The organism is Paenibacillus xinjiangensis (genome assembly GCF_059686975.1).
Genome location: NZ_JCAALS010000038.1, coordinates 1 through 55,812, shown reverse-complemented (window position 1 = coordinate 55,812; position 55,812 = coordinate 1). Strand labels below are relative to the sequence as shown.

Genomic DNA, 55,812 nt, shown 5'->3' with positions numbered 1-55,812 from the left:
TGCGTAAGAGGTGATTTTCCGGAACAAGTGTATATAACTCCGCATGAAATGATGCGGTTAATTGTCTACCTACATGCAACAAAGTCGTTCAACTCGCTTTTCCTTTTTTTTATTATACAACAAACCCAATGCCTACGCGGCATTGGGCTGTATTTTACAGAAACTGTATTCGTTTTGCAGGGCTCTCTGTAACGGTGGCTTTTTTCAGTTGGCAGAATGAAGAGGCGAGCTGGATTATTGATAATGATCAGGATGAGACTCCTTCATCACTGGCTGATTATGCAATAATTGGCGACGATACTCCGTTGGAGTACAGCCGCTTGTTTTTTTGAACAGTGTAATAAAATACGGGGTATTCGCCAATCCAACCTTACGAGCAATATCTGCTATAGCCATATCCTCCTTAGCCAGATACGCCTTCGCTTGGTTCATTCTTATCTGCTGCACATAGGCGGCCGGCGTTACACCCATCACCCGTTTGAAGGTACGATGTAGATGATATGGGCTTCCATGAACCATATCGGAGATCGATTGAAGGGTTATGACTTGGTCATAATTATTCTCGATATAGGTTTTAGCTTGAGCGATCCATTCCTCGTCCGGCATACGCTCACCATTTGGCTTACATCGTTTGCAGGGCCGGAACTCAGCAGCAAGCGCTGCTTCTGCATTCTCGAAGACAAGGACATTCTCTCGCTTAGGAGGCCTTGACTTACATGTCGGTTTGCAAAAAATCCCTGTCGTCTTTACGGCATAAATAAACATATCGTTATAGGCAGCATTGTTGCTGACAATGGCTTGCCAATACTCCTCTGTAAGACTTTCTTCAGCCGTATGTGTCAGCTTCATTGGCGCACCCCCTCTTCACAGTATACCTTGAGACACTGCCCGTGTACGCACCTGTCAATGAAAGAGCAAGATATTGAAATGAAAAAGAAGAAGCCTTAACTGTGTCCTTGGACGACAGAAGAAGAGCTCCTTCTAAGCGATAGGTGTTTCTATGCGTGGAAGACGTAGAATGGCAGCTTATCAATTCCTAGCAAGCGGAGATAAGTGAACAATTGTCCTTTATGGTGAATCTCATGCTCCTTACCTGTCTTGAGGAAGACAGCGCCAGGGAATTTCAGCCCTTTGAAATCAACGATTTGCTCCAGCTGTTCATCCGTAAGGGCAAGCAGGACTTCCTTAATCTGCTCCGTCTGCTCTTCAATCTGAGCCTTCAGCTCTTCAGCAGTCTCAAATGGTTTCGTTGCTGGCGGAGGTGTGAACTGACCATTCTTCACCGTCAGCGCGAACATGTACATTATTCCCGATATATGTAGCGCAAGCTCAGATAGTGACATCGCTTTGTCCCAAGGCTTGTATTGTAATTGTTCATTTCCGACCGTATCCAGCAGTGCATGCAGTACTTTGCGATGGCCCAGCCATTCTGCAACAAATTCATTCATGTTAGTCATCTGTGTGTATCTCTCCTTTTAGGCAATATGGCTATATATACTAATTTCCATTAGAATTCACATCATAAGCACAGCGTACAAGTCATTCCAGGCATTCCCGCTTCAATTAAAGAACAACGAACTTATACCTAGGTCCGTTGTTCTTCGATTATGCCGGCAGGGTCAATCTCCCGCGAATGTGCGCTAGATTAGTTGGTCCGATATTAACATTCACATTTCTCTCAATCGTAATATCATCACCGTCTATCTGGCAAGTTAACGTATGTGTGAAGGGTGACTGCACTAATCGAATGGTCAGTTCCAGCGTGTCGGTATCTCGCCATGTGAAGCTTGCTTCTGCCTTCTGCGGTGCTCCTTGCAGAATTTGAACGGTGCTCGACCTCCAGCTCTCCCGACCTGCATTCACCACCTGCTCACCTGTAGGATCGCCAAGTGTTAACAACAACTCATCGGTTAAAAATTGGAACGATATCGACTCTAGCGTCAAGTCGTTCGGCTCCAAATGATAGATTAACCCTTTCAACTGTTTTTCTATCGAAGAGGTTGATACCGCTATCGGGGCATCTATGCGCAGCTCTTGCAGCTGCTCCAATAATGCTTCATGTGCTGCTTCATTGTCTGCTAATGGTGCTTGCTCCATTGCTGGAAGCAGATGAGCCCAGATGGTATCCAAGATGACATGCATGTTATCTGAGGCTGCTGTAATCGCTATAACGGCATCCTGCTCAGGCATAACGACACAGAACTGCCCGAATGCGCCATCCCCTCGATACACGCCATGACGGCAGCGCCAGAATTGATAGCCATAGCCTTGAGTCCAATCATTCTCTTCGCTATCTCCATTGGAGATATGCTTCGAGACAGCCTCCTCTACCCAGCCTGTGGGCAGCAGCTGCTGTCCGTCCCATATTCCATCTTGCAAGTACAGCTGACCGAATTTGGCAATATCTTCCGTCTTAACACTCAGGCCAAACGCACCAGCAGCGATGCCTCTTGGGCAAGCTTCCCAGCTGGCTCCTATTATGCCCAACGGTCCTAACAATCGGTCTTGGAGATAATCCAGCAGATACCGTCCGGTAACACTATGCAGAATAGCAGACAGCATATAAGTAGCACCGTTGTTATAAACAAAATGTGTACCTGGGGTATGCTCGACAGGTGCTGATAGAAAAGCCTTAGCCCAGTTCCCATCTGCCTGTTGTTGCAGAAGCTCTGTCGTATCGCTCGCATGACCAGTGCCCATCATCAGTAAGTGCCGAATCTGCATGGCATAAAGATGTTCTGAGATGCCCTCCTCCGGCAGATCATTCGGGAAGAAATCAACAACTCGATCATCCAGGGAGATCAAGCCCTCCGATACGGCAAAACCAACAGCCGTCGATGTAAAGCTTTTGCTAAGCGAGAACATGAGATGAACATCATTCTTCTGATAGGGCGCCCACCAGCCTTCGGCTGCTACACTCCCGTGTCTGACTAGCATGAAGCTGTGGAGCTCTTGATTGTTTTCCTTAATCTCATTGAGGAATGCCGTTATCGCTAACGAGGCCAAGCCTAGCTGTTCAGGTGATCTCCGCGGCAGATTATTCCCATTTGACATATGTATCCCCTCTTTTACTATAGAATGTGAACGCATACAATCCTAATCGTTTTATTCGACATGAGGGAATACTTTCCTTTTTTAGGAATGTTAATTTTGTTTCCTTATATCCGGAAGAGATCTACAAAATGATGAACTGGCGTCCGCTCCAGCCTCTGCTGATCCTTACAGAGCTCCTTAATCATCTCCACTTGCTTGCTGGGAAACCTTGTTCTGAGATTGACATCAAACTTCTGTTCAAGCAGTGGCACACCTTCGGCTCTTCTCCTGCGATGTCCAATCGGATATTCCACTTCTACTTTATCTGTTGCTGTACCATCCTTGAACAAGATTTGAATGGCATTGGCTATTGAGCGTTTATCCTCCTCCAAATATTCTCTCGAATATCTGATTTCTTCAACAACCGTCATTCGACCTCGTAATAGATCAATTCTCGGATCCGCTGCGGCTTCCTCTTCATAATGATCCGCATGCAGCTCACCATAGAGGAGGCCAATTGCCACCATATATTGCAGACAATGATCCCGATCAGCGGGATTATGCAGCGGACCTGACTTATCGATAATACGCATGGCTGATTCATGAGTTGTAAGAATAATTCGATCAATATCATGAAGCCTTTCTATTACAGAAGGGTGCAGCTTAATCGCACACTCAACAGCCGTCTGTCCATGGAATTCGGCTGGGTAGGCTATTTTGAACAAAATATGGTCCATAACATAGCTTTCATACGGTCGATTAATCATTAGAGGCTTGCCATTGAAGCACACAGCATTGAAGCCCCATGTCGCTGCGCTTAATGCTGAAGGATAGCCCATCTCACCCTTTAAGGTCATGAGGGCTAAGCGTACCGCACGACTAGTCGCATCGCCTGCCGCCCAAGATTTCCGAGTGCCTGTGTTAGGGGAATGACGGTACGTGCGCAGCGGATGCCCATCAAGCCACGCATGCGAGAGAGCGTCAATGATTTGCTCCTTCGTGCCTCCAAGAAGCTTGGTAACGACCGCTGTAGAGGCGACCTTGACGAGAATAACATGATCGAGCCCCACTCGATTGAAGCTATTCTCAAGAGCAATAACGCCTTGAATTTCATGAGCTTTGATCATAGCAGTGAGAACCTCCCGCATCGTCAGCGGCGACTCACCTTCTGCCATCAGCATTCTGCTCCTATAGTCGGCAGCTGCAAGAATCCCTCCCAGATTATCTGATGGATGTCCCCACTCTGAAGCTAGCCATGTATCGTTATAGTCTAGCCAGCGAATCATGCAGCCGATATTAAAGGCTGCTGTAATCGGGTCGGTCTCGATAGAGGTCCCTGGCACGCGAGAACCATTAGGGACAACGGTTCCCGGAACGATCGGTCCGAGCAGCTTCGTACATTCAGGATAACGAAGAGCGAGCAGTCCGCAGCCTAATGTATCCATTAGACATAGACGTGCGGTGTGATAAGCTTCCTCGCTATGAATATCATAGCCCTCTACATATTCGGCTATGTTCACCAGTACCTGATCGGCATCCGGTCTCCTATTAGATGTTGGCAGCATAGACATCGCTCACCTTCCTCCTGCAAGTCATAGCCGGTTCTCCATGGATATCCATCGTCTAGTCTCTGGACCTGTATAATCTGCACTTGGTCGAATAATACGATTGTTGGCACGCTGCTCCATAATGTGAGCAGCCCATCCGCTTGTGCGGGCAATGACGAAGATCGGAGTGAAGAAGGCTGTCGGTATGCCCATCAGCCGATAAGCCGATGCACTGTAGAAATCTAGATTAGGGAACAGCTTTCTCTCCCGCTGCATCACTTCTTCAATCCGCTCTGATATGTGATAAAGCTGTTGATTACCTGAGTGCTCAGCCAACAATGCTGACCATTTCTTAACCATATCTGATCTTGGATCAGATACCGAATATACCCGATGACCGAATCCCATGATGAGCTGACGAGCCTGCAGCAGTGCTAGAATCCCCTCCTCCGCTTGGTCGGGATTCTCGAAGCTGTCAATGAGCGTCATTGCCGCTTCGTTCGCACCGCCATGAAGAGGTCCGCGGAGTGTGCCTATCCCCGTTGTTACTGCTGAATAGAAATCGGATAAGGTCGAGGCAGTCACTCTAGCTGCGAAGGTCGAAGCGTTGAACTCATGCTCGGCATATAGAATGAGAGAAACATCGAATGCTCTTTCATGCAGCTCACTTGGCTGCTGCCCATGCAGCAGCTCAAGAAAATGTCCAGCTATACTCTCACCATTTGTCATCGTGTCTATTCGCGTGCCGTTCACTTGATAGTGATACCAGTACATGAGCATGGATGCGCCACTGGCCAGCAGCCTATCAGCAATATCAGATGAGCTGTTACCCTCCGCTTCTGGTTCGAAGGCTGCAAGCGCAGAGAAGCCCGTACGCATGACATCCATCGGATGTGTATGAGCAGGCAGCAGCTCAAGAATGCTTCTTAGCCGATAGGGCAGCTGCCGTAAGCCGGTAAGCTTACGCTTGTATTGATTCAGTTCAGCAGCATTAGGCAGCTCCCCATATAGTAGGAGATAGGCAACCTCCTCGAAGCATCCATATTCCGCCAGCTCATGAATCGAATAGCCTCGATAGGTTAGCCCCTTCCCCTCCTTGCCAACGGTTGATATGGAGGTATTTCCAGCAATGACATCGGCAAGTCCGCTTCTCTTAGCCATCCCTCACTCCCCCTCCTCAGCTCCGAAGAGCTGATCCAGCTTTTGTTCATACCCGTAATATCGCAAAAAATCATACAGCTCCTCACGCGTCTGCATCTGATCCACCATATTCTTCTGCGTACCATCTCTGCGGATGGACTGATATACCTTAAGCGCTGCTGCATTCATAGCCCGGAAGGCCGATAGTGGGTAGAGTGCGAGTCGAACACCTACTGCCTCCAGCTCCTCTAGCGTGAACAGCGGAGTTTTCCCGAACTCAGTCAGGTTGGCAAGCACAGGTACTTTAACCGCATCTGTGAATTTAGAATAATCTTCAAGCGAAGTAACGGCTTCGGGGAATATCATATCTGCGCCTGCCTCCACGCAAGCACAGGCTCGCTCAATGGCAGCCTCCAGCCCTTCAACGGCTACTGCATCTGTACGAGCCATAATAACGAATTGCTTGTCGTCTCTGCTGCTAGCTGCAGCCGTAATCCGATCAACCATCTCTTCGCTGCTGACAATGGCTTTATTAGGCCTGTGCCCGCATCTCTTCGCCGCAACCTGATCCTCAATGTGAATGCCTGCTGCTCCAGCCCGAATCATCTGATTAACGGTGCGCTCAATCTGCAGTGCCCCTCCGAAGCCAGTATCGGCATCTACAAGCAGGGGCAGCTCCGTAACACTTGTGATACGCCTTACCTCCTCAAGGCAATCACTTAATGTCGTCATGCCCAGATCCGGCAGTCCGTAAGCAGCATTAGCTATACCTGCGCCAGAGAGATACAAAGCACGAAATCCGGTTTTCTCGGCCATTAGTGCGGCATATGCGTTAATCGTGCCTGCCACCTGCAAAGGCTTCTCGATGTTGAGCGCTTCACGCAGCCTTCCTCCTGGAGAATCTATCAGGTTCCCCACCGCCTCTTCCACAGAATACTCACCTTAGCAGCTGACTGCTGATTACGATTCGGTGAATCTCATTCGTCCCTTCATAGATTTGAGTAACCTTGGCATCTCGGAACAACCGCTCTGCTCCGTGTTCACTCACACAGCCCTCTCTCCCTAGCAAGCGGACTGCGGCGCCGCTTACTTCTACGGCTGCATCAGAGGCGAACATCTTGGCCGTTGATGCCTCCTTCGTGCAGGGCCGCCCTCTCTGCCTCAAGTATGCAGCCCGATAGACGAGCAGTCTGGCTGCCTCCACACGAGCGGTAAGCTCAGCAAGCTCTACGAGCTTAGCAGTTTGGAGCATCCTCTTACTTTTCTGTGACCTGCCCATTACGGCAAGGGGATTCAAATGCTGCTGAAGGAGCTGAAGTGCCGCCTCGGCTATTCCTAGAGCCTGAGCACCAATTCCTATTCTTCCGCCATCCAGCGAGCCCATCGCAATTCGGAATCCCTCGCCTTCTTGACCCAGTCTTTGTTCTATAGGGATGAGCATTTCCTCATAGAACAATTCACAGGTGTTGGAACCATGAAGCCCCATCTTCTCCTCCGATTTCCCAATCTTCAGTCCTTGTTCATTACGATTCACAAGAAAGGCAGTAATGCCGCCTGCTCCTTTCGTTCGATCCGTTACGGCGAACGTCACGTAGATATCAGCAGCCCCTGCATTCGTGATAAATATTTTGCTGCCATTCAATTTATAATGGTCGCCCTGCCTTACAGCTGTCGTTCGAATCGACGCAGCATCAGAGCCGGCATGCGGCTCCGTCAATGCGAATGCACCTAACCAATCACCCGAAGCTAGCTTCCGTACGTAGCTGCTCCGCTGCTCATCCGAACCATAGAATAGAATGGGCAATGTACAGACCGACGTATGGACCGATAGAATAACGCCTACTGTAGCGCTAATTCTAGAGAATTCATGAATAGCAATCATGTAGGAGATGAAATCCAGACCGGCACCACCCCATGCGGTTGGGATCGGAAGGCCCATGAATCCCTGCTCCGCCATTCTTCTCACCAAGAGGTGTGGGAAAGCATGCTCTCGTTCCATGAGAGGTACGATGGGAGCAATCTCCGTCTCAGCGAAATGTCTTGCTGCTGCTTGCAGCTCTTCTTGTTCTTTCGTGAAGCGGAGCTCCATGTCTGGTACTCCTTCCCCCATTAGCCGCTGGTATACATGTAAAAGCCTCTATTCGTTTTCCGGCCCAGCCAGCCAGCTGACACATATTTGCGTAATAATGGACACGGACGATATTTTGAATCTCCGAATCCTTTATGCAGCGTTTCCATTATGGCTAAGCAAGTGTCGAGGCCAATGAAATCAGCAAGCGCTAATGGCCCCATCGGATGCTTCATACCTAGTCTCATTATCTGATCGATTGCTTCAGGAGCAGCTATCCCTTCATACACAGCATAGATCGCTTCATTAATCATCGGCATGAGAATACGATTCGAGACGAAGCCAGGGAAGTCACCGACCTCAACCCCTGTTTTGCCTATCGATTGAATGATCGTCCGCACACTCTCCATCGTTGTATCTGAGGTAGCCAACCCCCGAATGATTTCAACAAGCGGCATGACAGGCACCGGGTTCATAAAATGCATGCCGATCACGTTCTCCGGTCGCCTCGTGACAGCTGCAATATCTGTAATGGATAAGGACGAGGTATTCGTCGCCAGTATGGATTGAGGTCCACAGAATGAATCAAGGTTACGAAAGAGCGATTTCTTAATGTCCATGCGCTCTGGAACGGCTTCGATAACTAGATCAGACTGACATGCAGTCTCCAAGTCCATGGATAAGGTCAGGTTCACAGCTGCTGTCAGTTTCCCTTCCTCCGTCAGTCGACCTGTGCTTACCATTCTAGTTAAAGCTGCTTCAATAGCAGCAAGTCCCCGCTTAGCCGCCTCTTCATTCGTATCGTACAGAACAACCGCATACCCATTCTGTGCAAAAGTCTGAGCGATTCCACTACCCATTTGCCCTGCGCCGAGCACGGTAATTTGTTTGATCTCCATCATGTTGCCACCTCAATATTAACCGTCTACCTGAATCAATATAGCGTCACCTTGCGCGCCGCCACTACATATGGCAGCAGCTCCGATGCCGCCTCCTCTACGCAGCAGCCCATGAATTAAAGATAGAACGATCCTCGCCCCACTTGCGCCAATCGGATGGCCAAGCGCGATTGCTCCACCGTTCACATTGACTTTAGCTGCATCCCAGCCTAACGCTCTACCACAAGCAAGCACAACGGATGCGAAGGCTTCATTCACCTCGAATAAATCAATAGCTTGCAACGATAAACCGGTCTTCATCAACAGCTTCTGGATAGCTAACGCTGGAGCAGTTCCGAGCTGCGAGGCCTCTAGTCCAACAGCTGCGTGACCGATAATTCTCGCTAGCGGCTGATGTCCACCTCTCACTGCTTCTTCGGCTGACATTAAGACTAGAGCTGCAGCCCCGTCATTCACGCCGGGAGCATTGCCAGCCGTTACCGTACCGCCGCTGTCAACAATCGAACGCAGCTTCCCTAGCTTGTCGGCTGACGTGTCCGTACGAGGACCTTCGTCAATGGTCATCATGCCTCCCGCTCCTCTAAAGGGAATAATCTCTTCAGCAAGCTGACCATTCTGTATAGCTGCCAAGGCATATGCATGACTTCGCAGAGCCCAATTATCCTGTTCCTCCCGGCTAATTCCATAATCAGCTGCCAGGCTGTTGCCATGAACAGCCATACGGACATTCTTGAAGGCACAATGAAGGCCGTCTTGTATCATCACATCGGTAAGCTCCGAATCCCCCATTCGAGCTCCCCACCTTGCAGCTGATACCGTATAAGGTGTACTGCTCATACTCTCCATTCCACCTGCGACAATGGTCGCTGCATCCCCAGCTCGAATAATCTGGTCTGCAAGTGTGATTGCTCGCATCCCTGATGCACATACTTTGTTAATGGTCTCCGAAGGGACAGCCCAATCAAGACCAGCCAGCCTTGCAGCTTGCCTTGAAGGGTTCTGCCCGGCACCCGCCTGCAGCACCATCCCCATGATGACTTCGTTTATTTGAAGTGGATCGACTCCTGACCTCTGTATAGCCCCACTCATCGCTGCTGCTCCCAGCTCGACAGCTGTCACACCGCGGAAGGCTCCACCAAACTTACCGAAAGCCGTTCTTGCACCTCCAACGATAACCGTGTCTCCCAATTCTCGCCTCCTATTCCCCCAAGATACGGGCAATGAGGTTCGCTTGCAGTCCACCAATTCCCATTTCAGACTCCAAGCACTTGGCATCTCGCAAGTATCGCTCCATCTTATATTCCCGCATATAGCCATAGCCTCCGAAAATTTGGACAGCCTCCAGCGCTGCGGATATCGCCGCACCCGAAGCATATTGCCTCGCAATTGCCGCTTCCGTAGCGCAGGGCAAGCCCTTATCCTTACGCCATGCAGCTTGATAGACAAGCCATCTAGCCGCCTCAGTCTTAGCAGACATATCGGCCAGCTTGAAGGAAATGCCTTGCTGTCGGCCAATGGCTCTCCCGAACTGCTCACGTTCCTTGGCATAAGCGGTTGCTGCTTCCAATGCGCCTTGAGCAATGCCAACTGCTTGTGCTGCCGCACTAATGTAACTGGCATCGATGATTGACCGAATAATCTTACGTCCGTCTCCCAGTCTTCCTAATCTGTTCATGGCAGGAATGCGGCAATCTCTCAGCCTGATCGAGGCAGTATGGAACGCGCGCAGCCCTAGCTTCTGAATCTGATTCCCCACCAAGCTGCCGACATCTTCTTTCTCGACTACATAAGCATTAAGTCTGCTTGCTCCATTATCCACAAGTGCATACACCACATAGAGATCAGCCACTCCAGCATTAACGACGAAGGGATGCTCTCCACTGATGACAATCTCGTCCCGCTCCTTCCTCGACCGAAAGCTGACTGCTGCTGCATTCATAGGCGGCGCAGCAGATCCTCCTAGCATCTTGCCAGCAGCTAGTGGAATTAATAGGTCTTCTCGTAGCTCCTTGCTTCCCCATTGATAGATCGGCCATGCCGCATGAACCGTATGTGCAGCTAACATTGACGCGGTAGCAGCGCATATTCGTGACAGCTCTTCAAGAACAATGACATAGGTCATGAAGTCACTTCCCGCTCCGCCATACTGCTCCGGAATCAGAACTCCCGTTAATCCAAGCTCTCCCATCTGGTCAAACAGCTGCCGATCATGTCTTGCCTCTTCATCCCGCTTGCCTGCGCTAGGGGCGAGCTTCTGCTCGGCAAAGCTTCGAATGACCGACCGTGTCATTTCGAGCTCCTCTGATAATTGAAATAACATCGACCTCCCCCTCTTCCGTAGTAGGTGGACAAAGTTCGACGGTATCCGCGTGTACTGTATTATATGAAGAGGACTTTCCGGTATTCCTACATAATCAGCTGCCAATCGTGATATGAATAATGAGATAAGACTTCGTTCCACTCAAGGCCAATGTCGCAGGAGGTGAATGCTATGGGTCCTTTTTCAGCTGATTTATTGCAAGGCAAGGTCATTCTGATTACAGGTGGAGGTACAGGGCTTGGGTATGCAATGGCAGAGAAGTTTCTCGCACACGGTGCCTTGCTGGCCATAACAGGCCGGCGTGAGGAAGTGCTAAAGCAAGCAAGTAGAGCCTTAAGCAGCAATGGCGGTCAGGTATTCTTCACAAGATGCGATGTACGTGACCCTTCACAGGTTAATGACCTAATAGAATCGGTCGAGTCGCATTACGGACACATTGATATTCTTGTGAATAATGCGGCTGGCAACTTCATATCTCCAACAGAGCGCTTATCCCCTCGCGCAGTCGACGCCGTTCTGAATATCGTGCTGCACGGCACCTTTTATACGACATTAGAGCTGGGTAAAAGATGGATTGAACAAGGAAGAAGCGGAACGATGCTGAACATCGTTACCACCTATGCCTCCACTGGCTCCGGGTATGTCGTGCCTTCCGCAGCCGCTAAAGCTGGAGTATTAGCTCTTACCAGATCATTAGCAGTAGAATGGGCGCCTCATGGTATAAGGCAGGTCGCGATAGCACCCGGCGTTATTCCAACCGAAGGAGCATGGTCACGTCTAATGCCTATGCCCGAGCAGGAAGAGCAGCAGTTAAATCGTATTCCTCTTAGAAGAGTGGGCACGACGGAGGAGCTGGGTAATCTTGCGGCCTTTCTCGTCTCCGATTATGCGAGTTATATGAATGGAGAGGTCGTAACTCTAGACGGGGGTGAATGGCTGCAGGGAAGCGGCCAATTCAATCATCTAGCTGAGATAAGTAAGGAGCAGTGGGATCTCTTAACGTCAATGACACGTAAGGGGAAAGCTTAACAACGACAGCAAAGGGTGAGTATGAATTCTGGATTCCTCCAGCTCATACTCACCCTCGAACTGCTTATCGATGCTATATGATGGAACCGAATGGCCAATTACAGCCGATCTCAGCTCCATTATTTGTCGTGCGCAGCCCACTTTTCCCGCTTCGTTAAGAAATGCTTATATTGACGCTGGGCAATATCATCCTCGGGATTGCGCGCAATGTAAATTTCGAGCTCGGCTATCGTATCTTCTATTTCATACAGCATTTTCATACCATCATATGTGTGTTCAGCCTCGGAGAATAGTGGTTGTATTGCATAGTTCCCGTTCATTATGTGAATAGCCTCCTGATTATTTCTTATTATATTGGTATTCATCGCCTATTAAGCTGCTCTTCTACTATTACCCCTCTCTATTGACATGCAAACGCTAGGCTTGGTTCGAATGCATGCAAACTCATCTCCTTATCTTATGCCGTACGGTTTCTTGTAGAACACAAGTCGTGAATTTTAGACGAATAACGATATAAAAAAACAAGCCTGCCGAATGATCCGGCAAGCTTGTCTCTTCTTGTTATGATTCTATAACGTCCCAGCGATGCTCGAACTTCAGCAGCTTAGGATGCAGCATCTCTGGCTCCGATGCGAGCAACAGGCGAATTTTCTTGATCCATTCCTCGAAGGACGCGAATGAAGCGAATAGATTGGCCATCTCCGCAGTCATATATAAGAAATATGGAGCGGGGTACACCTCGCTCACATGCCTTAGCACCGAATCGATCGGTGTATATTTCTTCCGCTTTCCTTCCCAGCCTTCGACGGTTATCCATGCATCGCCACGATCACTCTTCCACTCATGCAGTCGATCTAGTCGCTTATAATAAGCGCTGACCGGCTCCTTCGTCATTCGTCTGACACTCTCCTCGTGCATGGGGAATAACACTAGCTTGGCGAAATTTCGTTGCAGCACCTGCTCAGCCACCCTCCCAAGCTCCTCATCCGTCGTATGCTCGAATGAATCATAATAGATCAGTGTACCTTTTCGTGATTCCTTCGGCGGTTCATAGCCATAAGGTACGTTCACAACTGGTCGATTCAAGGATACTTCCTCCTCAGCGCTTATAAATAAAGTGGTCTATGCTACCATTATAACTGTTCCAGCTCTAATCATTCACCTCTTAAGCGGAACGGAGTACGAACAGCCAATCTCATAAGGCAGAATTAGGTATTCCTATCCTCTCCATACATCCTGACAAGTCATATGCAATAAAGTCAATTGTCTCTAGTACAATCACCCAATCATTCGCAACGCCGCCTTCATAATATACAGAGTACTCACTACGTAAGGAGGTGCATGACAATTTCTGGTTACGTTGGTGGCGGATTCAATAACACTGGTACAATTCTTGTACTGTTCATCTTGTTGGTAATCATCGCTTGTAGCTGTGGTATCGGCAGTTACGTCGGTGGCTACGGCAAATGCTAATTCGATAACTATCAAGTCCTAACCTAGATAGGGATTGTAAGGAATGGCACATCCGCTCCGAGACTCAGCATAGAATGAATTCGAGATTCTCCAGTAAATGAATGAATGCTGCCTTTCCTAAAAAAGAACGATTGTGGCCCTTATTGGGTCACTATCGTTCTTTTTGCCCTATAATCACTTCTTATTCCTCAAGAACCCTCATAGGCTAGTGTAAGCTTGTCTTGTCCTGAGGAGGCCTATATGAACACAATCATTATCGGAAGCATAGCTACTTCATTATGTACAACAGCAGGAGCCCTCCCCGCCTTATTGTTTACGAATGTGACCCATCGTGGGAGAGATATTCTGCTTGCCTTTACTGCTGGCATAATGGTTGCCGCCTCTACCTATGGGCTTATTCCCTCTGCGCTGAAGTTGTCTAATTTATTCGTGCTAGCTGTCGGCATGCTTCTAGGAACTGTCATCCTGACCTTAATGGAGCTGCTTGTCCCTCACAAAGATCCTCAGCATGCACACATCGCTTCAACGCAGGATCAACGGACAAGCTCTTTTCTATTCCTGTCAGCCATGGCTCTTCATAATCTACCTGAAGGACTTTCAGTAGGAGTGAGCTATGGAAGTGCTGATCATGATCTGGGTGCGATCGTGTCGCTTAGTATCGGTATGCAAAATATTCCCGAGGGCTTTCTTATCGCCTTATTCCTGATCACCCATGGGATGAATAAATGGCTTGCGCTATCGCTTGCAACCTTAACAGGATTACTAGAGCTGCTGTTCTGCTGGCTTGGTTATCTATTCTCTGGAAGCTTCTCCTCAATTGTTCCATACGGATTGGCATTCGCTGCAGGAGCCATGCTGTTCGTCGTATACAAAGAGCTCATCCCAGAGAGCCATGGCGATGGGAATGAACGGGCATCGACCTTTTCCTTTATCTTCGGATTATTAGCCATGATCGCTATTACACATGTATTAATTTAGAGTGCCATTGAAACCTTTTGCTCCACTAGGCGATCACAGAGGAAGCATCTATTGAAGAGTGGGATCAGTATGTACAAAAGCTAATCGCATCCAAGCCGTATCAATAATCGCAGTTCTCTCTCCCGCTGCAATACCTGTGCTCGGTTGTGAACGCCAAGCTTGCGATACATATTCTTAATATGAAACTTTACTGTTTCAATTGAAATATGTAGATTGTGGGCAATTTCCTTATTTAACATTCCTTCTGCAATAAGCTTTAGCACCTTCAATTCTTGCTCTGTCAATCGTTCACTAACCAATGTATCTTGGCCTCGACCAAGCTTATCATTCATTATTTGAAGTAGCCGTTTCGTATATGGAAGCGGAATTGTAGATGTATCTAAATGTGAATGTTGTTCCGCCTTCACAAGCCCGGCAAGCATCTCAGCCATCAATGGGCCCTCATCTAGAAAGCTCCTGACATATCCCGTCGGTTCAGCTAACTGTAGTGCTTTTCCCAGAGAAACAAATGCAGAATCTGTTTGTCCCGCATGATAAAGAACCATGCTCTGAACATTGTATAATTTAATGCGATCGCGAATGCGAATGCCCTTATCAAATTCCCGTTGTAAACACTCGAGTATAAGAATGGCTTGCTCCGTCCGTTCAGTTGCAGCGCACACTTTGGCGAGTGCAAGATGTTCTTCAATTCGAAGCACATAAACTTCGTCTGCATGCGACAGATCACATCGTTCCGACCAGTCGATCGCCTCCTGGAGCTTGCCTTGACGCAACAGGAGATGTGCTTCCTCCGCTTCAATTTTTCGTATAATCATCTGATAATCAGGCGAATCAATGTTTAATTTGAGCTGTGCCATCAGCTCAGCGGCCTGGCTATATTTCCCTGAAGCTTGCAGAAACCGTGAAGACAGAAAATTCAATTGCACCCAAAACCAGGTAATAGGCCGCAGATCCTCACGTTCCATAGCCTTGCTGAGATACAGCTCCGCTTCTTCCACACGGTCCCATTCATATAGAAGCATAGTATAAGTCACGTATTGAAAGCCAACAAAAGGATATTCTTTTTTATGTTCCCAAGCTTTAATCCATTTCAGTAAAAATTGCTCAACGACCTCCAAATCGTTATTCAGCGATAAAAGATCTGTAAATTGATCATAGCCCTCATACCGTTTGCTCCCTCTATCCTGAAAGCTGCTCCCTTCTAGCAAATACAGCTCAAGCAGTTCGAAATAACTGGATGCCAGTGGCAAGTCCTGCTGCAAATAGGCTATAATGCCGCAGAAATGATACAAATCACCCATCGCCCTATTCCATACTGGTTCCGGAAGCTGCTGGCGGAGCGCTTTGAAGCGGATCTCTATCTGCTTCGCTCTGTCGAAAGCCGTGCTCCATTGACCTGCTACTACTAACTGGGATAAGTAAAACAGTTCAATCATCGGCTTATCTACATAACTGCTTTCCGGCAAGGCCATAATCCATCTCATGAGCGAAGATCTGTACGAGTGAATGAAATCATGCATATGCAGCTCAATCAGCCTGACAACATCCTCTTCTTGCTGACCCTTGATGTAGTGCTCCACCGCTTCATAATTAAACTTATGGGTTTCCAGCCATTGGACAGCTCGAATATGAATTTGCAGCCAATGCTCCGGCGTCTGCATGGTCCCCATCCGTTGCAAGAAATCGGACAGCAAATGGTGATACCGGTACCAGGTGCGTCCCTCATCCAGCGGAACAATAAATAAGTTGAGCTGCTCAAGACGCTCCAATTGCTCCTGACTGTCCGCTAATCCTGTTACAGCTTGACACAAGGATGCGTTCATTCGACTTAACATGGATGTATCCAATAAGAAGCTCCGCATCGATTCCGGCAAATTTTGATATACTTCCTCCAGCAAATAATCGGCTATGTGCCGCTGCTGACCGTTAAATTGGCGAATTGATTCAGCAATATTCTCACTGCGCTGCGGTGTGATCGCTGCCAGCTGCAGACCGCTCACCCAGCCTTCCGTCTGATAGAGCAGCTCTTTCATTTGCTCCTTAGTTAGCAATAAATCCGTCGTATCCTGGAAGAAAGCAACGGATTCTTCCCACTCAAATTGCAAATCACTTGCGCTTATCACATTTAATGCTCCTGTGGCCAGCAATCTTGCAGTAGGAATCTCCAGCTCCGTACGACTAGCGATATATAGATGAATATGCGATGGCAAATAAGACAACAGATAGCTGAGTGAATCTTGAATAGCAGAATGCTCTATTAGATGAAAATCATCTAAAATAATAACCAGCTTGTCCGCTGACTTCATTTAATTCATTGATAAAGGCCGAAACCGAGCTCTCAATGGATGATGACGATTCCTGCTCAGGCAGAAATGCTAGCGATTGTCCAAAATCAGGTACCTTCTTCTTGGTCCATTCGCCAAGAGCCGTCGTCTTTCCATAACCGGCCTGTGCAGAAACAAGCGTTAGTCTTGTTGTCATGCCCTCGTTCAGCTTGTTCATTAGTCTTGGCCGATCAACCAGCGTTTTGCGTATGAGAGGAATTTGGATTTTGGTTTGGGCGATCAATGGTGAACCTCCGTCATTGAAAGTAACTAGTATTTTCGACAGATTCCGCTATATCTCCTGCTGCTTCTCCATTTAACTCTGAGTTTCATTTGACCTCACCTACAATCTTTATACTCCCAAGCAAAAAAAAAGAGACATGCCAGCTATGCCAACAGGTCTCATCAACTGCAATCGAACAAGTCCCCGAACCCACCCTCACCTAACCGATACATCAGCACATGGTAGTTACATTATCAATATACAGCCTAGTTACATGCTATCGCGCACTCTTGTTACATTATTGGGCTAATTCGTTAGGTTTGTAGATATGGCCCAGCATCTACATCGGAGGTCCAACTACCCGTTGGCGGGTTGTGCTCGCCTGTATGATTTCGGTTACCAACTTGTTTAGTTATCTAGTAAATCAGTGCTCCAATTCTTCTCTTGGATCTTGAAGTCCAGCTCACGGTATTGCCTCGATAATTCGTCGACCTCTTTTTGAAGATCAGCAATTTCTATGGTTGTATAAAATTTCACTTCTTGTCGGCTGAACCGTTCGTGCTTAATAGAAGCCTCACTCAGCAATTCATTCAGTATATTGCGATGCTGCATGATGCGATCACGTTCCGCCAACGCTTCTGCTAAGCTTATGCTAGTATCGAACGCACTCAAAGCGTTTGTTTTGTTAATTTGCTTCACCCAGACTGCCAAATCACTCAAGGTCCGCCTTAATTCTTCTAGCAGCTCGACAGGCGATTCCGAAGGCTTCTCTCCTTCTTGCACCTTAATCACTCTCCCAAGCCGCTGCTTGAGCTGTGCCACCTTCCGCTGGCAGTCCGCCCGCATAACAAGCGCTTCCGCTAATCTCATTGCTAATCCCCTCCACTATCTTCAGAAAAAATCAGTATTCCAAATATACCAAACTATATTATATTTTCCAATTCTTTTTTACAGCAACAAAAAAGGCTGCTATGCAGCAGCCCTGAACTATTATTCCACATTAGTAGAACTACTTCAATTTTGTATAACAATCTCCTCTTCACCACTTGGTTCTTCGAACCCATTGAGGAAGGTGGTTAACAACTCATCCGTAATCGGAAAAGCTGCATTTGCATCATAACGCCGGCTGCGAATTTCAAGTCGTCTTCGCAATTCGTCAGGCTCTACTTTTAGATAAATGAGTTTCCATTTCCCACTTTCATTTTCAATTAGTCGTTTATATTCATCCCTTGAAGACTTATTCCAAAAGCTGGAGTCAACTACGATCTGTTTCTTATGATGAATCAATTCGACTAGCTTGTGGCGTAATCTAATATGCGCTTCATCTAATAATTCCCGATAATCTTCAATAGGGTAATCAATCCCGTATCGACCATTGGTCGACCACACCTCTTCATCAATAGAAAGCCGGCTATATCCGTCATTTTCTAGTTCCTGTGACAAGGTTGTTTTCCCCGAACCAGCTATTCCACACATTAAGACGACTAAGGCAGAAGCACGATCTTCTTCGCGATCGATCCAACCTTCCTTATTCAACCTCTCTATCATGATGCGCCGCCCCCATAATATAGCTTACCCTATTTAATATTCTTTTCTTTGCATGGAGGATTCTTTCAGCCAGTCATTTAAGCTGTTTTTATTAACAAAAATGTCATTCCCGATTCTAATAATGGGAAACATCATTCCCGTATAGGAGCCGGTTAAATTCAACTCTGCTTCTTCCTTGCTAATGATAGCTTTAACTTGAGGTTCACTAATATTCAAGTAATTAGCTGTTTCTTGGATATTCAATAAAGGTTTATCTGAATTTACGTATGGAATGGCTTCGCTTGAGGCTGATTGACCTTCACTAAAGATATAGCAGCCTATTATAAATGCAATTCCTAATATAATTGAACAAATAACATGACTAATATTGAATGATTTCAACGCTATTGCCTCCATCTCATTAAATCTTGTCTTAAGTAGTACACACGCAAGCTAATTTAATCCACTCGTCTTCTCACCATGCCCGCCTGATATACCAACGGCCTGTCCCGTACCCTGCTCTGCACTCGCATAAGAATGAGGATACCTATGATGAAGAGGATAACGAGGCTGAAAACGCCCATACTCGTGTTACCGGTAAGCTGCGCAGTCACGCCGACGAGAAGAGGACCCAGAATCGATGCAAACTTGTCAAAAATATTATAAAACCCGAAAAATCGGTTAGCATTCTCCTTCGGCACCATTCTTGCGAAGTAAGCCCGGCTTAGCGCCTGAATGCCGCCTTGCGAGGTTGCGACCAGCATCGCAAGCACCCAGAAGTCGAATGCCGACTTCATGAAATAAGCATAAATACATACGACGATATAGACGCAGATGCCGACATATAACATGATTTTACCTGAGAACCGATCTGCCAGACGCCCATACAGCATGGCGAACGGAGCAGCGACGACTTGCGTGACGAACAAAATGATGAGCAAATCCGTCGATTCAATGCCCAGATCACTCCCATAGGCGGTAGACATCGTAATAATCGTCCCAACACCATCGATATAGAAAAAATAAGCAAGCAGGAAAAGGAAAATCGCGCGATGCTGCTTTATTTGCTTCAACGTCCCGTAGAGTCGTTTGAAGCTGTTCACGACGATCCGAGGCTCGCGGGTCAAATAATGCTTCTGGCGTACGTTGCGGAGCATCGGCAGAGTGAAAATCCCCCACCAGAGTGCCGTAATGAAGAATGCGATTTGGCTAGCCACCGTGACGGTGATCGGCAGTACCTCCTGCTGAGCAAGAAGAATTATCGCAATGCTGATGATAAAGGGGATTGTACTCCCTATATACCCGATTGCAAATCCGCGAGCAGATACCTTGTTCATCCGCGCGTCGTCTGTAACGTCCACGAGGAAGGCGTCATAGAACACATTGGAGCCTGCTGAGCCGATCGCAATGAACATATAGCAGACGAGCAGCAGCTCCCAGCTGTCATGCGGAATAAACGTGAGCAGCGCAGTGGCGATAATGCCGAGAAAGCTGAATCCGGCGAAAAACGTTTTTTTGAACCCTTGGTAATCGGCAATCGTTCCCAAGATTGGACCCAGCAGGGCAAGGATAAATGTCGAGATCGCAATCGTATAGCCTAGATAAGCAGTAGAATTCGCAGCGCTAACGCCAGCGTCCTCGGCTGCCGCTTTGTAGAAGAGCGGGAATACGGCAGTCGAAATGATGATGGAATAGGCGGAATGCCCCCAGTCGTACCACATCCAGCTTTTTTCTTCCTTCGAAAATGACCTCATAAGCTTGGCCTCCTGAATGAACCGAATGCTCTTATTGTATAAGAAATGTAGACTTCAGGGTGCAAATAACACCATCTTCACAAAATGTTAAGTTAACCAAACTATACAGTAATTAATGAGAGTCCTCGTTGGATTTTCTTACAGCATCATTTCCTTCCGCTATTAATAGCCAGGTTCTATGAGCAATCTCCTCATTGTCCAATGCTGTCTTCCCAAGAGCCCATAAATATCCAGCCTCATGTATGATACTAGCATAAATAGATACATAATAGCTCTTTAATAAAGGTATTATCCCGCCTATAGCGAAACAACACTCCGCCTTTATGTAATTGCAGCTCCCCAAATGAATGAAGCTCTTGCCCGAACTTACGGGCAAGAGCTTCATTCATTGATATAACGATAGTATCGCCTGAGCTTCAGAGCGGACCTTGTCACGAAGCTCCACTGGCTCTAACACCTCTACTGAGGCTCCGAATCGGAGAATAATTTCGCTGGCGGATTCCAGTGTTTGAAACTCCATTTCCGCTTCCACTAAGCCGTTAATCGCACGCTCCGAATACAGCAGTCTAACATACCAGTGCGCAGACATGCGTGGCAGGCTATGCTCCTTCATTCTAATTCGAGCATGAAATACCGGCAGCTTGGACGTGAAGAGGGCTGTTGATTGCTCCCAATAAGCAGCCAAGTCGAACGCCTCTGGACGAGCGAAGGAATCCTTGTGCTTACTCGCATGCAGAAGCCGAGATATGCGGTATGTACGAAGTCCATCTGCTGTTGAGGCAACTACATACCAAATGCTGCTTTTGGCTACAAGCCCTAGTGGTTCCACAACACGCTCCACTAGCTGCTCTTCTTCTTTCCTATAACGTATATCGAGCCTTCGTTCTTCCCAGACCGCTTCTTGTATGATGGACAGGAATGGAACCTTTTCTATCGACTGATTCCACCCTGCACCATCTACATGAATGCGATGTCTTACGATCTCCGCTTCCTTGTAATAGGCTGTAGGGAATGATGCAATAAGCTTCTGATAAGCGACTTCAAACACAGCATGCATGCCAAGATCACCTAAAACAGCTGAAGGATGGGCAAGCAGCAAGGCTTGCATCTCCTCACTCTTCATCCCTGTAAGGCTGGTTCGATAGCCATCTGTTAGCGCCCAGCCTCCGTTGACACCCCGATCGGCAATGACTGGAATACCCGCTGCGCTTAATGCATCCATATCTCTATGAATCGTACGCTCGGATACCTCCAGCAGCTCAGCAAGCTCACGTGATGTCATCCGTCCTCTATTCTGCAAGAGCAGCAATATCGATATTAGCCGATCAGCCCTCATCTTTCCCTCTCCCGTCTATTGAATCAATCGTCTACAGCCCCAACGACGCTGCATAATTGCCCCAGTGTGGACGACCTCCATCCAGGTCAGTGAAATCGTATTGCTCCGATAAGGACCACGTACTTAACGCTTTGCCTGCATGTCTATGCACGTCTGGGTCTGCTGCTAGTGCAGCCACTGCCCGGCCAATATAAATTGGAGTCTCTGACATTATAAAATGAGGTTCAATCTTCGCAGCCTCCTGCCAATTATCAGCATGCACCCCGAAATGGTCCAGCATCGCTTCTGAGCGTAGAAATCCGGGCGTCAGCGCTAAAGCCGTCACATCGAATGGCTCCAGCTCGACAGACATCGCTCGTGCTAGATGAATAACCGATGTCTTCGCTAAGCTGTAGTACAGATTTCCACGGTAGCGATCATCTACACCGTCCGTTATTTCGATAATGATTCCCTGCTTCCTAGCAGTCATTAGCGGGGCACCATAATAGCTTGTAATCATATGAGACCATACTGCACGATTCTGCATAAGAAGGCCATTCTCCAAGGAATGCTCCCAGAAGGGTACGTTCCATTGCGTCAAAGGGTCTCCACCCCACACATCGTTCACGAGAATATCCAGTTGTCCATCCTGTTCGCTGCTCACACGCTGGAATAAGGCTTCGACTTCTGACTCCACTGTATGGTCAACCTGTACCGGAATGCCAACACCGCCGTTCTGGTTAACCAAATCTGCTGTATCTTCAATCGTTTCTGTCCGGTTCATATTCGAAGGGTTTCCCCTAACACTTCTTCCTGTGCAGTACACAGTTGCCCCAGCTGCTCCCAGCATTGTAGCAATTCCGCGTCCTGCTCCTCTTGTTGCACCTGCAACTACTGCAACTTTACCTTGTAATGAGCTCATCCTGCAACACTCCTATTCGACATTATATTGTGATTATGCAGCAAGTATAACCCACATATCATGACAACAACTGTCATCTATAGAGTACACCTCAAGAAAAAAAGGGCTGAGAATGGTTATCCATTCTTAGCCCTTTTTTCATTCCTGCACCCATCATAATTAGGTATATCCACTTCTTCGCTTACCTATGGCTACACTGCCGTCGGGTCTAGAATAAGCTTAACGCCTTCGATTTTCAATCGGTCCATGCGGATTACCCATTCCTTGAACGATTCGAACGTTTGATCAGAGAAACCGAACAGTCTCTTCAGATCATTCGTGATCGCCTTCTCATCATCGTTATAGTCACCGTCGGCGAAGATAAGCAGCAATATTTCAGCTAGGAAAATACTTTTGACCTGCTCATCCTTCAAGCCGCCAATAATATCAGCCAGCTCTTTATCGGATTGAAACTCCTGCTCCGTCTGCTCCATATCCATCTCACAGCGATAAGCTCGAAGAACGCTTTGCTCTTTTTTATTGATGAATCCGTCTGCTTTCGCGACGACATACGCTAATTCTAGAAAGGCTTCTTTATGTTCTTTTGTCTGCAAAAAATGCAAAAACAAAGCTTTCCACTCCTTTAATTGCTGAATAATAAATACTTATTCTGTTCATTTCGACATGCCTTCCTCGTTCTCCTACCAACTTCATTAAATTGTTTATAGATTTCCTTATCAAACAGCCTATTCGTACCTTTGATGAATTCACAAAGCTAACATGATACAATGACAGGGTTTAGTAACGCAGGGACGTTAGTTAAGGAGTTGTGTCGCATGATTCATATATTAATAGCGGATGACGATCCGCATATTCGCGAGCTGTTAAGACATTTTCTTCAATTGGAGGGTTACGCCGTCGTTGAAGCACAGGATGGTGAGGAAGCCTCGGCGATCCTTACCCAGAAACAAATCCAATTGGCTGTGGTCGATGTTATGATGCCTAATAAAGACGGCTATCAGCTATGTGAAGAAATACGCACGTATTATGACTGTCCTGTAATCTTATTAACGGCTAAGGATCAGCTCATCGATAAAGAAAGAGGATACAAGGTCGGAACCGATGATTATTTGACCAAGCCCTTCGAGCCCAAGGAGCTCCTCTTCCGCATCAAAGCGCTGCTTCGCCGCTATCAAATGATTCATGCTGAGCGAATCCGGCTTAATAAAACGATCATTGACCGCAACAGCTATGAGGTGCATTGTAATGGCAAGCTGCTAATGCTCCCCATGAAGGAGTTCGAGCTTCTGTCTCAGCTAGCCAGTCATCCTAACCGAATATTCGGGCGAGAGGAATTGATTCATCTAATCTGGGGTGCAGACTTTAATGGCGATGACAGAACGGTAGATGTACATATTAAGCGATTACGGGAGCGATTCGCTGATCGAAGTGAGGATTTCACCATCCGAACGATAAGAAGCATTGGTTATAAATTGGAGGTCACGTAAGCATGAAAACCTTGTATCTACGAATTGTCGTTACCGTCACCCTAGTGATGGTCATGAGTAGTCTTCTCGCTTTTATACTTACGAATGTCTATTATCACTACAGCCTCAAGCCCTATAACGACAACAAGCTGACTCAAATTACGGAGAATATCCAATCGTTCTATGAGAATAATCCAGAGATTGACCTGCAGCCATATTTAAGCCATATAGGAAGCCTGGGCTACCAGCTGTATCTCATTGATGAGAGAGGAACTGGCACATTCTACGGAGGCGCATATCGAGGCCAAGAGCTCTCTCCGGAAATTATACAGAATGTCCGGAATGGTCAAGTGTATCATGGTATCATCGAATTCCCTTCTAAGCTGTTTATTACAGGCTTTTTCGATAATACGCTTGTGAATTCTATAGGCGTTCCCCTTCAAGTTGGGGAGGAATATTCCGCCCTCTTCGTTCGACCGGATGTAGAGGTTCAGTTCGGTGAGATGCGCATCTTTTTTGCTGTGCTTCTTATTTTATCGATCCTTCTTAGTATCGTTCTCGTCCTCATTAGTACGCGCTATATTGTTAAGCCTATTGTTAAGCTGACGGAAGCAACCAAGCTCATTACCAAGGGCACATATAAGCTCCAATTGGCTACACGAAGGCGGGATGAGATTGGCACACTTGCCAACCAGTTCTCACAAATGGCGAGAAGCATCGAGCAGCTTGAAGATATGCGACAAGAATTTGTATCGAACGTGTCACATGAGATTCAGTCTCCGCTCGCCTCCATACAAGGCTTCTCACAAACCCTGAGGACAGCAGATCTATCCGATGAACAAAGAAATCATTATCTATCGATCATTGAGAACGAGAGCCGCAGAATGTCGCAGCTTAGCAAGCAGCTGTTAACGCTAGCTTCTCTCGACAAGGAAGAGCTGGAGAAGACCTCCTGCGATGCAGCCGACCAAATCAAACAAGCGCTGCTCCTAACAGAATGGAGCTGGCGCGAGAAGGAGCTCACAATCGACATGGAGCTTGACTCGTTCGTCATTCAAGCCGATGAAAAAATGCTGTATCAGGTGTGGATGAACATCATCACCAACAGCATCAAATTCACCGGACATGGCGGTTCACTCTCTATTCGGACCCGTCAGACGGATCAGGAATGTATTGTGGAATTCAAGGATACAGGCATTGGAATCGCTGAGAATGATCTTCCTCATATATTCAACCGATTCTACAGAGCAGATAAAGCGAGGGATCGCAAGGAAGGCAGCAGCGGTTTAGGTCTTGCTATTACCAAAAAAATAATAGAAAGGCATCAGGGGCATATTGAAGTGTCTAGTCAATTAGGGAAAGGAACGACGATTCAGATCCGCCTCCCGCTGCTGTAATCTTCCGTTCATTCTCCGTTCATATTCCGATCCTATATTTAAGCCAAGTTACTTATATAACTTAATCGGAATGTACAATGAAATGGAGTTGAAGAAAGATGTTTCTTGCATGGCGTGAATTGAAATATGCGAAGCTGCGCTACTTGTTGATTGCGATCATAATGATACTGATTGCTTGGCTCGTCTTATTCGTCACAGGGCTCGCTAACGGCTTATCCTCTGATAATGCATCATCCATTCAGAACATGGATATCAATTATTTGGTGCTCCAGCAGGAATCCGACAACCGACTTACTCGGTCCACCTTAACAGAGTCAAGCTTAAGTGATGTACGCTCCTATATCAGTGAGCAAGCAATGACGCCGATAGGCGTCCAGATGAGTACGTTAACGACAGCAAGCTCAGAGCGGCGAATCGATGTGACCTACTTCGCCATCGACATGACCAGCATGCTGGCGCCTGAGGTCGTAAGCGGCAACGGCATCACTAATGCTTCTCAGAATGAGGTTATTGCGGACCGTTCTCTGCAGGAGAGCGGCATTAAGCTCGGGGATCTGGTAACGGATCAAGCATCCGGAGAAGCCTTTACAATTGTTGGCTTCACAGAGGGACAATCCTTCAGCCATACACCAGTTATTCATATGAATATGGAGCAGCGGGCTTCCCTCAAGCCTAGCAAGCCTGACGACGCGAGCGCTTCCTTCAATGCGATCGCACTGGTTACGAATGAAGCCATCGCTAAGATGATCAGTGAGCTGGACGGTGTTGAAGTCATAACTAAAGCTGAAGCTCTGCAAGGCATTCCGGGATACAAAGAAGAGCAAGGCTCGCTCTTGATGATGATAGCCTTCCTGTTTATCATTGCCGCCTTCGTACTTGCTGTATTCTTCTATGTCATCACCATTCAAAAAATGAATCAATTCGGTGTATTAAAAGCAATAGGAGCCAGCACCAGCTACTTGGCTCGCAATATTATGGCTCAAGTGCTGTCTTTATCCATCACTAGCTTAGTCATAAGCATAGCTCTTACGTATGGCATATCCTTTATTCTTCCTGACAGTATGCCATTCGAGCTTGGTCCTGAGCTCGTAATTGGATGCTCCCTGTTATTCTTGGCGGTTTCCGTATTAGGATCCTTGTTATCCATGTACAGAGTTGCAAAGATTGAAGCCATTGAAGCGATCGGGAGGACTGCCTAATGAATAACAAGCTGGTATTCGATAAAGTCAGCAAAATCTATGGTGATGGAGATGCTTCTGTCAAAGTATTGGATCAGGTATCCTTATCAGTAAGAGCAGGCGAGCTAGTGGCCATAGTAGGTCCTTCCGGCTCGGGGAAGAGTACCTTTCTCTCGCTTGCTGGTGCACTCTTGTCTCCAACAAGTGGTCGTATTCTCCTTGGTAATCAAGAAATGAATAAGCTGTCTCCCAAGAAGATGAATAAGATTCGTCTGGAGAAGATCGGCTTTGTCTTTCAATCTGCTAATCTCATTCCCTATTTAACGGTTCAAGATCAATTACGATTGATCTCGGAATTAACAGGAACCTTGAATCGAGATAATGAACGTAGAGCGAGCGACCTCATCGCAAGATTGGGATTAACACATCGATTGATGCATTATCCCGAGCAGCTGTCTGGAGGGGAACGGCAGCGTGTCGCTATTGCCCGTGCATGGATGAACAATCCTGACCTCATTCTGGCGGATGAACCAACTTCGAGTCTGGATTCAGAACGCGGCCGAAGCGTCGTACAGATGCTCGCCGATGAAGTGAAGCTTAGGAACAAAGCTGCTGTAATGGTTACTCATGACCAGCGTATGCTTGATTTATGTGATCGTATCGTCTATCTGGAGGATGGTAAGCTTACTGCCGTATCCTCCTAAATTTTTTCATGTTTCCTAACATTTTGATTCGAAGTGAGCTATCTCTTCAGCGAACTTCATGCTTTTGGGATAGCTCCTTTTTTATTCATGCGAGCAGTATCTTCCCATCGCGAGCTTAGGGTTTTGCGTGGTAGAGAGGCTAATTTGCACATATGTTAAGGAAGTTATTTTCGCTAACAAAGAAAGGAGTTTCCTTATTGTGAGAAGTGAGTGGTGAATTCGTTCTATGAAGGAAAGGAATTTCGTTAATAAGGAAACCACCTTCACCAAAAGTGAAAATCGTTTCGCTAATGCTTGTTTCCATAGGTGGTGCGGCTTGATAATAGCGAAATAGGTTCACCATTTACGAAAATCATTTCGCTATTCTCCAGCAGCTAGCCGCGTTGTCGCTAAAAAGCACCTGTAATGCTGATCTTAGCATTACAAGTGCTTTTTAACTTGCCCAAATGGAATAGGGCCATGAAGTGAGAGCTTCGGCCATGCTGAGCGGAGAAAGTGGATGAATTCTGGAGAAGCGTAGCGTTCGCCTCCGGATTTCCGCCTCTTCTATTCTAATAGAAGAAATCTGGGCAACAGCGATCGGATGAATCATCCACTATCGAGGCAGTTGCAGGTCCCATGTCTGTCCGAGCATCCTCTCGCTATGCGATCGTATGAGACAGCACCATGCGGCTCCAGATATACCTATCCAGCATATATAAGACTGCAATTCCCGCCAAATATCTGATCAAATCGACGAACAAGAACCCTTGACCTAGAATAAGAGCCCCTAAGCCAGTATGCCTCACTTCGTTGATCCAATTCGCTTGATAAAGCTGACTGAACTCTATGCCATAACACAACAACAGACTAATCCATGCTGCATTCACTACTCGAACGTTATAGAATAGAAACCGAAATCCGCAATAGATCATACTTGCCCATAGTGCATCACCGAAGTGCTCGGAGACAAATAGCGGCAGAGAATCCGAATAGCTTCTCACACTCAGTCCTGCAGCGATTAGAATAAGAACCGCCAGCACATAAATCCATCTTCTCAGCAGCAAGAATCCCCCTCCTTCCCTACCATAAGAACGAGGACATCCTCCTATTTGTTACAGTGGGCGGTCAACATTTTACTTAGTCTGGGCTGTAGTGCCCTCCGCCTGCATTACTTGAATCTTTTGAGTACATGCCGTAATCGATTGGCCTGTGCTTGTGAATTCTTGTTCTCCGAATCTGCTTTCTCCAGGGACAATAAGCCTAGACCGTACCCAATCAAAGATAACGAAACAGAAATTTTCGCTAGATCGTCAGCTGTTAGCTGCTTCTCACTAGACATGGTTAGCCTCCTCCATCATCTTTCTCTGACCTTGCCTTAATTACAGAGAACAATCCGAACAGATCACCAATAATGGTAATCACCGCAGCCCATAGAGCCAGATCATCAGCTGATGGTTCATTCGGAACTGATTTTGTTGTTGTTTTCCCCATAAGTACCGAACCCCTTGGTTTCACTTACCAACAGCCTATGTTGTGTGTGGCTTTGAAGTATAGGCGAATGTTCCACCTCTCCGAAATAAAAGTGGTCTAACGCATAGAAGCATGTAGGCATATAATGATCCATCTCCATTCAGAGAGGATAATGAACATGCATCGCTACCCATCCAACAATCATACGAATGAGCATATAGATAACAAATATGCTTCATCTGACAGACAGTGGCACTGGTCTCCCCTGCTTGTGTTTTATGCTTACCCCCAAGATCCACGCTGGTCAACAACCTACCCAAGCTATATGTATCCTCCTATGTCCACTGTAGACTCTACCTTGCATGAAGCTGGTCATGTGAAGCCAGAGCCCCTCACCTTTGTCCTTATTCACGGAGCATGGGCTGACTCCAGCTTCTGGGACGGCATTGCAGCAGCACTCTGCCAAATGGGTCATACCGTATATACGCCGGAATATCCTGGGCATGGAGCAGATAAGAACAAAGCGGTGACTCATGCCATGCTTACGAAATCTCTCGTGGATTACATTGTATCGAATCAGCTTCACAATATCGTGCTCGTCGGACACAGCTTCGGTGGCTCCTTAGTTCAGACTGTGGCACAGGCTATTCCCGAGAGGATGAAGCGTCTTGTATTCTGGAATGCTTTTGTACTGAATGATGGTGAGATGCTCGCTGATGAGTTCCCTCCAATCGCTAAAGAAGCGTTCGACAAGCTAAGAGAAGGTACACCCGATGATACGATCATGCTGCCCTTTCCACTGTTCCGAGAAACCTTTGTTAATTTGGCGGATCTGGCTATGGCTAAGCATATTTACAGCACCATATCTCCAGAGCCTGCTTTGCCGTCTTATCAGAAGCTTGATCTTAAGAAGTTTTATTCGCTCCAGATTCCGAAGAGCTACGTCTATCTGACAGAGGATCATGTACTGCCGCAAGGAGGCGGATATGGCTGGCATCCGCATATGTCCAGTCGATTAGGCTTGTTCCGCTACATTGCAGGACATGGTGATCATATGACTACAGCGAAGACACATCCAGACATGATTGCTCGGAAAATCTACGAAGCCTCCAGAGACTAAGCTGTCACTTGCTCAGAGATAACAGATGCTGGCTATGCAGTTCGAATAAGCTTATGCTCTGCAGCAGCACAGAACTGCATCGACAGCTGGCGTTATTGGTATTATCATTGCAGTATTGCATGATTACACCATTTGACTAATCTATCGTTTATTTTATGGAGGAATGGATGATGACTGACTTACGCTTTCGCCAAGATGGAACCTTCACGATCGTACAATTCACAGATATTCACTGGCAAGAAGGGCTAGAGAAGGATCTGCAGACTAGAGCCGCGATGGAACGTGTGCTTGAATTAGAGCAGCCTGATTTCGTCATGTTTACTGGTGATGTGATCGATGCAAGTCTGCGCTCTGATGGTACATACCGATGTGATGATCCTTACCGTGCTCTGCGTGAAGCTGTCTATACGGTTGAACAACGACAAATTCCGTGGGGACTCGTGTTCGGCAATCACGACACAGAATGTGGCATTACTAGAGAGCAGCTAATGGAAGAAATAGCTTCGCACAAATATTGCCTTGCTCAGAGTGGTCCTGACAGCATTCACGGTACAGGGAACTATGTGCTTCCAGTTAAGGGCTCAGAAGATGAGGACGCTGCGGCATTGTTATATTGCTTGGACTCCGGTGATTATCCTGACCATCCACTCGTCAAGGGCTATGCATGGATACGTCAGAGCCAGATTCAATGGTATATGGAGCAGTCGAATGCTTGGAAGACTAGGATGAACGGAGCGATCTTGCCAGCTCTATCCTTCTTCCACATCCCAATTCCTGAATATTATGTAATGTGGCAGACGACAACCTGCTATGGCAATAAACACGAGGGCGTATGCTCAGCCCAGATCCAGTCTGGGCTGTTCTCCGCTCTTCTAGAGCAAGGTGATGTGCTCGCAACCTTCTGTGGACATGATCATGTGAATGACTTTTGGGGAGATTATTATGGTATTCGTCTGCATTATGGTCGGGCCACTGGCTACAACACCTATGGCCATGAGGACATGCTGCGCGGTGCGCGTGTCATACGTTTAACCGAGGGAGAACGCCAAGTCGATTCTTGGCTTCGTCTTGCCGATGGCTCTGTGATCGAGCAGCAGCCAGCTCATGTGCCTGAAGCGCAATAATATTAAAGGGGATGTCCAACAAGGTTACATAACCTCTTAGACATCCCCTTCTCCATCCTCACAACAGAACGCTTCCTCGACTGTTGGCTAACCTTGTGACAAAATCCCCTTTATATACTCCGTTAATGCTTGTGCCGCGCTTTGATGGGCTACTATTCCAGGGTGGCTTCTTGAACCCATTGTTGCATCGGTACTAATCGGAAGTTGGAATACAGTAACCTTCTGATCACCTGTACTCTTAACGTATGCATCTACAGCGCGGCAGATGGCAGGCATCATCGATATACCAAGCATGCCATAAGCCCATACCATATGAGCATGTGGATTATTCCTTCGAAGCTTGGCGAGGAAGCTCTGGGCTGCTTGTTCAAAGGATCGAACATCCTCATCGTTGTAGCTGCCATCATCATTCAAGCGCTGCTTATGCGTTGCTCCCGAAGACTCATCACGCCATTGCGGCGAATGGAAAGCTCCTCCATCATTCGTTCCAAGATTCACGATCACAACATCAGGCTGCCAGGCAGCGAAGTCATTCTCTTCAAAAGCTCCTAGAGCTGCATTATCAGCCCCGTCTAGAAGTCCACAAACCTGTTCATAATAATCGGGAATATTCGCACGAGGATTATTATCCCAGCTTGTCAGCACGCCCCAGCCGCTCTGAGAAAGGACGCGATAGTCTGCGTTCAATGCTTCTGCGGTTATCGCGCTGTAGTTGTCAATTGCACTGAACCACATCGGAATCCAGTCCTCTTCGGCTTTCGCTCCTATAGCCCCTTCACCAGAAGTTATGCTGTCTCCGATAAACTCTAGCTTATAGGGCTTGCTCGCAATAGGTCTAAATTCACCATTGCTCTTCACCGAATGGATCTTCATCGAGCAGCCTGGATCTGCGCTCATCGCCTGCACATCTTTCACCACACGCACATTCTTCACAGTATTCGGATTCATCCCTCTGAATAAGCAAATCCAGTATCTGCCGGATACTAACATCTGTCTGCTTACAGGTACTTCATTAATGAGAACGCTCATCCAAGGCTCATATTGATTATAATTAATCTCGACCTCCATCCACAGCTCAGAGCCTGTTGCGTTCAATTCAATTGCGCTTCCAGTCCAAAATAAAGTTAAAGGCGAAAGACTCCCCGTTGTTCGTCCATGAACCTTCAAATGCTCAATCTCCGATAATGGACACATCTTGAGTATTGTATCTTCCTTCATCCGCATTTCGTCCATGATCTGCTTCACATTCTCCTCTACACTATTCTGGTCCGTACGAATCACGATATCCGGCCGAACGGGCACCTCGTATACATCTGATATCCCTGTGAAGGCCATCAGCTCTCCAGCCTTCGCCTTCGCATACAACCCCTTCATATCTCTGCTCACGCATTCCTCAAGCGGACATTCAGTATACACTTCAATATATACGGGGAGCATTTTGCGGGCATAGTCTCTCATTTCCTGGTAAGGGGTTATCATCGATACGATGGTCACAACGCCATTGCGATTGAGCAAGCCGCTCATGTACACTGCTCTTCGTATGTTCTCCATCCGATCTTCCTTGCTGAAGCCTAGCTCTCTGCCTACTTCTTGCCGAAGCACATCCCCATCCAAACACTCAACGGCAATACCTTGTGCTCTTAAAGCCGCTGCAAGGAGATTGGCTGTCGTCGTCTTGCCAGAGCTCGGCAAGCCCGTAAGCCATATCGCTGCTCCCTCTCGTGATGACAACATCATCATTTCCCCTTATACCTTCTTTATTAAAACGTTAATGCGTAATGGCCACCCTTTCGAGAAGCTTGTCACCATAGACACTCTCAAGCTTCAGCTCCGGCATATGAATATACCCGATATAGCAATCGCAGCTTTTCATCCTGCACGCCCGCTGCTTCGACAAGCCATGTATACCGTCACGATAGAGATTCCCGATAACCTGACGATCTTTGTAGCAGCGCTTGACTCGCCCTTCACCCTGTACATAGAACACATTGTACCCTGCTCTGCATTCCTTGCCCATACTATCGTAATCTACTGCATTCCGTGTGAAGTGCGGATCAATCTCTTGCAGCACCTCGATATCCTCAGGCGAATAATAGGCAGGCTTGTCTTTGTAAGCATTAACCCACATATACACCTCTTCAGGCAGTGCCAGTCTTAGCGACTGTATTGCTTCGAAGGCGCTCTTCAAGCCGACAGCTCCGACACTGAACGGGATATTACGACTATGAAGCACGCTGCACTGCTTGATAAATTTCGCTTCCGTCGTTTGCCCGGGGTGATAGGTTACCCAGAATGACGAGGTGGCAGGATTAAGCTCCGCTGTCCATTCAAGCTTAGCGGACAGATTCGTCTGAATGGCTACCTTATCGACATGCTCCATGTGAGACAGCTCAATCATTGCATCACGGTACCACCGATGAATAAGTCCTTCTCCATAAGGATTAAAGAACACCGACAATCGATGACCCTCCTCCTTCTGAGCTCTTATCCAAGCAACAAAGGTCCGGAGCTGCTCCCGATCCTTGGCAAGTGTCTCAGCATGATCCTTGTTTTTACTGAATGGACAATAGGGACAAGTATAATTGCATGAGGAGATGCTCCCTCTGTAGTAAAGCGTCGTATTCATGTCAGCACATAGCTTTCCATACGCTCTCGTACATCTGCAGAGATAAGCCAATCTCCGATAGCATCGGAATGCGCCATACCTTCGTCGGTCAATTGGAGCACACCCGCGTCTAGCCGTGCAAGCTCCGTACCGAGCAGCCAATGAAGCTCGGGGTAATCATCAAGAGGAAGACTGTCGAACCTCTCTTGATAACTGCTCAGCTCCACCCCTTCTACATGCAGGAGAGCTTTCAATAGAAAACGCCGCTTCTGTTCATCATCTGATAAGAGAAAGCCATAATCCGCCTTGGTATAATCGGTGGTCGCAACGTAATCCGCAATGATGCTGGCTGTGGCACTCCGACTTACACCATACCGTGTCGCATAATGCACATTGCGGGTATAAGACCGAGCTCCACAGCCAAGCCCGATCATTCCTTCCTCCTGACAGCCGTATGGCAGCAGCTGCTTGTCCGATCCCCCATGCTTCGCAAATCTACGCAGCGAATACTGCGTATAGCCTTGTGACAGCAGCCGTTCTCTTGCAGCAAGATAGAACGACATTCGGCTGTCCGAGCCGCTCTGACGAACATCCTCAGGCTTCACAATCGTATGCTCTCTCGTATAGAGAGGATATAGAAATATTTCTTCAGGCTCATAGGCCATTGCACGATTAAGGGAATACAGCCAAGATTCCAGTGTCTGTCCAGGCAGCCCGTAGATGAGATCGAGATTAAGAATAGGGAATTGCTGCCGCTTCAGCAGCTCTAATGCCCGCTCCACCTCATGCGGCTTCTGAGGACGATAGATAGCGTTAGCTTCCTCTTCAATAAAGCTCTGGATACCCATGCTCACCCGATCCACCTTATGCTGCTTCAGAATATCGAGGCGATCCTGTGTGACGGTCTCAGGCGAGGTTTCTACCGAGATGGACGTTTGATTCGGGTCCATGCCGATGATCTCCTCCGCAATACGGAACAAACGCTCCAACTGGAGAGGCTCCAGCAAGGTTGGCGTTCCCCCGCCAATAGCGAACCTAGCTACTGGCTTACGCTGAATGAACGGTGCCCATTGCTTCGCCTGCCGCTCAAGGGCATCTACGTACTCTGCATGGACATTGGAGCGTTTGTCCGGCAATGTGAATAGATTGCAGAATCCGCAACGTGCCCCGCAAAAAGGGATATGCATATATAAAAAGAACGTGTCTGCCGGCTCGCTGCTCCATAACTCTGGCAGCGACAGCTTTGTCTCTAATGGTCGATAGGACATTTTGTGCGGATAGGAATACAGGTAAGACCGGTAAGGCTCGGAAGTGAGCTGCTCCTTCCACTTGCGCAGGGCCGACTCATCCTTCCATACCTCCTTATCATAATCAGGGGAAGCCGCATTACTCATTCGTCATGCACATCCTCTCTGTTCAACATTTAATTTACACAATAAATTCGCGATAAGGAACATTCCATACGACCTCATGCGCAAGACGATGTCCCTCATAGCCTTCTTCTCCATATGCCGTACCATGATCAGAGAACACCATACAGAATACGGGACGTTCGCGCTCTTGCAGCGCAGTAAATAATCGTCCAAGCTCCCCATCAACATATCTGAGAGCTGCGCGCTGCGTCTCTACGGAGTCTTTTTTCGCCCCTGGCACATAATAATGATTCGGTCCATGAATAGCTGATACATTCATAAATAGGAACAATCGTTCACATGCTTCAGCCTTCGCCAATCTTTTGATCGCATGATTCACTTGATGCTCGGTGGAACGAGGATTCGTAACGCCGAAGGTCATTCGCCAATAGCTCTCTTGGAAGTAGCCTGGGAGCACCTTGGCAAGCGGAACCTTCTTCGTGAAAAAGATAACACCGCCTATGCAAATCGTGCGATAGCCCTCTCCTTGCAACCCAGACACGATATCTGGCGTATCGAACAGCCAAGTATTCGGATGCGTCCGGAGACCCGTATGCTTGGAATGAAACAGACGGACATGCTCAGACTTGTTCGTCGTCGCTGGCGTTGGCAGAAAACCGCCAAAAAAAGCATGATGAGCCGCATAGGTGAAGCTGCCAGGCGTATGCCGCTGCTCCCAATGCCCGCCCCGGCATAAATTCGGACAGTTCTCCTCTTCCAATACAGCTGCATCAAATCGTAGAGTATCTAATGTGATCATTACAATATCGTGGCTGCCCACAATGTCATTCATATTAATCAATGTAAGGCTCCCTTCTTCACTATAAGACGGTCAGCCTCTGCAAGCCTCTTCAGCTCCCATTCGTAGGCGTCATAGCCATGATGCACGACATGATAGAGCAAATCTCCGAACGGATTAACGTCCAATACATAAGGACGATAGGAATTACGGCTCAGGAGGACGTCGATGCCAGCAATCGATGAATGTTGGAATGCAGCTAGCGCTTGCTGTGCGCATGTCCTCACCTTCTCCTGAGCTGCTGCATCTAAGCCAACCTCCTCTAACAGCTTGCGCTCGCTGTCCAGATGAAGGTTCGTAATCGGTGTGCGACTTACACGGGCAACGCTATGGCAAGCTACTCCAGCAACGACCAGCTGCCGAATATCGAAAGTCCGATCCTCGTAAGAGGCTTTGGCAATCCACTGCTCCGCATGAGCCCCATGTCGGAGCAGCCAATTCACCAGCTGCTTAATGATCGTGTGATCGGTATATCGATGCAGCTTCTTCTCATTGTAATAAAGTGGAGGCTTCGCCAAATAATTCTCTACACCAAGCGTCGTAACGGCAAGCTCGGCGCCAGTCACGGGGTTGATCTGATAAGCAATAACACCACAAGCACCAGAGCCCGAGGCCAGCTTCAAGAAAATTCGAACCATTCGTTTGTCCTTCATCGCGGCTCTCAGAGCCTCATAATCTGGAAGCTCATCTGGTTCTGCAAGCTGTCTTGGGACCGGAACGCCTGCTTCGTTCAATAGGTGATGGGTGTACCTCTTATCAAACATCGCCATCACATCATGCGGGGCATTCAACCACTTCGGAGAAGACCATAGCTGCTTGGCTTCCTTATCGAGACGAGCGAGCAACCGCCCATAGCCTCGGAACCACTGAGAGGGATGATACAGCTTCCCCTTCTGCTCCTCTATCTTAAGGGCAGTCCGCTCGGAGTAAGGCTGCGGATCAGGTCTATAACCAAGCGGAAGCAGCCCATCATCAATAGCATTGCCGGATGCATCTGGTGCGCCAAGTGCAATCAAGGCCCTTTCGACCTCGAAAGATTCACCTGGCGCATCAAGGCGCAGCAAAGGTGATCGTTCACCCAGTGATTGACTCCACTCTGCGAGGCTCGTTAATGAAGCCCTTCCTTCCAATAGATCGATATAGGACAATACCCATGCAGGAGGCAGCCCCAGCCTTGCCCTAGCAGCCTGAAGTCCAGCTGTCCGTTTATTGCCGGGGTTGCCGATAACGATCATCTGCTCCATTATTACTCCGTCAGCGAAGGATAGCGATAATCCTCATCATCATCATTATCCTGTTGTTCATCTACATTCACGGAGAGTCCAGATTTCTGCCAGCGCTCTATCATTTCATTAGACATATAGTGGTAGCTTAAATCCAAATGCTGGAGCTTCTTCACCTTATCACTTCCGAGCAGTGCCTCAGCGCCAGAGTCGGTTAGTGTTCCCATAGACAGATCCAGTGTGTGCAGCTGATCCAGAATCGGAGCATCCGCTAGAGCAATGGCAATCTCATCTTGAAGCTCGCTATTCTTAAGCCCCAGATAAGTCAGTTGTGGGAATTTACCCGGCTCTATTAATGGAAGAACATCTTCCAAGCCGCCGTCAAATCCGTAATCTTCTACACCTAGGTATAGCTCAAGCTTAGTAAGACTCGGGAATGATCCTTTTTCAATACTATGAATAACACCTTGACCCAAGCCGCCGCAAATGACAGTGAGCTCTTCCAGCTTGTCATGGCGAGCCGGCTCAAGCTCAAGCCCCGTGCTGCCCTTAATGGTCAGTGAGGTTAGATCTGGATAAGCGGTTAGCAGCGGCGCCAGATTGGATTGCATAATCCATGAAACCTCGCATTCTTCAAAGCTCATGTCTCCGATAAACAGCTTTCTTAGCTTAGGGAAACGGCTGTTTAATCGGACAAGCGCTTCGACTGCCTCGCTGGAATCATTCTCATATGCTCCGCCCCAATCACCGATAATAATGCTTGTAATTTCCTCACTCGAAGCCTCTCCTGCCGCCTTCTCCAATAAATCTACTAATTTCACTCCATCCTCATATTGATCATAATCAAGTGCAAGTTTTAGCTCGGACATAGTGTATCCTCCTTGGTAATGATTAGTATATTGACTACTATTATTATAGGTTGGTTAAATTCGACTTTCAAATTTTATAATCCAAATGTCGTATTAGATATATGTAAAGGTTGTCAATAGAGTTAAGATTAATGATTTATCATTTATTTCTCATAACTATGGTTTTTTCAAGCCTAGACAGGAACTCCTCTCCCATTGGTAAATAGCACCTATTTCAACTGTGTTATGGTAGTTTCAGAGTTTAAGCAACTACCTAGGAGGAGTACACAACATGACTAAGAACAAGAAACACACGATCGGTAAAACCATTGCAGGAATCGGCCTTAGCCTTACAATAGCACTAGGAGGCGGGCTGGTATCCGCACCTCAAGAAGCACATGCAGCTGTCAGCTCGACTTCAAAAGCAAGCAAAATCATTGCTACTGGTAAATTGTATTTGGGCAAGCCTTATAAATTCGGAGCCAAATCCGGTATTACTTCTTCATTCGATTGCTCTTCATTTACCCAATATATTTTCAAGAAGCACGGCGTTACACTGCCTCGTTCCTCGAAGGCTCAATCCAAAGTCGGCAAATATGTATCCAAGTCTAACTTGAAGGCTGGCGATCTCGTATTCTCCGATACGAACCGCGATGGCGTCATTAACCATGTAAGTCTGTACATCGGTAACGGCAAGCTGCTTCACACTTACAAAGTTGGAGTCGGCGTTACGATCTCGACCTTCAAAGGCAGCACATGGGACAAAACCTATGTAACAGCACGCCGCGTCCTGTAGTGTCATTTGATCTGTGAATACGGAAGCCGAACAACTATAGCAGTTGTTCGGCTTTTCTATGTGTATAAACGGATGTTGGACAGTTCCTAAATGCCCAGCAATCCAAAAAACTCGAATCTCGCTGTCTCCTCAGCAAGCTCCTCGATCGACTTGTCTGTCATAGTAGAATGGGGTTCAATCGGTCCGAACAGCCATCTGGAGATCGTGCCTTCCACTAGACTAGTTAGAAATGCGGCTTTCAAATAGGGATCCATATGATGCGGCAGCATACCTAGCTCCATCGCACGCTCAATATTTCGTCGAAACGCTTTTTCCATCTCAATTCGTGTATTATGAACGGCATCACGTATGGAGGCTTCATTCGAGATCCCTCCGAGCAGCAGCTCCATGAAATAGCGGTTCTCCCCAGCGAAGCGATATAAATCCACGAACAATGATTGTGAGGCACTCGCCATGTCCTGTACAGTGCCTGCTTGGCTGCGATAGCCTTGAGCGATAACTCTGGCAATCTCCTCTTTGCCAATCCTTATAATCTCAAGAGCAATAGCCTCTTTGCTCTTGAAATGCCAATAGAATGTACCCTGCGACACTCCCGCTTGCTGGACAATATCGGAGATCTTCGTGTTGTGATAGCCATACTTAGCGAATCGTTCAAGAGCTGTATGTAGGAGCTCACTGCGAGTGTGAGCTTTTTTGGTCTGATTGAGTTCCTCTTTGTTCATAGATATAAGTGGCACCTCTTCTCCTTGCATGAATCACTCTTTACTTGTTATATCCTATTGGATCAATTCTAATTATTCAATGCTTTTATCGAGAAATGCCAACATCTGCACAAATAAAAACAACCATTCTAAGCCTCAGAATGGTTGTTCCTCAATAAACAGGGTTATCTTATATCGGTCCGTTTCAACAATCGCTCAATCGAGACATTTGCTTCCCGCAGAACAATATCTTGATCAACGGTACGCATCATACGGTTATGCATGACTAGCTTGCCATTAATGATCGTCGTCTCCACATCTGCTCGAGAAGCGGAATATACGATGCGAGAGATTGGATCAACATCGTAGGATGGGAAAGCGTGGAAATGATTAAGGTTCAAAATAGCGAGATCCGCTTTCTTGCCTACCTCAAGGCTTCCAATATCATGCTGCATGCCAACAGCCTTCGCACCGCCAATCGTCGCCATCCGGAATACCGTTCTCGCGTTCATCGCTGTCGGTCCATGCTGAGGCTTCTGTATAATCGCGGCAAGACGCATCTCATTGAACATATCCAGGTTGTTGTTGCAAGGAGCACCGTCAGCACCGAGGCTAACTGAAATTTCCCGCTCCAGCAAATCTGGCGTATCGGCGATGCCAGAAGCAAGCTTCAGATTTGAGCCTGGGCAATGGCTCACATGCACGCCTCTATCGTGAATAATTCGTTTCTCTTCTTCATCCAGCCAGATACAGTGAGCCAGAATTAAGCGTTCATTCGCCAAGCCCAGATGATCCAGATATACGATGTTCCGCATGCCGGTCTCTGCCTGTACAATCGCGATCTCACCTAGATTCTCCGATGCATGCGTATGAACGAACACCTCATACTTCTCGGATAGGCTGCGGACCTCACGCAGCAGCTCTTCTGTACAGGACACTACGAAGCGAGGAGAAAAGCTGTATTGAATTCGACCATTATCATAGCCATGCCATTTCTCCAGTAAGTCGACACTCTGCTGTAGAGAATCCATCGTCTTCTCTTGTAGTGCCAATGGCACCTCATCGCCCTTATCCATCATAACCTTCCCAGATAACGCCCGAATGCCGCTCTCTGCTATCGCTTTGAAGGCTGATTCAGTGTGATGGACTGTCTCCATATCAACAATCGTCGTTGTCCCGCTCTGAATTAATTCGCCAATACCGAGCATGGCCGAATAATAGATGGATTCCTCATCATGCGCTGCTTCTAGCGGCCAGATTCGCTTTTTCAGCCAATCCATGAGCTCCAGATCATCGCCTTTGCCGCGGAATAGGGTCTGACATAGATGAATATGCGTTTGTACAAATCCAGGTATGACGGTCCGTCCCGTTGCATCAATGACTTGATCTACTTCCGGTGGATTCAGATTAGGTCCAATACCGGCAATACGGTCATCTTGTATCCATAGATCCCCATTCACAATCTCTTCCTTGGCGTTCATCGTAATTATCTGAGCATTCTTGATCAATATACTTGTCATCTGATCTGCCTCCCGATCGATATCGAACGAATCAACATCCTATAGAAATAGAATAACGCATGGACAAGCACAAGCACGCAAAAAAGCTACGAAAAATATGCATGTGTATCCTGCATATTTTTCGTAGCCAGAAATTTACGGTTTCTAAGTAGAGACCCTTAATCCAATTATTAAGGATATACGAAAAATGAATCCTATGGAGTTGTTACCCACATCTTACCTCCATGTTAGATAAGTTGTCAATAGTTTGAGCATCCTCATCAACTGTGATAGAGACATGTCAGATTTTTATCCCGTTCAACCTCTTTAGAAATTGAAGTTATCCGGATCAGGACCTACACGGCGGTTCTCATTCAAGCCATCAATCCACTTCATCTCATCCACCGACAGCTCGAAGTCGAATAGATCCGCATTCTCTGCAATGCGATACTTCTTCGTGGATTTGGGAATCGTAATTACATTATGCTGCAAATCCCAACGCAATATAACCTGTGCAATCGATTTGTTATACTTAGCTCCGATCTCTTGCAGAACAGCATTATCCAGCAGCTCACCTTGCATTAGCGGGGACCAAGCTTCGAACTGGATGCCCTGCTCTTGGCAGAACGCTCTCAGCTCCACTTGCGTCAGGCGTGGATGGAACTCCGCCTGATTAACCATCGGCTTAACGACAGCATCCTTCAGCAGATCCTGCAGATGGTGAATGTGGAAGTTGCTGACTCCGATAGCACGCACGCGGCCATCCTTGTAGAGCTTCTCCAGCGCTCTCCATGTTTCCTTATACTTCCCCGCTGTTGGCCAATGGATCAAATAGAGATCCAAGTAATCAAGGCCAAGCTTGCTTAAGCTAACTTCAAAAGCCGCAAGTGCTTCATCATAGCCCTGATCTGCATTCCACACCTTGGAAGTAATGAACAGCTCCTCCCGCTTCACACCGTAAGCTTCCATTGCTTCCTGAATGCCTTGGCCTACGCCTTCTTCATTCTCATAGATGGCAGCTGTATCAATACTGCGGTAACCATGCTCAACTGCCGCTTTGACAGCGTCGATCAGCTCTTGTCCTTCTTCTACCTTGAATACGCCTAGACCCAAGCCAGGCATAGCCACATCATTGTGCAAACGAACGGTATCTTGTAAATGTTGTATCATCATTATTCATTCAATCCTCCAATTATAATTGTTTGTTGTATTTCAGTGATTTGCTCCACATCGTAAGCAGTACAGCTCCGAATACCATCACTCCACCTATCCAAGGAGTATGAACGAGCCCTAATGTATTGACTGTCAATCCACCCACTAAGGAACCGATAGCAATCCCTAAATTAAAAGCAGCAATATTGAAGGCAGAAGCTACATTCACCGCGGAGGGCACATATTGCTCAGCCAGCTTAACGACATAGATCTGCAAGCCAGGTACGTTCATAAAAGCGAACAAGCCAAGCAGCATTATGGTAATCGTACCTGCTATTTTATCGGACGCCGTGAAGGAGAGCAACACGAGAATAACAGCTTGGATAAGAAACATCCACAGAAGAGCCTTCATTGGATTCTTGTCCGCCGCCTTCCCTCCTATAGCATTCCCAATCGCAATGGCAATTCCATATATCAGCAGAATGATGCTAATGGAGCTTGAAGCATAGCCTGTCACCTCTTCGAGTATAGGGCTTAGATACGTGAAGGCAACGAACGTTCCTCCATACCCTAGAGCGGTTATAGCGAATGCCAGCAGTAATGGACCATTCGTCAATACCTTAAGCTGATCACTGAATTTGGAAGGCGGGGCAGCCTTTAAGTTCCTCGGGATGAGGATTGCACTTGCAATGATCGCAATAAGCCCGAGCAATGCTACCGCCCAGAAGGTTGCTCGCCAGCCAAAGTGTTGTCCAATGAACGTGCCAAGAGGTACGCCAGTTACTGTTGCAACGGTTAGCCCCGTGAACATGAAGGCAATTGCGCTTGCCCTTCTGTGCTCAGGCACCAGATCCGCTGCAATCGTCGATCCGATAGAGAAGAACACGCCATGGGAGAACGCCGTTATAATACGAGCGACCAGCAGCAGCGCGAAGCTTGATGAGAGCGCGGCAACCGAATTGCCCACAATGAAGACGAGCATCAGCAGCATCAGCAGTGTTTTACGATTCATTGTATTCGATAAGGCGGTTAATACCGGCGCTCCGAACGCAACCCCAATCGCATAGCCTGAAATTAACAGTCCCGCTAACGTAATGGAAATATTCAAATCATCTGCAAGAGATGATAATAACCCTACAGGTACAAACTCCGTTGTCCCGATGCCGAAAGCCGAAATCGCAAGAGCCATGAGAGCGAATGCTCCGCTGTTCTTCTGCTTGGGTATCGAGCGTGCAGTTACAGTATTCATTTCATATTCTTCCTTTCCTTATTCTCAGTACAAGTCCATCTATCATGACCGTTTTGCTGAAGAGGCCTCTTCGTTAGGTGGTCAATTCCCTTACTGAATGCTATTATGGATGGATCAAGACCAAATAGGAAGTACGTACTTTTTAGTGCGGTAGGCACTAAAAAGTACCTAAAGGAATCAAGGAGGCTAACTAACTAATGAAATATAACATAGCGGTCGAAGCGGCTCTGGAGGTCATCGGTGGCAAATGGAAGGTCGTCATTCTGTGCCACTTAACCAAGAGCACGAGGAGAACTGGGCATCTGAAGCGTCTTATGCCCGGCATAACGCAAAAGATGCTCACTCAGCAGTTGAGAGAGCTTGAAGAGGACGGCGTTATCGTTAGAGAAATCTATAATCAGGTTCCACCCAAGGTGGAATACTCCCTTACGGAATACGGCAAATCGCTCGGTCACATATTGGATGAGCTGTGCTCTTGGGGTGAACGTCATATTGAGAAGAACTATCCAGACAAAGACGCGGTTTTGTTAAATACCGAGGAGCTTGAGAAACAGCTGATGTCCCTCACATAACTATCATGCAATAAGGCCGCTCACTGTGAGCGGCCTTATTGCAATCGCTTATTCACTTGCTACAGTAAGCCCACCATCTTAAGACCATGTAGAATACCGTCTTGGGTTACATCCTTCGTTACATAACGTGCAGCCTGCTTCACAATATCCGGCGCATTACCCATCGCAACGCTATGCTGCACATATTGCAGCATCTCGATGTCGTTGAGGCCATCTCCGAAAGCGTACACATCTTGGGCGTCGAAGCCCGCTCGCTCGATAAGAATTTCAATCCCTCTAGCTTTAGACCCTCCTGGCGGCAGCACATCGCTTCCGTAACGATGCCATCTATTGTATCCGAATTCTGAGAAATGCTCTTTGTAATAGCCCTCATCCTCTTCTTTACAGAACAATAGGCATTGCAAAATGTCGCGCCCCTTATAATAATCCGGCTCATGCGGGGGAAGCTTAAGCTTGAGCGAATCGTCCCCATCCTGAGCATACGCATTATTGTCTGTACTTGTACGCATTCCCTCTGGTGTCATGAACACCAAAGGATGTCCATTGGCTATTGATATTTGTGTCAGCTGATGAAGTCGGTCTGCATCAATAGCGTGACTGTGCAGCACTTCATCCTTATAGACGACATATGAGCCATTGAAGCTGATATAAGACTCGATATGCAGCGCTTCACGAATATCCTCATGCATGAAAGGACCTCGTCCTGTAGCGATGACGATCTCATGCCCCGCCTGCTTCAGATCTGCAATCGCTTGCCTCGTTGAGGGTGGGATGTTCTTATTATGATCAAGTAGAGTTCCGTCTATATCAAAAAAAATCAGCTTTCTTGTCATCGTTGTATTCTCCATTTCTATACATAGAGCATTATCTCGTCAGCTTAGTTTCATTATAGCCTATGATCTGGTCATTCCTCATAGTATAGTGACCATCCACTTAATCCAATATGCGGCAGGTACGAGCAGCAATTGAGCCAGCAAGGTTCCTGTGAGACGCGACAGCATGAGCAGACCGAATATTTTGTCCAGTGACGCCATTCTCTTCTCACCCTTGAGCACCTTATCCGTAAGCAGTCCGATCTGCGGATCAATGAGAATGGTCAGCATAATCGTAGCAAGCCCGTTAATAAGACCCGACGATAAGGTTGCGGATGTAGACTTTTCAATCGACATCGTAGATGCTAGCAGAGCTGCCAGTACGCCTATCGTATAGATAGCTGTAACCATCGCATTCATAAGCAGCAGACGCTTCGGAATTCCTCCGACCCGAAGGCGGGAGAGCATCTCCCAGGTCGGTCGTCTCAAGTGAGCCTTAGAATGCTTAAGCTTCTGAATGGAGACGGTGGATCGAACCAATTGAGGGATCGATCCCGCCACTTCAAAATGCGCGATAATTCGTTTGGCAAGAAAGACCGCGGATGGGAACAGCAGAATAGCGGTTAACGTACCGAGCGTGGAGCCGCCAATGATGAAGCGCATCTGATTAAGCAGATCGAATTCCTGATGATGCTTGGCATAATCAATGATGGAACCCGTAAGCGGTCCTTGTACCATATTCGCTGTCCGTGAGATCAGAAGGATTATTCCCGATAAGGAAAGAGCAACAGCGAGCTTCCCTAAGCGTACCCCGGCCAACCTCAGAGAGTATGTCATGGTCTCAGCCATATGAATAATGAATGTAAAGACAAACACGAGCATCACTTGTTGGAACAACGTGTCACACCCCATATGAATGACCAAAGTAGTAAGAATAGAATCAAGTATCCTTAACAGATAATACCATATCTATTGACTTATTACCTCAACGTTCTCTTATTATTCCTGAGCTATAAGTTCTGCTCAAGCAAGCTCCCGTCTGATTGATAGGTTAGCTGCTTCGTACCAATCTTCTCTATGAAGAAACGATCATGGCTCACGGTGACTATTGCTCCTGGGAAATGAATAAGCGCCTGCTCCATCACTTGTATGCTCGTCAGATCCAGATGATTCGTCGGCTCATCAAGGATAATGACAGCTGCACCGGATAATAGACATTTCGCTAATGCCACCCTCGCCTGCTGTCCACCTGATAGATTGCCAATCGTCTTCTGAAGATCCGCCTCAGAGAACTGCAGCATAGACAGAAATTTATTTACTTTTTTACGCGGCGCTTCAAGCCCTAAGCCATAATTGTTAACCGCATGCGTTACCGTATCCTTCTGATCGAGCTCCTCCCACATCTTATTGAAGTATGCGAAGCTTGCCCCTCTCTCCCAACGAACCTCACCGGAATCTGGCCTTTCTTCACCTGTAAGCAGCTTAATTAGCGTCGATTTGCCGCTCCCGTTCGGACCCACAATTGCGATGCGATCCTCCTTCTGAATATCAAAGACGGCTTCCTTAACAATCATTCGCTCCCCATAGCTCTTGGATACCTGCTGCACCTCGCACAGATTATCAGGGAAGCGCAGGCTTTCATAAATATCTGTAATTAATACGTTAACGGGATTGGGCTCGACCTGCTTCCTCATATCAGTCAGCTTGCGGGATAGCCTATCCTTGGAGGACTTCTTCTGCTTCCGATTGTCGACAGCTTCAGCCTCCATTATGAGAAGCTCCTCTTCCCATTCGTATTGTCGGTCCAACACTTTTTTGCGCAGCTTCTTCTTACGGATATAATCTGTATAATTCCCATCGTATTCTTGAAAATGATAGTTCTCAATCTCAATCGTCTTCGTCACAACTCTATCGATAAATTGTCTATCATGCGATACGAGAATCATTGCTCCATGGAAGCGGTTCAGCCACTGCTCCAGCCAAGCAATGCCATCCATGTCCAAGTAGTTAGTAGGCTCATCAAGCAGCACAACCTCTGGCTTCTCAATCAGCAATTTCGCTAGTGCCGCACGGTTCCGCCAGCCGCCAGAGAGTTCCCCAACAGGCTGATGCCGTGACCGTTCGTCGAACCCAAGCTTGCTGAGCACCGTATCGATCTCTACCGGCACATTCCAGCCATCATGATGCTCCATCTGCTCGAATAGATCTGCCTGCCGCTCCAGACATCTAGTAAGCTCTTGATCATCCGCTGCTTGTCCAAGCTGCTCTTCAATCTCCTTCAACTCGCGCTCGATTTCCCAAATATGCTGATAGCACAATTCAAGCTCCTGTTGAACGGATTTACCCCCATTCAGCTCAGAGAATTGCGAGAAATAGCTCAGCTTAAGTCCAGCATTCACATCTACTCTACCTGTGGTCGGCTCTTCTCTGCCCATAATGAGCTTGAACACCGTTGATTTTCCTGCACCATTGCGCCCTATCAGAGCAATGCGTTCTCCCATGCCTATCTTGAAATAAATATCCCGAAAAATTAAAGTGTCTTCATACTTTTTAGTTACGTTCTCCATTCGGATCACGCTCATGTTTATCTCTCCACCTATTCACGTTCTTTTTTTTCTTATCAATTCTGTTATCATAAGGAATAAAAGAGCGAATATCAAATCTGATCTGCCAGAGGAAGATGAACAAGTGAGTTTTCAACTAACACAACGTATCATTAAATTGTTATGCGGCCCCCTTTCCTATGAGCGAGGGGAAGCCTATTATTCCGATAAACAAGTATCCTTCATCACCTACGATAGTGAAGCTCAATTCTACGAGGCTTCGGTGAACGGGAATAACCTATACTCTGTAACTGTAGAAATTGATCGCAATGGTGACGTCGATGCTGCTTGCAGCTGCCCTGCTTTCTATACGAATAATCAGTATTGCAAGCATATTGCAGCTGTCCTGCTAGATATTCATCATACGGAGCAGAATGGAAGCACGCCTATTCGCTCCTATTCCTTCGACATGCATTCCGATGACCGCTTAAGAAAGGCGGATGGACATCTTGAGCCGCGCATCAACCGCTCCACCAGGAATCAAGATGCCATAACAAGCGACATGTTCGCACTATTCAGTGACAAGCCCCAGCGTTCTACCCGGATAAACACTGTATTCGACAAACGAGCTGTTCTATCTGTCGAGATTACTTTGAAGCCTTTTCCATACGGCTATCATAAGCATCTATTCGGTGTAGAAATGAAGGTTGGACCGAAACGCTTGTATATTGTTCAGCAAATAAGAGAGTTTCTTGACCGGATTCATAGGCGCGAGGCTTACGTATTCTCCAAGCATTTCACCTATGACCCGCAGCTGCATTGCTTCGAAGAGAAGCAAGATGCTGTGCTCCAGCAGCTCATTCAGATTGTACACAACGAGGATATGTATCGCGAAACCTTAAATCATGCTTCCGTATCTCCTGCAGATGTGCGGCTGCTCCCTATTCCTCCCTATGCTTGGGAAGGAATTCTACCTTTAATGCTAGGAGCTCCTTCTGTACAGCTTAAGCATCAAGATCAGCAATATGAGAGCATTGGGCTGACTGAAGAAGCTTTGCCCATAAGCTTCGCAATCGATCAAGCTCGATTGGATGGCTATCAGCTCGATATTCAAGGACTGGACAGCCTAACCGTAATGGATGCCTATGGAATTGTTGTAGAAGAAGGAACATTAAGGAAGCTCCCGCAAGCCCAGTGTAAGCGTCTGTCCGAGATCAAGCTGCTGCTGGCCAGCTCCAGCAAGCACCAGATACTGATTCAGCCTACTCAGATCGAGTCATTTATGGAGAAAATCATACCTGGACTAATGAAGCTTGGCACCATTCAGATTGCGAATGCCGTATCAGAGCGTATCGTCCATACGCCCTTGAAGGCGAAGCTTTATTTGGATCGAGTAAGAGATCGACTGCTTGCTGGGCTGGATTTTCAATATGGAGATATTATAATTAACCCGCTGGAGTCTGTGTCGGAGAAGCGGAGCTTAGATAAGATCCTCATGAGGGATGGTGACCAGGAACGCCAGATTCTCCTACTACTGGATCAAAGCTCCTTCGCCAAGACCGAGGCTGGCTATTTCATGGATGAGGAAGATGGTGAGTATGAATTCCTGTACCATATCTTACCCCAGCTGGAGAAGCTGCTAGATGTGTACGCAACCTCTGCTGTCAAGGTTCGAATCCACACGCCTGCTGCTCCTCCACAGATCACTGTGAACGTGGACGAACGAACAGAATGGCTGGAGTTCAAATTCAATATGGACGGTATTCCAGATTCAGAAATTCGTCATATCCTGAAGGCGCTTGAGGAGAAGCGCAGGTATTACCGCATGCCAAGTGGTGCCCTGCTGCCACTCGAAACAGTGGAATACCAAGAGCTGATTCGATTCATGAACGAGGTTGGCTTGCATAAGTTCGATCAGCTGGGCAGTGACTTCCGGTTGCCAGCTGTCCGCGGACTACATCTAATCGATTCACAGGAGACAGGCAGATCCGTTAAGCTTGGGAAGTCTTTCCGTAAGCTACTTAACAATATGCGGAATCCAGAAAATCTCGATTATCCGGTGCCTGACAGTCTAACGACTGTGCTGCGGGATTATCAGGTCTTTGGCTACCAATGGCTCAAGACACTTGCTCATTACCGCTTCGGCGGTATTCTTGCGGATGACATGGGGCTTGGCAAAACACTCCAAAGCATTTCTTTTATCGTATCGGTATTGCCCGAAATTAGACAGCGTGAGCAGCCAGCAATCATTGTCTGTCCCGCTTCTCTCACCTACAACTGGATGAATGAACTGAAGAAGTTCTCTCCTGAGGTTAGAGCGGTTATTGTAGATGGCACGAGGCATGAGCGAAGCAAGCTATTAGGTCAGTTATCTCAATATGATGTCATCATTACTTCGTATCCTTTGCTTCGCAAGGATATTGATCTGTATGTGGCCCATTCCTTCCATACCCTTATTATGGATGAGGCTCAAATGTTCAAGAACCATACGACATTAACCGCTCGTTCGGTGAAAGGGATTCAAGCATCCTACCGCTTCGCACTAACAGGGACACCTGTTGAGAATTCCTTGGAAGAGCTGTGGTCAATCTTCAGTGCCGTATTCCCAGAATTGTTTCCTAGCAGACAAGCATTCAATGAATTAGACAGGACAACGGTCGCAAGACGTATTCGACCGTTCCTGCTGCGAAGAGTGAAGAGCGATGTACTGCAGGAGCTGCCAGAAAAAATCGAGACGCTGCAGGCCTCCGAGCTGCTGCCAGACCAGAAGAAGCTATATGCTGCTTATCTGGCTCAGCTTAAGCATGAGACACTCAAGCATCTGAACGATGGCAGCTTCCAGAAGAATAGAATCCGCATATTGGCTGGACTCACAAGGCTTCGCCAGCTGTGCTGCCACCCTGCTCTTTTCGTGGAAGGCTACAACGGAAGCTCTGCCAAATTCGAGCAGCTTCTCGAAATAATTGAGGAATGCCGCAGTGCAGGCAAGCGGATGCTCATATTCTCCCAATTCACCGAGATGCTAGCACTAATCAGAAGAGAGCTAGGCCTTCAGGGCATATCCCACTTCTATCTAGACGGACAGACGAAGTCCTCGGATCGCGTGGAATACTGCAATCGATTCAATGAAGGAGAACGAGATCTGTTCCTCATCTCATTGAAAGCAGGTGGAACTGGCCTTAACCTAACCGGTGCGGATACCGTTATCTTGTATGATTTATGGTGGAATCCCGCTGTAGAACAGCAGGCGGCGGATCGTGCCCATCGGATTGGGCAGAAGAACGTCGTACAGGTGATCCGACTTGTGGCTCAGGGTACGGTAGAAGATAAAATGCATGAGCTGCAGCAGAAGAAGAAGAATTTGATTGATGAGGTCATTCAGCCTGGTCAAGAAGCTTTGTCCTCCCTGACAGAAGAGGAGCTGCGCGAATTATTAATGCTATAAGCACAAACAAAACGCCTTGGCCTATGATTATTAATCATTGGACCAAGGCGTTTTGTTGTTCCAGGACTCAGCCAGTGAATTTCATAGCTAACTTATTTTTTTTGACGAGCAGCGATTGACGAATAGTCACCTTTTTCATCATACTTCGCTGCTCCGCTAATTCTCCGCTGAAGAATGCTTCATCCTGGCTAATCTCAAGCAATGCTGACTTCGCGGCCTCCATCGCGAGATAATCGTCCTCCAGCAAATAATGAGCGACTTGATAGCCATAATTCTCAACGACCTTCAATATTTCAACTTTTTGTTTCAAACCAAGCGTAGCCAGCATGATGTTTCATCACACCCATTCGATTTTTAATGGTTGGTTATAGACATATTCAGTAATCGCAAGTATTCCATCTTCTCGTTGTCTGCCACTTCCGGATTCTCATGAGTGACTTTACCGATATAGACTGGCTGTCCATTCGAGCTATCTAGTACTGCCGCCATAGGTCCATCTGTGCCCCTGAGCAGCATATACACCCGATCTTTATTTATTTGCAATTGTTGAATCTCTTCTGCACCAAGCTCTTGTGCTGTGATCACAGCATACTCCTGCTCATACTCCTCTGTAGCGAGATTATACTTTGATAATACAACCTTCTCAGCATCATACTGAGCATAGGTAAAGTAAGTCTCATGCAGACCATAGGATACTTGAGTTTCTCTATTCAATCGTGAATAATGCTGTGGCAGTGGTGTGACCTGCCCTGTTTCATAAGAATAGTAGAACAGAGAATCAGCCATCCATGTTGCATTATAACCGTAATTATCCGATTGTGAGATCAATTTCTCCTCTGTAGCATTGATCAATACATAGTCGCTAGAAACGGATTTATTATTGGTGATGACACTATTTTTGATTATAATCTCATCTGTTTGATTATCCATTGGCGTCAAGTTAACACTACGAATCAGTTCCCCAGTTGTAAGATTGACGATATGATCAAATACAATTGAACTGTACATTCTATCGGTATATTGTGTAGACACAATATGAATCTGATCGCCAATGCGCTTCACATCCGTGACGTATAAGATCGTATAATCCGAATCTGGAACATGCGTCTCAAGCTGTTTCACCGTATTGGTCCGCTGATCAAGCATACTGATTCTGAACGAATGAGTATAGCTATTAGAATCATTAAACTTGCTCTTCGGTTGAGCGTATATAATCCATTCCTCATCTGTATATAAGGCTGATGAATCGGTTTTACCTCTCATGAAGCTGCGATGCTGCTCAATAAGCGCCTTCATAAGAGCCTCCTCATATAAGCCGCTCCTATAGCTAAGTATATCGTTACGCATAGTATCTCGCCTGCTCTGATAATCACTTCCTTGCGCTGACACCTCTATATACTCAGATCTCATTCTTCCACCGTAATTACCCGAAAGCTCAAGGGGCATACCTTCTTTAGAATCTCCTTGAACGGTCATCAGCCTAAATTCCGGCAAATGATCAGCAGACCCAAACAGATAATAAGTACCAACTCCCCCAACAGCCAATAGTACAACTAATATGGACAATATGTATCGTTTCATCGTTATCTCCCTTACACTGTTATCTTCTTGGCTAACAGCCGGAAGCCAAGACCGATGGATGTAATCAGAACAAATACACACATCACAAGCTCTACAACGAATATTTCACTTGAATACCAATACCCGGAGCTTAATGCCCCCAGAAACGCAGGTAGTGATACAGCCGCAATATTGACTCCCAAATACACAATCGCATACACAATGCCTATACGACGGTAGCTTCTTTCGAGCAGAATAGCTGTGAAAACAACGAGTACACCCATTAGACCCAATCCGTAATAGGTTAGAAATTGCTCGAAATTTCGTGGAACTAACACATTAAAAGCACTATTGGAAGACAGCACTTCCACCCAATACGAATCCACCCTCATCGTGGCAGGAACGATCCAATTAAATATTATTTTTTGTACAGGCAACAACATGAGCTGATAGGATAGTATTCCGAATACAAAGAGCAGGATAGCGGTTAATTTAGACAGATAAATATTTTTTCTAGCTCCTGGCAGCATAAGAAGCCTATAAATAAATGTGTTGCGCCCTAACCAATCTCTATACCAGATTAAGAAGACATACACGACAAGAACAATGACACATAATAGAATTGACAGCTTGTAATAAAATTGTGAATTGCCCATCGCCCAGGTGAAGGACAGCATTCCTTCTGGAACATAGGGCCCAGTCACCCCGTTGTATAACGGATCAGCCTTTTGTTTAGCCAACTCCTTGAATAGTGTATACACCATTGCACTCGTCTCAACGATAACCGTAATAACCATCAAAGACGCCAAAATATAGCGGAAACGATGAATTTCCATATGCACCAGCTTCAAATATCGGTTCACGCCTGATACACCTCTCTCATTACATCAATAACAGACTTGCCTTCTTCACTCCGCACCTCTTCACAATCGAATGAACGGATAATGCTCCCATGCTGCATAAGAACAGCTTTATCAATAAGGTGTTGCATATCGCTAATCTCGTGGGTAGTCAGAAGAACACCTCTATCTTCAATGAGCTGGCTCGAGAACACCTCTGCAATCAGCTCCCTGCTGAACATATCAATGCCTGAGAACGGCTCATCCAATAGAACATAATCTGTATCTTGTCCGAGACCCAGCAATAAACTAAACTTCGCTGCTGTTCCCTTAGACAAGCTGCCCACACGATCCGTCTTCTCCAGCCGAAAAAACTGCATGAGCTCCTTCGCACGTTCCTTATTCCAACTCTTGTAATAATCCTCCATGAACTGCAGCCCATCGACGAGCTTCATACCTGTTGGCATTGTGAGATGGTCTGGCACGAAGGATACTTTCTCGTACATCTCTTTGTTGATTGACTGACCGTCTATAAGAATGCTGCCGCTGTTAAAAGGAGTTAGACCCATAATCGCTTTCAGCAGTGTAGATTTTCCTGCACCATTAATGCCAATCAAGCAAGTAATTTGCCCTTTCTCTGCTGTGAAGGATACGCCATTAAGAACTTTCTTGAAGTTGTAGCGTTTATGTACATCTTTCACTTCAATCATTTCCTACAGCACCTCCTGATTCTGCCTGTTCGTCAGCAACGCTCTTAAGATATTTGCTCTTCACCAAATCCAGTAATTCTTCTACGGGTACATTGACCTTTCTTACCGAGCTTACAAAAGCATCTACCGCATCCCCTATTAGCTCCGAGCGTATGGCACGCAATATGTCATCCTGGCTGGTAATACGGCTAGGTGAATTCCCCTCTGTCACGATCAACTGCTGCTCCTCCATTTCTTTATAAGCTTTCTGGGCTGTATTCGGATTAATTTTGAGCAAGGCCCCTAACTCTCTTCTGGAAGGAATAACTTGCCCGGCTTCCAGCTTGCCTGTTGCAATCTGCTCTTTGAAATGCCTCACGACCTGCAGATAGACCGGATCCCGATTATTGAAAGAGACTTCCGTCCATCCTTCACTTGTCTTCATATCGATACCTCTCATTCAACTGCAAAGTGTGTGTACTAAGTGGTTCATACGCTATAGATGTATTATTACCTTAATACACTCATTTGTCAATCATTCCCTTAGCTGTTCCTGAATCACATCACTTTCAAGCCTTATCTCCTCCTCTTTAGCACCTGATGACATAGAGGACAAATCCCAGCCCATATGTTAATTACAGCTGGCTGTTTCTCTCGAAAGGAGTATGGAGCATGAATAATGGACAACGCAATACACATTCCAGTTCCAACATCCCTGAGCCTATTCGCAGTGATGGAGCAGGTGCAACTGATCCTGGGCCAAGAGATATTATGCGAGATCGTCAGAATCCCGATATGTATGTGCCGCCAGTTACGGACGCGGGCTTAATTCCCAACTTAAGATTCTCCTTCTCTGACACGCATATGCAGCTTAATCAAGGCGGATGGTCACGAGAAATCACGAGCCGTGAGCTCCCAATAGCAACAACGCTCTCTGGTGTGAATATGCGCTTAACTGCTGGGGGAGTTCGCGAGCTGCATTGGCATCAGCAGGCTGAATGGTCTTATATGCTCATCGGCCATGCACGCATTACTTCCGTCGATCAGAACGGCAGAAATTTCATAGCGGATATTGGGCCAGGTGATCTATGGTATTTCCCTCCCGGAATCCCCCACTCGATACAAGCCCTTGAGGGAGGCTGTGAATTCCTGCTTGTATTCGACGACGGCGCCTTCTCTGATCTGAACACACTATCGATTACCGATTGGTTCGCCCATACGCCAAGAGAAGTACTATCTGCTAACTTCGGCGTACCAGAGAGTGTTTTTGACCATATTCCTCCGAATCAGGCCTACATTTATCAAGATCAAGTACCAGGACCAATCGATAGCCAGAAGGTCGAATCCCCTTATGGCACTATCCCCCAATCCTTTACTTATCGACTGCTTGAGCAGCCCCCCATTCTAATATCGGGAGGAAGTGTACGTATTGTCGATTCCTCCAATTTCCCTGCATCCAAGACGATTGCAGCAGCCTTAGTTGAGATTAAACCAGGTGGAATGCGTGAGCTGCACTGGCATCCGAATAACGATGAATGGCAATATTATCTTACAGGAGAGGGCCGCATGACGGTATTTGGTGCTAACGGCAATGCACGTACGTTCGATTATCGAGCGGGGGATGTCGGATACGTTCCGTACGCATTCGAACATTATATTCAGAATACAGGTACAGAAACGTTATGGTTTCTCGAAATGTTCAAAAGCGATCGGTTCGCCGACGTGTCGCTTAATCAATGGATGGCTCTAACGCCTCGCGAGCTTGTCGGCGATAATCTGCATGTGGGAGCTGAGCTGCTCGATGCCCTTCACAAGGTCAAATCACCTGTAGTAAAATTCCCTGGATTCACCTTCGACTCCAGGCGTGAGTCATGAAATCGAGTAGGAGGGGGCGGTTAGCCCCCGACCTCTCACACCACCGTACGTACCGATCGGTATACGGCGGTTCATGTCATATTCCGCAAAGATTTGTATCTGTCCGTTAAACTCTTCAAGCCGTTGTTTAACCAAAATTGGTTGTTTAGCGTGGTTTGAAGAACTGGACTACCTGCAACTCTCCAATATTTCTTCCTTGT

The 55,812-nt window shown here is 47.0% G+C and carries 55 protein-coding genes and 1 riboswitch; of the genes, 13 read left to right on the top strand and 42 right to left on the bottom strand.

Annotation, left to right across the window (positions count from 1 at the left end; all coding sequences use genetic code 11):
• Positions 1-192 (top strand): hypothetical protein (locus tag AC6ESP_RS27065; protein WP_497099864.1); only part of this gene is annotated, 192 nt, incomplete at its 5' end.
• Positions 193-234: 42 nt separating this feature from the next.
• On the opposite strand, the gene AC6ESP_RS27060 is transcribed toward AC6ESP_RS27065, so the two are convergent.
• The 10 genes from AC6ESP_RS27060 to AC6ESP_RS27015 form a co-directional block, all read right to left on the bottom strand.
• Positions 235-849, bottom strand: coding sequence for a bifunctional transcriptional activator/DNA repair enzyme AdaA (locus tag AC6ESP_RS27060; RefSeq protein ID WP_497099863.1), 615 nt, complete (start codon positions 847-849; stop codon positions 235-237).
• A gap of 149 nt (positions 850-998) precedes the next feature.
• A complete protein-coding gene (locus AC6ESP_RS27055) occupies positions 999-1,457 on the bottom strand; it encodes a DinB family protein (RefSeq protein WP_497099862.1) in 459 nt (152 codons plus the stop codon).
• Positions 1,458-1,605: 148 nt separating this feature from the next.
• Positions 1,606-3,054 carry a serine hydrolase domain-containing protein gene (locus tag AC6ESP_RS27050; protein WP_497099861.1) on the bottom strand — a complete coding sequence of 483 codons (1,449 nt, stop codon included), beginning with the start codon at positions 3,052-3,054 and terminating at the stop codon, positions 1,606-1,608.
• 104 nt (positions 3,055-3,158) lie between these two features.
• A complete protein-coding gene (locus tag AC6ESP_RS27045; RefSeq protein WP_497099860.1) occupies positions 3,159-4,604 on the bottom strand; it encodes a bifunctional 2-methylcitrate dehydratase/aconitate hydratase in 1,446 nt (481 codons plus the stop codon).
• A 21-nt stretch (positions 4,605-4,625) separates the two neighbouring features.
• A complete protein-coding gene (prpC, locus tag AC6ESP_RS27040; RefSeq protein ID WP_497099858.1) occupies positions 4,626-5,741 on the bottom strand; it encodes a bifunctional 2-methylcitrate synthase/citrate synthase in 1,116 nt (371 codons plus the stop codon).
• Between the two features lie 3 nt (positions 5,742-5,744).
• Complete coding sequence (gene prpB, locus AC6ESP_RS27035; protein ID WP_497099857.1) at positions 5,745-6,638, bottom strand: methylisocitrate lyase; 894 nt, start codon at positions 6,636-6,638, stop codon at positions 5,745-5,747.
• A gap of 19 nt (positions 6,639-6,657) precedes the next feature.
• Positions 6,658-7,809 (bottom strand): acyl-CoA dehydrogenase family protein, encoded by a 1,152-nt coding sequence (locus tag AC6ESP_RS27030; RefSeq protein ID WP_497099866.1) that lies wholly within the window; start codon positions 7,807-7,809, stop codon positions 6,658-6,660.
• A 20-nt stretch (positions 7,810-7,829) separates the two neighbouring features.
• Positions 7,830-8,687 carry a 3-hydroxybutyryl-CoA dehydrogenase gene (locus AC6ESP_RS27025; RefSeq protein WP_497099856.1) on the bottom strand — a complete coding sequence of 286 codons (858 nt, stop codon included), beginning with the start codon at positions 8,685-8,687 and terminating at the stop codon, positions 7,830-7,832.
• A gap of 18 nt (positions 8,688-8,705) precedes the next feature.
• Complete coding sequence (locus AC6ESP_RS27020; RefSeq protein ID WP_497099855.1) at positions 8,706-9,875, bottom strand: acetyl-CoA C-acetyltransferase; 1,170 nt, start codon at positions 9,873-9,875, stop codon at positions 8,706-8,708.
• A gap of 10 nt (positions 9,876-9,885) precedes the next feature.
• Positions 9,886-11,007, bottom strand: a complete 1,122-nt coding sequence (locus AC6ESP_RS27015; protein WP_497099854.1) for an acyl-CoA dehydrogenase family protein — start codon at positions 11,005-11,007, stop codon at positions 9,886-9,888.
• 171 nt (positions 11,008-11,178) lie between these two features.
• On the opposite strand from AC6ESP_RS27015, the gene AC6ESP_RS27010 reads away from it, so the two are divergent.
• Positions 11,179-12,036 (top strand): SDR family oxidoreductase, encoded by an 858-nt coding sequence (locus tag AC6ESP_RS27010; protein WP_497099853.1) that lies wholly within the window; start codon positions 11,179-11,181, stop codon positions 12,034-12,036.
• Between the two features lie 119 nt (positions 12,037-12,155).
• Here AC6ESP_RS27010 and AC6ESP_RS27005 read toward each other — a convergent pair whose 3' ends face one another.
• Both AC6ESP_RS27005 and AC6ESP_RS27000 read right to left on the bottom strand, forming a co-directional pair.
• A complete protein-coding gene (locus AC6ESP_RS27005) occupies positions 12,156-12,356 on the bottom strand; it encodes a hypothetical protein (RefSeq protein ID WP_497099852.1) in 201 nt (66 codons plus the stop codon).
• Between the two features lie 241 nt (positions 12,357-12,597).
• Entirely contained in the window at positions 12,598-13,122 is a 525-nt protein-coding gene (locus AC6ESP_RS27000) for a hypothetical protein (protein WP_497099851.1), read from the bottom strand.
• A gap of 627 nt (positions 13,123-13,749) precedes the next feature.
• On the opposite strand from AC6ESP_RS27000, the gene AC6ESP_RS26995 reads away from it, so the two are divergent.
• Entirely contained in the window at positions 13,750-14,487 is a 738-nt protein-coding gene (locus AC6ESP_RS26995) for a ZIP family metal transporter (protein ID WP_497099850.1), read from the top strand.
• Positions 14,488-14,567: 80 nt separating this feature from the next.
• Here AC6ESP_RS26995 and AC6ESP_RS26990 read toward each other — a convergent pair whose 3' ends face one another.
• From AC6ESP_RS26990 to AC6ESP_RS26950, 9 genes are all read right to left on the bottom strand, one after another.
• On the bottom strand, positions 14,568-16,793 hold the full coding sequence (locus AC6ESP_RS26990; RefSeq protein ID WP_497099848.1) for a winged helix-turn-helix domain-containing protein: 2,226 nt from the start codon (positions 16,791-16,793) through the stop codon (positions 14,568-14,570).
• Positions 16,756-17,055 (bottom strand): hypothetical protein, encoded by a 300-nt coding sequence (locus tag AC6ESP_RS26985; RefSeq protein ID WP_497099847.1) that lies wholly within the window; start codon positions 17,053-17,055, stop codon positions 16,756-16,758. The genes AC6ESP_RS26990 and AC6ESP_RS26985 overlap by 38 nt, the downstream gene beginning before the upstream one ends.
• A 387-nt stretch (positions 17,056-17,442) precedes the next feature.
• Entirely contained in the window at positions 17,443-17,904 is a 462-nt protein-coding gene (locus tag AC6ESP_RS26980; RefSeq protein ID WP_497099846.1) for a DIP1984 family protein, read from the bottom strand.
• A gap of 144 nt (positions 17,905-18,048) precedes the next feature.
• Positions 18,049-18,582 (bottom strand): P-loop nucleotide/nucleoside kinase family protein, encoded by a 534-nt coding sequence (locus AC6ESP_RS26975; RefSeq protein ID WP_497099845.1) that lies wholly within the window; start codon positions 18,580-18,582, stop codon positions 18,049-18,051.
• 33 nt (positions 18,583-18,615) lie between these two features.
• Positions 18,616-18,963, bottom strand: a complete 348-nt coding sequence (locus AC6ESP_RS26970) for a helix-turn-helix domain-containing protein (RefSeq protein WP_497099844.1) — start codon at positions 18,961-18,963, stop codon at positions 18,616-18,618.
• Positions 18,964-19,019: 56 nt separating this feature from the next.
• Complete coding sequence (locus tag AC6ESP_RS26965) at positions 19,020-20,315, bottom strand: MFS transporter (RefSeq protein ID WP_497099843.1); 1,296 nt, start codon at positions 20,313-20,315, stop codon at positions 19,020-19,022.
• A 385-nt stretch (positions 20,316-20,700) separates the two neighbouring features.
• The gene (locus AC6ESP_RS26960; RefSeq protein WP_497099842.1) at positions 20,701-21,651 is read right to left on the bottom strand and encodes a helix-turn-helix transcriptional regulator; all 951 of its coding nucleotides are present in this window, start codon (positions 21,649-21,651) and stop codon (positions 20,701-20,703) included.
• A 31-nt stretch (positions 21,652-21,682) separates the two neighbouring features.
• Positions 21,683-22,552: an SDR family oxidoreductase gene (locus AC6ESP_RS26955; protein WP_497099841.1), complete on the bottom strand. Its 870-nt coding sequence runs from the start codon at positions 22,550-22,552 to the stop codon at positions 21,683-21,685.
• A 191-nt stretch (positions 22,553-22,743) separates the two neighbouring features.
• Positions 22,744-23,145, bottom strand: a complete 402-nt coding sequence (locus tag AC6ESP_RS26950) for a tellurite resistance TerB family protein (protein WP_497099839.1) — start codon at positions 23,143-23,145, stop codon at positions 22,744-22,746.
• 222 nt (positions 23,146-23,367) lie between these two features.
• Between AC6ESP_RS26950 and AC6ESP_RS26945 the strand changes: the two genes are divergently transcribed.
• The 4 genes from AC6ESP_RS26945 (at position 23,368) to AC6ESP_RS26930 (ending at position 27,297) form a co-directional block, all read left to right on the top strand.
• A complete protein-coding gene (locus AC6ESP_RS26945; RefSeq protein WP_497099838.1) occupies positions 23,368-24,039 on the top strand; it encodes a response regulator transcription factor in 672 nt (223 codons plus the stop codon).
• Positions 24,040-24,041: 2 nt separating this feature from the next.
• Entirely contained in the window at positions 24,042-25,415 is a 1,374-nt protein-coding gene (locus AC6ESP_RS26940; protein WP_497099837.1) for a sensor histidine kinase, read from the top strand.
• Positions 25,416-25,513: 98 nt separating this feature from the next.
• Positions 25,514-26,614 (top strand): ABC transporter permease, encoded by a 1,101-nt coding sequence (locus AC6ESP_RS26935; protein WP_497099836.1) that lies wholly within the window; start codon positions 25,514-25,516, stop codon positions 26,612-26,614.
• A complete protein-coding gene (locus tag AC6ESP_RS26930) occupies positions 26,614-27,297 on the top strand; it encodes an ABC transporter ATP-binding protein (RefSeq protein ID WP_497099835.1) in 684 nt (227 codons plus the stop codon). Before AC6ESP_RS26935 ends, AC6ESP_RS26930 begins: the two co-directional genes overlap by 1 nt.
• A gap of 641 nt (positions 27,298-27,938) precedes the next feature.
• On the opposite strand, the gene AC6ESP_RS26925 is transcribed toward AC6ESP_RS26930, so the two are convergent.
• The 3 genes from AC6ESP_RS26925 to AC6ESP_RS26915 form a co-directional block, all read right to left on the bottom strand.
• A complete protein-coding gene (locus AC6ESP_RS26925; protein ID WP_497099834.1) occupies positions 27,939-28,343 on the bottom strand; it encodes a ribosomal maturation YjgA family protein in 405 nt (134 codons plus the stop codon).
• Between the two features lie 104 nt (positions 28,344-28,447).
• Positions 28,448-28,618 (bottom strand): hypothetical protein, encoded by a 171-nt coding sequence (locus AC6ESP_RS26920; RefSeq protein ID WP_497099833.1) that lies wholly within the window; start codon positions 28,616-28,618, stop codon positions 28,448-28,450.
• A gap of 2 nt (positions 28,619-28,620) precedes the next feature.
• Positions 28,621-28,770: a hypothetical protein gene (locus AC6ESP_RS26915; RefSeq protein ID WP_497099832.1), complete on the bottom strand. Its 150-nt coding sequence runs from the start codon at positions 28,768-28,770 to the stop codon at positions 28,621-28,623.
• A 157-nt stretch (positions 28,771-28,927) separates the two neighbouring features.
• Here AC6ESP_RS26915 and AC6ESP_RS26910 point away from each other — a divergent pair, with 157 nt between their 5' ends.
• Positions 28,928-29,869, top strand: a complete 942-nt coding sequence (locus AC6ESP_RS26910; RefSeq protein ID WP_497099831.1) for an alpha/beta fold hydrolase — start codon at positions 28,928-28,930, stop codon at positions 29,867-29,869.
• Positions 29,870-30,039: 170 nt separating this feature from the next.
• Positions 30,040-30,993, top strand: coding sequence for a metallophosphoesterase family protein (locus AC6ESP_RS26905; protein WP_497099830.1), 954 nt, complete (start codon positions 30,040-30,042; stop codon positions 30,991-30,993).
• Positions 30,994-31,080: 87 nt separating this feature from the next.
• Here AC6ESP_RS26905 and cysC read toward each other — a convergent pair whose 3' ends face one another.
• The 6 genes from cysC to AC6ESP_RS26875 are packed head-to-tail and all read right to left on the bottom strand — an operon-like array spanning position 31,081 to position 37,901.
• On the bottom strand, positions 31,081-32,727 hold the full coding sequence (gene cysC, locus AC6ESP_RS26900; RefSeq protein ID WP_497099829.1) for an adenylyl-sulfate kinase: 1,647 nt from the start codon (positions 32,725-32,727) through the stop codon (positions 31,081-31,083).
• Between the two features lie 34 nt (positions 32,728-32,761).
• Positions 32,762-33,619 carry an STM4011 family radical SAM protein gene (locus tag AC6ESP_RS26895; protein WP_497099828.1) on the bottom strand — a complete coding sequence of 286 codons (858 nt, stop codon included), beginning with the start codon at positions 33,617-33,619 and terminating at the stop codon, positions 32,762-32,764.
• Positions 33,616-34,992, bottom strand: coding sequence for an STM4012 family radical SAM protein (locus AC6ESP_RS26890; RefSeq protein ID WP_497099827.1), 1,377 nt, complete (start codon positions 34,990-34,992; stop codon positions 33,616-33,618). Before AC6ESP_RS26890 ends, AC6ESP_RS26895 begins: the two co-directional genes overlap by 4 nt.
• Positions 34,993-35,026: 34 nt before the next feature.
• A complete protein-coding gene (locus AC6ESP_RS26885) occupies positions 35,027-35,812 on the bottom strand; it encodes an STM4013/SEN3800 family hydrolase (RefSeq protein WP_497099826.1) in 786 nt (261 codons plus the stop codon).
• Positions 35,809-37,053, bottom strand: coding sequence for an STM4014 family protein (locus AC6ESP_RS26880; protein WP_497099825.1), 1,245 nt, complete (start codon positions 37,051-37,053; stop codon positions 35,809-35,811). The genes AC6ESP_RS26885 and AC6ESP_RS26880 overlap by 4 nt, the downstream gene beginning before the upstream one ends.
• Before the next feature lie 2 nt (positions 37,054-37,055).
• The gene (locus tag AC6ESP_RS26875; RefSeq protein WP_497099824.1) at positions 37,056-37,901 is read right to left on the bottom strand and encodes an STM4015 family protein; all 846 of its coding nucleotides are present in this window, start codon (positions 37,899-37,901) and stop codon (positions 37,056-37,058) included.
• Between the two features lie 271 nt (positions 37,902-38,172).
• Here AC6ESP_RS26875 and AC6ESP_RS26870 point away from each other — a divergent pair, with 271 nt between their 5' ends.
• Positions 38,173-38,676, top strand: coding sequence for a C40 family peptidase (locus tag AC6ESP_RS26870; RefSeq protein ID WP_497099823.1), 504 nt, complete (start codon positions 38,173-38,175; stop codon positions 38,674-38,676).
• An 86-nt stretch (positions 38,677-38,762) separates the two neighbouring features.
• Here the strand turns inward: AC6ESP_RS26870 and AC6ESP_RS26865 are convergent, their stop codons facing one another.
• The 4 genes from AC6ESP_RS26865 to AC6ESP_RS26850 all read right to left on the bottom strand — a co-directional run bounded on the left by AC6ESP_RS26865 (position 38,763) and on the right by AC6ESP_RS26850 (position 43,277).
• Positions 38,763-39,398, bottom strand: a complete 636-nt coding sequence (locus tag AC6ESP_RS26865) for a TetR/AcrR family transcriptional regulator (RefSeq protein WP_497099822.1) — start codon at positions 39,396-39,398, stop codon at positions 38,763-38,765.
• Between the two features lie 164 nt (positions 39,399-39,562).
• Entirely contained in the window at positions 39,563-40,897 is a 1,335-nt protein-coding gene (locus AC6ESP_RS26860; protein WP_497099821.1) for a 5'-deoxyadenosine deaminase, read from the bottom strand.
• A 104-nt stretch (positions 40,898-41,001) separates the two neighbouring features.
• Positions 41,002-41,101, bottom strand: a riboswitch (purine riboswitch).
• 102 nt (positions 41,102-41,203) lie between these two features.
• The gene (gene pgoN / locus AC6ESP_RS26855; RefSeq protein WP_497099865.1) at positions 41,204-42,046 is read right to left on the bottom strand and encodes a glyoxal/methylglyoxal reductase; all 843 of its coding nucleotides are present in this window, start codon (positions 42,044-42,046) and stop codon (positions 41,204-41,206) included.
• A 22-nt stretch (positions 42,047-42,068) separates the two neighbouring features.
• Positions 42,069-43,277 carry an MFS transporter gene (locus AC6ESP_RS26850; protein ID WP_497099820.1) on the bottom strand — a complete coding sequence of 403 codons (1,209 nt, stop codon included), beginning with the start codon at positions 43,275-43,277 and terminating at the stop codon, positions 42,069-42,071.
• Between the two features lie 197 nt (positions 43,278-43,474).
• Between AC6ESP_RS26850 and AC6ESP_RS26845 the strand changes: the two genes are divergently transcribed.
• Positions 43,475-43,849 (top strand): winged helix-turn-helix transcriptional regulator, encoded by a 375-nt coding sequence (locus AC6ESP_RS26845; protein ID WP_497099819.1) that lies wholly within the window; start codon positions 43,475-43,477, stop codon positions 43,847-43,849.
• Between the two features lie 59 nt (positions 43,850-43,908).
• Here AC6ESP_RS26845 and AC6ESP_RS26840 read toward each other — a convergent pair whose 3' ends face one another.
• The 3 genes from AC6ESP_RS26840 to AC6ESP_RS26830 form a co-directional block, all read right to left on the bottom strand.
• The gene (locus AC6ESP_RS26840; protein ID WP_497099818.1) at positions 43,909-44,682 is read right to left on the bottom strand and encodes a Cof-type HAD-IIB family hydrolase; all 774 of its coding nucleotides are present in this window, start codon (positions 44,680-44,682) and stop codon (positions 43,909-43,911) included.
• A gap of 78 nt (positions 44,683-44,760) precedes the next feature.
• Entirely contained in the window at positions 44,761-45,558 is a 798-nt protein-coding gene (locus tag AC6ESP_RS26835; RefSeq protein WP_497099817.1) for a lipid II flippase Amj family protein, read from the bottom strand.
• A 113-nt stretch (positions 45,559-45,671) separates the two neighbouring features.
• Positions 45,672-47,243, bottom strand: a complete 1,572-nt coding sequence (locus AC6ESP_RS26830; RefSeq protein WP_497099816.1) for an ABC-F family ATP-binding cassette domain-containing protein — start codon at positions 47,241-47,243, stop codon at positions 45,672-45,674.
• Positions 47,244-47,349: 106 nt separating this feature from the next.
• On the opposite strand from AC6ESP_RS26830, the gene AC6ESP_RS26825 reads away from it, so the two are divergent.
• Positions 47,350-50,649, top strand: coding sequence for a DEAD/DEAH box helicase (locus AC6ESP_RS26825; RefSeq protein WP_497099815.1), 3,300 nt, complete (start codon positions 47,350-47,352; stop codon positions 50,647-50,649).
• A gap of 67 nt (positions 50,650-50,716) precedes the next feature.
• Here AC6ESP_RS26825 and AC6ESP_RS26820 read toward each other — a convergent pair whose 3' ends face one another.
• From AC6ESP_RS26820 to AC6ESP_RS26800, 5 genes are read right to left on the bottom strand one after another with little or no spacing between them, the layout of a single operon-like run.
• Positions 50,717-50,959 (bottom strand): hypothetical protein, encoded by a 243-nt coding sequence (locus AC6ESP_RS26820; protein ID WP_497099814.1) that lies wholly within the window; start codon positions 50,957-50,959, stop codon positions 50,717-50,719.
• A 44-nt stretch (positions 50,960-51,003) separates the two neighbouring features.
• Entirely contained in the window at positions 51,004-52,230 is a 1,227-nt protein-coding gene (locus tag AC6ESP_RS26815; protein WP_497099813.1) for a hypothetical protein, read from the bottom strand.
• An 11-nt stretch (positions 52,231-52,241) separates the two neighbouring features.
• Positions 52,242-53,072, bottom strand: coding sequence for a hypothetical protein (locus AC6ESP_RS26810; protein WP_497099811.1), 831 nt, complete (start codon positions 53,070-53,072; stop codon positions 52,242-52,244).
• The gene (locus tag AC6ESP_RS26805; protein ID WP_497099810.1) at positions 53,069-53,758 is read right to left on the bottom strand and encodes an ABC transporter ATP-binding protein; all 690 of its coding nucleotides are present in this window, start codon (positions 53,756-53,758) and stop codon (positions 53,069-53,071) included. The genes AC6ESP_RS26810 and AC6ESP_RS26805 overlap by 4 nt, the downstream gene beginning before the upstream one ends.
• Positions 53,751-54,182 carry a GntR family transcriptional regulator gene (locus tag AC6ESP_RS26800; RefSeq protein ID WP_497099809.1) on the bottom strand — a complete coding sequence of 144 codons (432 nt, stop codon included), beginning with the start codon at positions 54,180-54,182 and terminating at the stop codon, positions 53,751-53,753. The genes AC6ESP_RS26805 and AC6ESP_RS26800 overlap by 8 nt, the downstream gene beginning before the upstream one ends.
• Positions 54,183-54,409: 227 nt before the next feature.
• Between AC6ESP_RS26800 and AC6ESP_RS26795 the strand changes: the two genes are divergently transcribed.
• On the top strand, positions 54,410-55,612 hold the full coding sequence (locus tag AC6ESP_RS26795; RefSeq protein ID WP_497099808.1) for an oxalate decarboxylase family bicupin: 1,203 nt from the start codon (positions 54,410-54,412) through the stop codon (positions 55,610-55,612).
• Positions 55,613-55,812: the final 200 nt, after the last annotated feature.

Coding starts and splice junctions, on each gene's coding strand:
- AC6ESP_RS26845 (WP_497099819.1), top strand. CDS start 43,475: ATGAAATATAACATAGCGGTCGAAGCGGCTCTGGAGGTCATCGGTGGC.
- AC6ESP_RS26990 (WP_497099848.1), bottom strand. CDS start 16,793: ATGAAGTCAGCGGACAAGCTGGTTATTATTTTAGATGATTTTCATCTA.
- AC6ESP_RS26860 (WP_497099821.1), bottom strand. CDS start 40,897: ATGACAAGTATATTGATCAAGAATGCTCAGATAATTACGATGAACGCC.
- AC6ESP_RS26795 (WP_497099808.1), top strand. CDS start 54,410: ATGAATAATGGACAACGCAATACACATTCCAGTTCCAACATCCCTGAG.
- AC6ESP_RS26920 (WP_497099833.1), bottom strand. CDS start 28,618: ATGTCTAGTGAGAAGCAGCTAACAGCTGACGATCTAGCGAAAATTTCT.
- AC6ESP_RS27010 (WP_497099853.1), top strand. CDS start 11,179: ATGGGTCCTTTTTCAGCTGATTTATTGCAAGGCAAGGTCATTCTGATT.
- AC6ESP_RS26875 (WP_497099824.1), bottom strand. CDS start 37,901: ATGTCCGAGCTAAAACTTGCACTTGATTATGATCAATATGAGGATGGA.
- cysC (WP_497099829.1), bottom strand. CDS start 32,727: ATGTTGTCATCACGAGAGGGAGCAGCGATATGGCTTACGGGCTTGCCG.
- AC6ESP_RS27030 (WP_497099866.1), bottom strand. CDS start 7,809: ATGGAGCTCCGCTTCACGAAAGAACAAGAAGAGCTGCAAGCAGCAGCA.
- AC6ESP_RS27015 (WP_497099854.1), bottom strand. CDS start 11,007: ATGTTATTTCAATTATCAGAGGAGCTCGAAATGACACGGTCGGTCATT.
- AC6ESP_RS26980 (WP_497099846.1), bottom strand. CDS start 17,904: ATGAGATTAGCGGAAGCGCTTGTTATGCGGGCGGACTGCCAGCGGAAG.
- AC6ESP_RS27055 (WP_497099862.1), bottom strand. CDS start 1,457: ATGACTAACATGAATGAATTTGTTGCAGAATGGCTGGGCCATCGCAAA.
- AC6ESP_RS26945 (WP_497099838.1), top strand. CDS start 23,368: ATGATTCATATATTAATAGCGGATGACGATCCGCATATTCGCGAGCTG.
- AC6ESP_RS26815 (WP_497099813.1), bottom strand. CDS start 52,230: ATGAAACGATACATATTGTCCATATTAGTTGTACTATTGGCTGTTGGG.
- AC6ESP_RS27045 (WP_497099860.1), bottom strand. CDS start 4,604: ATGTCTATGCTGCCAACATCTAATAGGAGACCGGATGCCGATCAGGTA.
- AC6ESP_RS26940 (WP_497099837.1), top strand. CDS start 24,042: ATGAAAACCTTGTATCTACGAATTGTCGTTACCGTCACCCTAGTGATG.
- AC6ESP_RS26995 (WP_497099850.1), top strand. CDS start 13,750: ATGAACACAATCATTATCGGAAGCATAGCTACTTCATTATGTACAACA.
- AC6ESP_RS26960 (WP_497099842.1), bottom strand. CDS start 21,651: ATGAGGGCTGATCGGCTAATATCGATATTGCTGCTCTTGCAGAATAGA.
- AC6ESP_RS26850 (WP_497099820.1), bottom strand. CDS start 43,277: ATGAATACTGTAACTGCACGCTCGATACCCAAGCAGAAGAACAGCGGA.
- prpC (WP_497099858.1), bottom strand. CDS start 5,741: ATGGCTAAGAGAAGCGGACTTGCCGATGTCATTGCTGGAAATACCTCC.
- AC6ESP_RS26870 (WP_497099823.1), top strand. CDS start 38,173: ATGACTAAGAACAAGAAACACACGATCGGTAAAACCATTGCAGGAATC.
- AC6ESP_RS26955 (WP_497099841.1), bottom strand. CDS start 22,552: ATGAGCTCATTACAAGGTAAAGTTGCAGTAGTTGCAGGTGCAACAAGA.
- AC6ESP_RS26915 (WP_497099832.1), bottom strand. CDS start 28,770: ATGGGGAAAACAACAACAAAATCAGTTCCGAATGAACCATCAGCTGAT.
- AC6ESP_RS26800 (WP_497099809.1), bottom strand. CDS start 54,182: ATGAAGACAAGTGAAGGATGGACGGAAGTCTCTTTCAATAATCGGGAT.
- AC6ESP_RS26880 (WP_497099825.1), bottom strand. CDS start 37,053: ATGGAGCAGATGATCGTTATCGGCAACCCCGGCAATAAACGGACAGCT.
- pgoN (WP_497099865.1), bottom strand. CDS start 42,046: ATGATACAACATTTACAAGATACCGTTCGTTTGCACAATGATGTGGCT.
- AC6ESP_RS26935 (WP_497099836.1), top strand. CDS start 25,514: ATGTTTCTTGCATGGCGTGAATTGAAATATGCGAAGCTGCGCTACTTG.
- AC6ESP_RS27005 (WP_497099852.1), bottom strand. CDS start 12,356: ATGAACGGGAACTATGCAATACAACCACTATTCTCCGAGGCTGAACAC.
- AC6ESP_RS26975 (WP_497099845.1), bottom strand. CDS start 18,582: ATGATAGAGAGGTTGAATAAGGAAGGTTGGATCGATCGCGAAGAAGAT.
- AC6ESP_RS27025 (WP_497099856.1), bottom strand. CDS start 8,687: ATGGAGATCAAACAAATTACCGTGCTCGGCGCAGGGCAAATGGGTAGT.
- AC6ESP_RS27060 (WP_497099863.1), bottom strand. CDS start 849: ATGAAGCTGACACATACGGCTGAAGAAAGTCTTACAGAGGAGTATTGG.
- AC6ESP_RS26930 (WP_497099835.1), top strand. CDS start 26,614: ATGAATAACAAGCTGGTATTCGATAAAGTCAGCAAAATCTATGGTGAT.
- AC6ESP_RS26865 (WP_497099822.1), bottom strand. CDS start 39,398: ATGAACAAAGAGGAACTCAATCAGACCAAAAAAGCTCACACTCGCAGT.
- AC6ESP_RS26830 (WP_497099816.1), bottom strand. CDS start 47,243: ATGAGCGTGATCCGAATGGAGAACGTAACTAAAAAGTATGAAGACACT.
- AC6ESP_RS26840 (WP_497099818.1), bottom strand. CDS start 44,682: ATGACAAGAAAGCTGATTTTTTTTGATATAGACGGAACTCTACTTGAT.
- AC6ESP_RS26895 (WP_497099828.1), bottom strand. CDS start 33,619: ATGAATACGACGCTTTACTACAGAGGGAGCATCTCCTCATGCAATTAT.
- AC6ESP_RS26805 (WP_497099810.1), bottom strand. CDS start 53,758: ATGATTGAAGTGAAAGATGTACATAAACGCTACAACTTCAAGAAAGTT.
- AC6ESP_RS27050 (WP_497099861.1), bottom strand. CDS start 3,054: ATGTCAAATGGGAATAATCTGCCGCGGAGATCACCTGAACAGCTAGGC.
- AC6ESP_RS26910 (WP_497099831.1), top strand. CDS start 28,928: ATGCATCGCTACCCATCCAACAATCATACGAATGAGCATATAGATAAC.
- AC6ESP_RS26905 (WP_497099830.1), top strand. CDS start 30,040: ATGACTGACTTACGCTTTCGCCAAGATGGAACCTTCACGATCGTACAA.
- AC6ESP_RS26890 (WP_497099827.1), bottom strand. CDS start 34,992: ATGAGTAATGCGGCTTCCCCTGATTATGATAAGGAGGTATGGAAGGAT.
- AC6ESP_RS26965 (WP_497099843.1), bottom strand. CDS start 20,315: ATGAGGTCATTTTCGAAGGAAGAAAAAAGCTGGATGTGGTACGACTGG.